At 58.8% G+C, this 43619-nt stretch carries 26 protein-coding genes; 10 read left to right on the plus strand and 16 right to left on the minus strand.

Annotated elements, in window-relative coordinates:
* Positions 1-172: 172 nt before the first annotated feature.
* Positions 173-1276: a UDP-galactopyranose/dTDP-fucopyranose mutase family protein gene (locus ACRBB0_RS08875; RefSeq protein WP_431374070.1), complete on the minus strand. Its 1104-nt coding sequence runs from the start codon at positions 1274-1276 to the stop codon at positions 173-175.
* Between the two features lie 233 nt (positions 1277-1509).
* Between ACRBB0_RS08875 and ACRBB0_RS08880 the strand changes: the two genes are divergently transcribed.
* On the plus strand, positions 1510-4488 hold the full coding sequence (locus ACRBB0_RS08880; protein ID WP_431374071.1) for a calcium-binding protein: 2979 nt from the start codon (positions 1510-1512) through the stop codon (positions 4486-4488).
* A 362-nt stretch (positions 4489-4850) separates the two neighbouring features.
* Here ACRBB0_RS08880 and ACRBB0_RS08885 read toward each other — a convergent pair whose 3' ends face one another.
* The 5 genes from ACRBB0_RS08885 to ACRBB0_RS08905 form a co-directional block, all read right to left on the minus strand.
* On the minus strand, positions 4851-6236 hold the full coding sequence (locus ACRBB0_RS08885; RefSeq protein WP_431374072.1) for a PepSY-associated TM helix domain-containing protein: 1386 nt from the start codon (positions 6234-6236) through the stop codon (positions 4851-4853).
* 64 nt (positions 6237-6300) lie between these two features.
* Positions 6301-6666: a hypothetical protein gene (locus tag ACRBB0_RS08890; RefSeq protein WP_431374073.1), complete on the minus strand. Its 366-nt coding sequence runs from the start codon at positions 6664-6666 to the stop codon at positions 6301-6303.
* 283 nt (positions 6667-6949) lie between these two features.
* A complete protein-coding gene (locus tag ACRBB0_RS08895) occupies positions 6950-10018 on the minus strand; it encodes a beta strand repeat-containing protein (protein ID WP_431374074.1) in 3069 nt (1022 codons plus the stop codon).
* Between the two features lie 206 nt (positions 10019-10224).
* A complete protein-coding gene (locus tag ACRBB0_RS08900) occupies positions 10225-11799 on the minus strand; it encodes a calcium-binding protein (RefSeq protein ID WP_431374075.1) in 1575 nt (524 codons plus the stop codon).
* 280 nt (positions 11800-12079) lie between these two features.
* Entirely contained in the window at positions 12080-14953 is a 2874-nt protein-coding gene (locus tag ACRBB0_RS08905) for a hypothetical protein (protein ID WP_431374076.1), read from the minus strand.
* A 458-nt stretch (positions 14954-15411) separates the two neighbouring features.
* Between ACRBB0_RS08905 and ACRBB0_RS08910 the strand changes: the two genes are divergently transcribed.
* Both ACRBB0_RS08910 and ACRBB0_RS08915 read left to right on the plus strand, forming a co-directional pair.
* Positions 15412-17817 (plus strand): calcium-binding protein, encoded by a 2406-nt coding sequence (locus ACRBB0_RS08910; RefSeq protein ID WP_431374077.1) that lies wholly within the window; start codon positions 15412-15414, stop codon positions 17815-17817.
* Between the two features lie 179 nt (positions 17818-17996).
* Positions 17997-19397: a phosphomannomutase gene (locus ACRBB0_RS08915; RefSeq protein ID WP_431374078.1), complete on the plus strand. Its 1401-nt coding sequence runs from the start codon at positions 17997-17999 to the stop codon at positions 19395-19397.
* 248 nt (positions 19398-19645) lie between these two features.
* On the opposite strand, the gene ACRBB0_RS08920 is transcribed toward ACRBB0_RS08915, so the two are convergent.
* Entirely contained in the window at positions 19646-19999 is a 354-nt protein-coding gene (locus ACRBB0_RS08920) for a hypothetical protein (protein ID WP_431374079.1), read from the minus strand.
* 87 nt (positions 20000-20086) lie between these two features.
* Positions 20087-20851: a hypothetical protein gene (locus ACRBB0_RS08925; RefSeq protein ID WP_431374080.1), complete on the minus strand. Its 765-nt coding sequence runs from the start codon at positions 20849-20851 to the stop codon at positions 20087-20089.
* A 129-nt stretch (positions 20852-20980) separates the two neighbouring features.
* On the opposite strand from ACRBB0_RS08925, the gene ACRBB0_RS08930 reads away from it, so the two are divergent.
* On the plus strand, positions 20981-26989 hold the full coding sequence (locus tag ACRBB0_RS08930; RefSeq protein ID WP_431374081.1) for a glycosyltransferase: 6009 nt from the start codon (positions 20981-20983) through the stop codon (positions 26987-26989).
* Between the two features lie 88 nt (positions 26990-27077).
* Here ACRBB0_RS08930 and ACRBB0_RS08935 read toward each other — a convergent pair whose 3' ends face one another.
* From ACRBB0_RS08935 to ACRBB0_RS08950, 4 genes are read right to left on the minus strand one after another with little or no spacing between them, the layout of a single operon-like run.
* Positions 27078-28589 (minus strand): glycosyltransferase, encoded by a 1512-nt coding sequence (locus ACRBB0_RS08935; RefSeq protein WP_431374082.1) that lies wholly within the window; start codon positions 28587-28589, stop codon positions 27078-27080.
* Positions 28586-29359, minus strand: a complete 774-nt coding sequence (locus ACRBB0_RS08940) for a Stf0 family sulfotransferase (protein WP_431374083.1) — start codon at positions 29357-29359, stop codon at positions 28586-28588. Before ACRBB0_RS08940 ends, ACRBB0_RS08935 begins: the two co-directional genes overlap by 4 nt.
* Before the next feature lie 53 nt (positions 29360-29412).
* Positions 29413-30081 (minus strand): ABC transporter ATP-binding protein, encoded by a 669-nt coding sequence (locus ACRBB0_RS08945; RefSeq protein ID WP_431374084.1) that lies wholly within the window; start codon positions 30079-30081, stop codon positions 29413-29415.
* Between the two features lie 8 nt (positions 30082-30089).
* Complete coding sequence (locus ACRBB0_RS08950) at positions 30090-31709, minus strand: sugar transporter (protein WP_431374085.1); 1620 nt, start codon at positions 31707-31709, stop codon at positions 30090-30092.
* A 128-nt stretch (positions 31710-31837) separates the two neighbouring features.
* Between ACRBB0_RS08950 and ACRBB0_RS08955 the strand changes: the two genes are divergently transcribed.
* Positions 31838-32677, plus strand: a complete 840-nt coding sequence (locus tag ACRBB0_RS08955; RefSeq protein ID WP_431374086.1) for an ABC transporter permease — start codon at positions 31838-31840, stop codon at positions 32675-32677.
* Positions 32678-32706: 29 nt separating this feature from the next.
* On the opposite strand, the gene ACRBB0_RS08960 is transcribed toward ACRBB0_RS08955, so the two are convergent.
* The 3 genes from ACRBB0_RS08960 to ACRBB0_RS08970 form a co-directional block, all read right to left on the minus strand.
* Entirely contained in the window at positions 32707-33702 is a 996-nt protein-coding gene (locus ACRBB0_RS08960) for a glycosyltransferase (RefSeq protein WP_431374087.1), read from the minus strand.
* A gap of 84 nt (positions 33703-33786) precedes the next feature.
* Positions 33787-34821 (minus strand): ParB/RepB/Spo0J family partition protein, encoded by a 1035-nt coding sequence (locus tag ACRBB0_RS08965; RefSeq protein WP_431374088.1) that lies wholly within the window; start codon positions 34819-34821, stop codon positions 33787-33789.
* A gap of 139 nt (positions 34822-34960) precedes the next feature.
* A complete protein-coding gene (locus ACRBB0_RS08970; protein ID WP_431374089.1) occupies positions 34961-36355 on the minus strand; it encodes an AAA family ATPase in 1395 nt (464 codons plus the stop codon).
* A 486-nt stretch (positions 36356-36841) separates the two neighbouring features.
* Between ACRBB0_RS08970 and ACRBB0_RS08975 the strand changes: the two genes are divergently transcribed.
* Together ACRBB0_RS08975 and ACRBB0_RS08980 are read left to right on the plus strand one after the other, a co-directional pair.
* A complete protein-coding gene (locus ACRBB0_RS08975; protein WP_431374090.1) occupies positions 36842-37882 on the plus strand; it encodes a replication initiator protein A in 1041 nt (346 codons plus the stop codon).
* A 518-nt stretch (positions 37883-38400) separates the two neighbouring features.
* The gene (locus ACRBB0_RS08980; RefSeq protein WP_431374091.1) at positions 38401-40224 is read left to right on the plus strand and encodes a M10 family metallopeptidase C-terminal domain-containing protein; all 1824 of its coding nucleotides are present in this window, start codon (positions 38401-38403) and stop codon (positions 40222-40224) included.
* Positions 40225-40284: 60 nt separating this feature from the next.
* Here the strand turns inward: ACRBB0_RS08980 and ACRBB0_RS08985 are convergent, their stop codons facing one another.
* On the minus strand, positions 40285-40845 hold the full coding sequence (locus ACRBB0_RS08985; protein ID WP_431374092.1) for a hypothetical protein: 561 nt from the start codon (positions 40843-40845) through the stop codon (positions 40285-40287).
* Positions 40846-41093: 248 nt separating this feature from the next.
* Between ACRBB0_RS08985 and ACRBB0_RS08990 the strand changes: the two genes are divergently transcribed.
* From ACRBB0_RS08990 to ACRBB0_RS09000, 3 genes are all read left to right on the plus strand, one after another.
* Positions 41094-41663 carry a hypothetical protein gene (locus tag ACRBB0_RS08990; RefSeq protein ID WP_431374093.1) on the plus strand — a complete coding sequence of 190 codons (570 nt, stop codon included), beginning with the start codon at positions 41094-41096 and terminating at the stop codon, positions 41661-41663.
* On the plus strand, positions 41660-42562 hold the full coding sequence (locus tag ACRBB0_RS08995) for a hypothetical protein (protein WP_431374094.1): 903 nt from the start codon (positions 41660-41662) through the stop codon (positions 42560-42562). The genes ACRBB0_RS08990 and ACRBB0_RS08995 overlap by 4 nt, the downstream gene beginning before the upstream one ends.
* 140 nt (positions 42563-42702) lie before the next feature.
* A partial coding sequence (locus ACRBB0_RS09000) for an FkbM family methyltransferase (RefSeq protein ID WP_431374095.1) occupies positions 42703-43619 on the plus strand: 917 nt, incomplete at its 3' end.

A 43619-nucleotide genomic window follows, 5' to 3' on the forward strand; every position in this document is an offset into this window, starting at 1 on the left:
AGAACAATCGGCAGCTCCGTCCGCTAAGCCGACAGTCGTCGCACAGTTGAGCGAGGGTCTTTCCGGATCAAAATGGCCTCAGGCCGATAGGCCCGCCCATTCACCGGATAGAGGACAGCGCCCTTTTACGGCCCGTTTTGACTAGGTATGTTCTGACTAGGCCGCTTCCTAACTAAGCCTTCGCAAATCCTGCCGCCGCATCCAGCGCTTCGCGGATGGTCACATCCATATCCAGATAGCGATAGGTGCCCAACCTGCCCAAGAACGTCACCCCGGTCTCCGCCGCGGCCAGCGCCTCATAGTCAGACAAAAGCGCTTTGTCGCGCAGCAGGCGAACCGGATAATAGGGGATGTCATCGCCCGTACAGGCGCGCGGTGTTTCACGATACAGCACCGATGCCTCATGGCTTTCCCATGGGGCGAAATGCTTGTGCTCGGTGATCCGGGTATAGGGCACATCGCGATCCGGGTGATTCATCACCGCGCAGCCCTGATAATCGCCTTGCGCGGTAAAACGCTCAAAGTCCAAGGTCCGGTAACCAAGATGGCCCAGCTTGGCATTAAAATACCCATCCAAAGGCCCGGTCCAGATCAGATGATCGGCCCGCCCAGCCGCCTGCGCCGTGTAGGGGGTGTTCAGATGCACATCGATCTTTGGGTGGTCCAGAATGGCCGCGACCAGAGGGGTATATCCGGCTTCGGGCAGGCCCTGAAACGGGTGGGCAAAATAGTTGTCGTTATAGTCAAACCGCATCGGCAGACGTTTGAGAATGGCCGCCGGCAAATCGGCGGGCGAACAGCCCCATTGCTTCTGGGTATAGCCCTGGAAAAACGCCTCATACAGCGCCGGGCCAACCATGCGCAGCGCCTGGTCTTCAAAACTTTGCGGATCGGTGATGTCATGGCGCGCCTGGGTTTCTTCGATAAAGGCGCGGGCCTGTGATGGGCTAAAAGCCTTGCCAAAGAATTGGTTGATCGTATGCAGATTGATCGGCAGCGAATAAACCTGCCCCCCCGAGGTGGCGCGCACCTGATGGCGATAGGGCACAAAGCGGGCAAATCTGTTGACATAATCCCACACGCCAGCATCGGCGGTATGAAAGATATGCGGGCCATAGATATGCACCAAAACACCGGTATCGGGGCAGCGTTCCGTATGGCAATTGCCCGCAACATGGGCCCGGCTTTCCACCACGGTCATATGGTGCCCAGCCTCTGCCAGCTGACGGGCCATCACCGCACCAGATAACCCGGCACCGACAACAAGTATCTTCATTCTAATTGATCCGCCTGCATGATCCGCAGGCCATTCTAGGCGGTGGGGCAGGTGGGGACAACCGTTCAAGGTTGTGCCGGACCGATCTTGCCGATCACCTACAGATTTGGGGGCATTATAGTAAATGCATTGAGATAAATCCTCTGGAAAGGGCCACGTTTTGCCCAAATCCCGCGCCATCTCTTGCCCTGCGCACCAGCGAATTTCAGCTTCGATCCTTCCGGAGATGAAACATGTTATTGCGCCTAGAAGGCCGGCTAAGCACTGGCGATACCACGCTGGATACCGATCTGAGTGACCTGGACATTGTGACGCTTGAGTCCGGGACCTACCTCTATGCCACCACGGGGGGGCAAGGGGGGCTTGTCGGCTATCGCTTGCAAGATGGTCAAATGGCCAGCGAAGTGGACCGGCAGTATTTTTCAAACGGGGTGTCTGGTGCCGTCAGCGGGGCCGTTCGGGTGACCCAGATTGATGGCCAAATGCAGGCGGTGTTTGGCGGGCAGGGCGGTGGCGCGCTGCTGGGCTATAGCCTGAACACCAATGGCACACTGGGCGGCTTGTTGCGCAGCGCCGATCTGGCCAACGGCACCAACCGCATTTCCGATATTGTCCAAACCAGTTCCGTGGCCACCGAAGCGGTCTATGTGGCTGACGAAGCCAATGGCCAGTTGACGGCTTATATGCCGGGGTCAAATGGCACCTATGCGCCGCTTCCCGGTGGGCAGGTTTCAATTGGGGCCGGAGCCCAGCTTGAAACCGTTGTGGTTGGCAGTGTTGAATATCTTCTGGCCTCAGATGCGGAGAACAATGGCGTTGATGTCTATCGCGTGATGAGCACCGGCGGCTTGCAACAGGCCAGCAGCATGGGGGCCGAACAGGGGTTGGGCATCTCAACCCCCACCGCCCTAGAAGTGGTGCAGGCCTTTGGCGAAACCTGGGTGCTCTTGGGCGCGGCAGGAAGCCATGGCATTAGCCTCATGCGTATGAATGAGACGGGCGGGCTGGAACCGATGGACCTGGTGCTTGATACGCTTTCGACTCGCTTTGGCGGGGTGGCCGCGCTGGCAACGGCGCAGGTCGGAGACAGGGTGCTGGTGCTGGCGGGGGGGGCCGATGACGGTCTGAGCCTGTTCTCTTTGCTGCCCGACGGGCGGTTGGTGCATATACAAACCATCGAACATCAGACCGGCAGCGGTTTGATGAATGTCGAAGCCATCGACATGGTTGTGATCGGCACTGAAATTCAGGTCTTTGTCACCAGCGGTCTTGATGGGGGCATCACGCAATTCTCGATCCCCCTGGCTGCACTTGGCCTGACAATCCACAACTCCAATGCTGGCAACAACACACTCAACGGCAGCGGCGGTGATGATCTATTGATCTCGACCGCAGGCAACGACACGTTGTTTGGCGGCGCGGGCAATGACATTCTCGCGACAGGGATTGATGGGGGATATATGCATGGCGGGGCCGGGGCTGACCGTTTTGTAGTCACCGGAGGCTCTGAGCGCGTTATCATCGCCGATTTCACCTCAGGTGAAGATATTCTCGACCTCTCCGACCTGCCGATGTTGCGCAGCACCGGACAACTGACCATCGTCCCATTTTCGGGCGGGGCCCGGGTGTATCACCGCGATCAGGAAATCCTGTTGCTCTCCTCCGATGGGGCCACGCTGAGCGCCGAAGACATCTTTGGGCCGCGCTTTGACTGGCCGGACCGGATTTTGATCCTGCCCCCCGAACCGGGGCTGACCATCGTCGACACCAGCAGCGGCAACCTGCTGGAAGGGTCCGAACGGCCCGACACCATTCAGGGCAATTCAGGGGACGACACCATCAATGGGGGCGCGGGCAATGATGTGATTGCCGGCGGCGGCCACAATGACCTGCTGCAGGGCGAAGGTGGCCACGACAAGCTATATGGCGGCGGCAGCCACGACACCTTGTGGGGCGGGACCGGGCGAGACACGCTTTGGGGCGGGGCCCATGATGATCTGATGGGCGGCGGGGGCGGGGCCGACCAGATGCGCGGCGAAGACGGCAATGACGAACTTTGGGGCTCGGACGGCCAAGACACCATGTGGGGCGGCGAGGGCAACGATTCACTCGGCGGCGGCAATGATCGCGATACCCTATACGGAGACGCAGGCCAGGATTTGCTCTGGGGTGGCGGCGGCGATGACTGGATCATTGGCGGCGCGGACGGCGACTCGCTCGGGGGGTATTGGGGCAATGACACGCTGTGGGGCGGCCTTGGCGATGACGGCATCTGGGGCGGCGGCGGCGATGATTTGGGCTATGGCGAAGAGGGGAATGACACCTATGGCGGCCTAGAAGGGCACGACAGGTTTTATGGCGGCACTGGCAATGATCTGGGCAACGGCAATGAAGGCAATGACAGCCTGTCGGGCGAAGACGGCCATGACACGCTCAAGGGCGAAGACGGGTTCGATGTGCTCTGGGGGGGGGCTGGCAACGATTCAATGCATGGCGGCGGCCAAAACGATACCCTGTATGGCGGAGCCGGAAACGACACGCTGCTTGGCGCCTATGGTGCGGATGAGCTCTGGGCTGCAGATGGCGATGATGAACTGCGGGGCGGCGAGGGCAATGATACCCTAGGCGGCAGCGACGGCGATGACACGCTTTGGGGCGGCGAGGGCAATGATATCGTTTGGGGTGGCTCAAACCATGATCTGCAATATGGCGACGCGGGCAATGACAATGTCGGCGGTTTCTATGGCAATGACACGCTGTTTGGCGGAAACGGCAATGACGGTGTTTGGGGCAATGTCGGCAATGACAGTGCCGAAGGTGGTGCCGGCCATGACACCGTTGGCGGTGGTCGGGGCAATGATACCTTGCGGGGCGGCACCGGGGCCGATCAGGTCTGGGGCTCCGAAGGCAATGATTTCCTGTCAGGCGATGACGGCCATGACACTGTTGCCGGTGGCACCGGGAATGACACGCTTTTGGGTGGGGCAGGTAATGATACATTCACCTTCTACGCCCAGCCCGGCAATGATGTGATCAGGGATTTCACCGTCGGAGAGGATCAGATCCAAATTCTTGAACACAACCTGACCTACCAAGGCTTGAATCTTGAAGCCACCAGCGCTGGCACAGTGATTCATTTGGAGGGTGGCGATATCTTGTTGGAAGGGGTGACACGCGCGTCATTGGACGCCGATGATTTCCTCTTCTCGTGATTGGCGTCTGGTGATTGGCGTCTGGTGATCTGCGGTGTGACGCATATATGCGACCACCGAGGCCGCGCAGACAAAAACTGCGCACAAGACGCCCTGCGTTGATCGGTATCCTCTCCATGTCAAACGCAACATGCGCCGCCTGTAAACGAACGGCGCCTGCATATTTCCATGGGGCCTCATGTCTTTGCAACTGGGCCCCTTGATAAGGCCCTTTGATAAGGCACAGCGCTCAGGTAGGGGGCGGCTCTTGCACCGGCCAATAACTCGAGCCAATAACTCGGGCAAGGGCACAATCCATCAAAGGCGTCACGCAAAAGGCGGGTCTTTTCCGTTCTGCGCAACGCACATGAATGGGTTTGCCCCTAGGTTAAACGTGCCCGCACCTTCGGCAGTCGGGACAAAACCAACGTGTCCACCGCAAGCACGCTCAGCAACGCCAAACCAGCCATCGGAAAGGCCATAGACACACCAAGCCCCACCAGAACAGCCCCCTGCCACAGGGGCATTTCATGGGGCATCGGAGGCGCTGCAAGCCGGCCAGCCTGCGCCGGTCGGCGTTTCCACCACAGCACGACAGAGCTGATGCACAAGCCAAGAACCGCCAGGCACACAAGCGTGTTTGCCAAAACGCTCCACAAACCCAACGTCCCCATATGCAGCGCAATCCCAACGGCCATCGCCTTGCCAGCAAGCGCATAATCTGCGTATCGCACATCCGCCAAAATCTTGCCGGTGTATTGATCAATATGCACCGTGCGATCTGACATCGGATCTGTACTATCGGTGTTCATTGAATCACGGCTCAGCGTCCACACCCCGGTGGCTGATTGCGGCACATTAAGCTGATAGCGGGCCTCAAACCCGATCTCGCGCGCAAAAGCATCCACCGTATCAAGCGTCACCTGCCCCTCGACACCTGTCAGACCGGCTTGGCTGCCTGATGCGGGCATCGGCGTCTGTTCAAGCGCCCAAGGCACCTCGCGCCGGTTGTGGTTCATGCTGGCATGCAGCTCGTCTGACAGCGGAACATTGTCCCACTTTTCGGCGGGAAACTGGCTCCAGGCCTGCACAAATTTTCCGCCCCAGATACCGGCCCATGCCAGGCCCGAGATCAAGAAAAACACCAAAAAGAGCGACAGCCACATGCCAATGGCACCATGCCATGATTTCCACAGCGCGCGCCCGCGACCCAGGCTTGGGATCAACGCTTTGCGCCAACCACCCTCCCGCGGCCACCACATATAGAGCCCCGTTGCGATAAGCACGAGCGAGAGCGACGCGGCGGCCTCCAGCATCCGATCACCGGTCACCCCCAGCATCAGGTCGCTATGGATCTGATCGACAAAATCATACCATCCGCTGCGACGGGGAAAGGTCTCGATCACCTGCGCCGTATAGGGATCAACCGCCACCATAATAGCATCCTCCCCCGCATCCACGCGGAACAGGGCTGCAACATCGGCTGTCCGGGGGGCGACGTATTGTTTGAGCACCCCGTCTGGGATGGCACCCATCGCCGCCTCTGCCTGGACCGAAACAGGCTGAACAATCTGCTGAGGGATCACACCCGTGCGTTCTCCGTCACGCCCGTCGATCCAGGCGATCCAAAGCATCGACATGCCGGTGATCGCAAGAACTGTTAGAAAAGGGATGACGAATAATCCGACATAAAAATGCCAGCGCCACGCGGCGAAATAAAGTTTGTTTACGCGGCCCTCGGGCTGCGCATTGCTGTCTGTTGATATCATGTCTGGGCTCCACGCCTATTGGCCCGCATCCATGGCGGGCAAGTTGAACTCTTTGGGGATGAGGTCAGGCTTGTGGGGGGGCGCGTGTCAGCCGGGCAAGATCAAGCGACCGGGCTTGGTGCAGCCGCTTGGCTACAAAGTTAAACCGGCGTGTCTCATCTGTGACGATGGGCGTGCAATGGATATCATGCGGTGGGACCAAAGCCGCCCCGATCAGGCGGCAGGCTTCACATTTTTGGCCCTGCGTTCCCTTCGGATCGTCGACATCTCCACAAATGTCGCCAAGCCAACCGCCCGCCGCAACATATGCCGCAAGATCGTCGGAGACACCCGTGCGCGCACCGCTATGGGCAAACCCTGAGGCCACCATCGCAAAGATCAATGCGATAGATGTGATGAGCCTCTGCAGTTTTGGCGGCACTTTGATCATACGACAGCGCTTAACCGATTTCGGACCGCATCGCGAGGGGGCTTTTGGCGCATGCGTGTGACCGATGCGCACAACATTCAAACGGCGCGCGCATCACAGCGAGAACGCCCTTTTTGCATCCCCCTTCGCATACCGCCCTTCGCATAACCACCAAGCCAACATCGGTGCAGATGCAGCCACAGCCGTGTCATCTGCCAAGCATGAGGGCATGTCGCCACATCACCAAAACGGCCCGCAGGTTTCCCCACGGGCCGTCTTCTCAGCTTGATCGCCACTGAGCGCTTTAGAAGATGAAATCGCTGGCATCGAGCGCACCCGGGGCTGTGCCTTGCACCCAAATCGCACCGGTGCCACCGATCAATGATAAATCAATCGCCGTCCCGCCGTTATGAGCGGTGATAGCCCCCGACAGATCGCCAAAGCCCGACAGCTCATAGGCCTGTAAATCAATCAAGTCCGATCCATCGGTGAAATCGGTGATCATATTTTGCCCAGCCAACAACCCGAACACAAACGTATCCGCCGCCGCGCCGCCGGTCAGAATATCGTTCCCAAACCCGCCGACCAGCACATCAAGACCGCTGCCGCCATCCAGCACGTCATCGCCTTGGTTGCCATACAGCGTGTCGCTGGAGTTGCCGCCCATCAAGACATCATCGCCCCAGCCGCCGGTCAGCATGTCACTGTTGCCGCCGCCATCCAGCGTGTCATCACCCGCGCCACCCGTCAGCAGCTCACTGCCCAAACCGCCGATCACCAGATCGTCGCCCTCACCGCCCCGCGCCGTATCCGCGCCAGAACCGGTGCTCAGCGTGTCATTGCCCGCGCCACCAACCAACAGGTCGTCATGCAGGTTTCCTTGCAAAGAATCGTCACCATTCCCGCCCAAAACCGTGTCATTGTTGTCGCCGCCGCTCAGCACGTCATCGCCGCCGTACCCGGCCAGCAGGTCATTGCCTGTGTTGCCAAAGGCGGTGTCATCACCGTCGCCCAACCGGATCGTATCACCGCCATTTTGGCCCGAAATCGTGCCGCGCAGCTCACCTCCGCGGCCATCAAACACATCCGAACCACTGCCCAAAAGCACGTTGCCCGTGATGATGCCATCGACGTTCACAACATGATCGGCGCCCGCACCCAGCGTCAGTTGGCCATCAATCAAACCGGTGGTGTTATCGACCGCATTGGCCCCATTGCCCAGATCAACATCGCCCCAAATCTTGCCCCCAACATTGCTCAGCACATCCGCCTGCGCGCCGCCCGTGATTGCGCCACCAATCTTGCCATCGACGTTGTTCACCGCCCCAAGCCCATCGCCCAGATCGATATCTCCCCAAATCCGACCATCGGCGTTGATCACACCATCAGCACCGGACCCAAAACTCAAATCCCCAACAATTCCGCCGCCATTATTGGTAAAGCTGTTTGTGCCAGCGCCAAACTGAATGCCGCCGCCGATATAGCCGCTATTGACCACATGGTCATTGCCCGCCCCGGCAACGATCGCGCCAAATTGGCCACCAATCATCACCCCAGAGTTGGTGACTGTTCCGGTATAACCTGCCGACACCGTGTCCATACGCAGCGCCGCATATTGCCCTTCGATCCGGCCGGTATTGGTGAAGCTGTACATGTCTTGCGTATTATTGAGGGCAAACCCATATTGCTCGGCTTTGACCGTCCCCGAGTTAAACACCTGTGTACGGTTCGTGCTGGCTGTGGTTCCACCTACGCTGACATAAATGCCGCTGGTCGCAGTGATCTCACCACTATTGGTCACCATATCGCCGCCAATCGCCTGAATGCCGGTACTGGCGACAATCGAACCGTGGTTTTCAATGAAAAATCGGGCGTCTATTGCGGCCCCATGCTGGATACCAACGCCTGTCGCGACCAGTTCCCCCGTGTTGAGGATAAAGCCGGAATCTGCAGAGACGCTGATGGCTGTGCGGGCTTGCACCGTGCCGGAATTGGCCACAGAGCTTAGGCCCGCGCCAGAAATCACAATGCCGTCTCCGCTGGCTCCGCCTGTCACGCTGCCCGTGTTGAGAACACGACCGCCATCACTCAGTTGGATAGCATTGTTAGCGCCTAGAATTGTTCCGTCATTGATCACCCGCGCATCGGCACCATCCATCACAACACCGCTGCTGGTTTCAGACTGAATCATCCCGGTTGCATCATTGCCCAACACCGACCCGCTGCCGCGCAAATTCACCGCAACGCCTCCGCTCCGGATGGTTCCCGTGTTGGTCACGACATGGTCGCCGACACCCGAGGCCGCTCCGGTACTAGAATTTGCAAAAACCCCGCCAGCGCCCCCTCGAATAGTTCCCGAATTGCTCAGGGCCAGTTCTTCATCACTATCAACCCCAAAACTTGCCCGGCCGATAAGCTGCCCAGAATTGGTAATGTCGACCTCTCCGCCAACAGTGATCGCATTGTTGGCGGTGGCTGTAATGCTGCCGCTATTGTTGATCACATGCCCATCAGTGGTAGAGTAGATACCCTCCAGGTATCCAGTAATCGTCCCAGAATTACGAAGCCCCGCCGCCTCACCAAGGAGCTGAATACCATGGCTGCCTGCGGCGGTGATGGCTCCGCTATTCACAATCTGATGGTAATCTCCGTTTGAATAAATCCCTCCGCCTCCAGAGGAGATATCGCCACTGTTGGATATGTAAACATTATCGGCATGTGCGTAAATCGCAGTATCATTGCCGCTGATTGTCCCTGAATTGGTCAGCGTTGAGCGAGACGCCGCATCGGCATGCGATCCAATCCAAATACCGGATCCCCCCCCCGAAATCGAGCCTGTATTGACGATATGGCCACCGTTCGCCAAAGAGATGCTACGATCATCACCAGTGATGGAGCCATTATTGGTGATGATCGTCTCGGTGCTGCTTGACCCGCCGTTTATATTGATAGCGATACTTGTTCCACTGCTGATGGACCCATTATTGGTGATCTGGTAATCTTTCCCCCCAAGATAGATCGCGAATTGATCGGCAAAAATCTCACCATTGTTGACAATCAAATACCCATCGCCAGAGCCGCGGATCCCGTTGCTGCCCCCCAGGACATTGCCCGTGTCACCGATTGAAACATCCAGCCCCTCCGCCGCCCCCAAATACAGGCCAGTTGCGTCATCCGACAAGAGGGTCCCCTCGATCATGATCCTCCCTCCCACCACGGCACTATCAACCTGGATGGCATCAGAATTAGCACCATCGGCACTCAGCAACACACCTTCGGCCACATAGACGGTGCTGTCAGAGACGGTTACATCTAGGACATCCGCACCCGCTGCGTCGGTGCCAATGGTGGTGCTGGGAATATAGGTCGTCATGCTCAAAATCCTTTTGGGTCAAACGGCTTGGTCCCAGAGTGCTGGCCCAACTCTCGTTCAAAATTTCCGAAACGTTAACGAAGATAGGCCACAGGGCAAGCTGTGAAATCCGCCTAGTGACCCAACGTCACCCCACCCCGAACACAGCAAAACGGCCCGCAGGTTTCGCCACGGGCCGTTTGGAAATCGCATTGATCAGGAGGAGGTTAGAAGATAAAGTCGCTGCCGCCCAACAGGCCCGTCGCGGTGCCTTGTATCCAGATCGTGCCTTCTCCGCCGATCATTTCAAGGTCGATCAGCGACCCGCCATTGAGCGCCGAAATCGCCCCCGACAGATCGCCAAAGCCCGACAGGTCATAGGCCTGTAAATCAATCAGGTCCGATCCATTGGCAAAGTCGGTGATCACGTCATTCCCGGCATTCAGGCCAAACACAAAGGTATCGCTCGCCGCGCCGCCGGTCAGCGTGTCATCGTCATAGCCCCCCGCCAGCACATCAAGACCGCTGCCGCCCTCAAGCACATCATTGCCCTGGTTGCCATACAGCGTGTCGCTGGAATTGCCGCCCATCAGGACATCATCGCCCCAGCCGCCGCTCAGCATGTCGCTGTTGCCAGCCCCATCCAGCGTGTCATCACCCGCGCCACCAGACAGGGTTTCATTGCCAAGATCCCCCGTGACAACGTCGTGGCCATCGCCGCCACTGAGCAGATCATTCCCCAACGAGCCCAGAACCGTGTCATTGCCAGCCCCGCCCCGCACGGTGTCATTGTCATGCCCGCCATTCAGATAATCATGGCCGTCACCGCCGTTCAGAATGTCATTGTGCAGGTTGCCAAGCATACTGTCATCGCCTGCGCCCCCCACCAGCGTGTCATTGTTGTCGCCGCCCACCATGGTGTCATCGCCGCCATCGCCTCTTAGCAAATCACGGCCATTGCCACCGGTCAGGCTGTCTTCTCCCGAACCGCCAGACAGCGTGTCATTCCCCGACCCACCCGTCAGCGTGTCATGGCCCGCATGGCCCCAAATCTGATCCGAGCCATCGCCCCCAAGCGCAAGGTTATCTGCGCCGCCGACGCGAATGGTGTCATTCCCTGTGCCGCCCTCGACCGTGCCCTGGAGACTGCCGGTCTCGCCCAGATAGCGGTCATTGCCAGCGCCCAGATCGACATTGCCGATCATCACACCGCTGTTTGACACATAGTCACCGCCTGCGCCGCCCTCATAGGCGTCGCTTTGGCCAATCAATGTGCCTGAATTGCGCAAGAGGGTCAGACCATCCAGGGTCGCAGAGTTGTCGATCCCATCATTGGAGCCGGAAATCATACCGGTATTGATGAGCTCGCTCAGCGCTGTGTTGGCAGATTCCAAGATCACCGCCGAGCCGGTGCTGGAAATATTACCATGGTTGATCAAATCATGGCTGACCGGGTTCACCGCGGCATTATCTGCCGTCAGAGTGATGCCATTTCCGGTCGCCGAAATCACCCCCTCATTGATGATAAAACTGTTCTCGGTGAGATCTGCCTCAATGGCCAAACCGCCAGACAGAATATTGCCGTTTTGCCCAATCACCAGTTCCAGCTGGCTGGCGTTCAGCCCAGCAATGCCACGGTTAAAGCTTTGGACCGTTCCGTCGAGGATCAGATCGTTGTTGCCATTGAGCGTGATCGCTGTGCCAAAGGTCAGGATCGCGCCGCTGCTGCCCAGTAATCCCGATTCAGATGCGTTCAGAGTCTGTCCCGTAGTGATTGTCGTATTATATGAGAAGGATGCCATAAAATTGCCTTTCCTGTTGTCAAAGCAAGACATGCCACCGGTTTCGGTTGCCGTATAAAACCGCGCCCGAAACCGGCCGCACAATTAAATCGTTCCCCAAGCCCCCCGGCCCGCCATATAGCCCACTGTCCACCAACCCGCTGCGCTTTGTCAAAGCAAGTTCGGCCAAAGAGACCATGGACATGTCCTGCCGGTCCGAAAAAACGGCCCACAAGGATGTCTTGCGGGCCGTCACACCTGCCCCAATCGGGACAGGGTCGTTCTTTTAATCCATCCGGCCTTAGAAGATGAAATCGCTGGCATCCAGCGACATGGGTGCCACGCCTTGCAACCAGATCGTGCCTTCGCCACCCAGAGCTTCAAGATCAATGAGGATACCGCCATTGTGCACGCTGTAGGATCCGGCCATGTCGGCAAATCCGGACAGCTGATAGGCAGACAGATTAATTTGATCGGTGCCATCAACAAAGTCGGTGACAACATCGTTGCCCGCATTCAGACCAAAGACAAAGGTATCGCTGGCCGCGCCGCCGGTCAGCGTGTCATCGCCCCAACCACCGGCCAGAACGTCAAGACCGCCATCCCCAAAGAGCATGTCGGCACCTTGGTTGCCATAGATCGTATCGCTGCCATTGCCGCCAATAAGGGTATCTTCGCCCCAGCCGCCCGTGATGTAGTCAGCGTTGCCATCACCATCAATGATGTCATCGCCCAGACCACCGGCCAGAGTTTCGTTACCCAGACCACCCTCGATCGTGTCATTGCCATGACCGCCGCGCGCGTCGTCATTCCCGGCACCGGTATCCAGTAGGTCATCACCCGCACCGCCATACAGCGTGTCGTCAAAACCACCACCATCAAGGTTGTCGTCACCCGCACCGCCCATCAACAGGTCATCGTTCAGATTACCCTGCAAGAGATCGTTGCCGTCACCACCAAAGAGAATGTCATTGTCATCGCCACCCGACAGGCTGTCGTCACCGCCAAAGCCTATCAGAACGTCATTGCCAGCATTCCCTGACACGCTGTCATCTCCATTGCCGACACGAATGGTATCAGCACCATCCTGACCGCGCACCACACCCAAGGTGATGCCATCAACACCTTGGAAGACATCAGAGCCAGAGCCCAACAGAACATCCCCGGAGATGGCCCCACCGACGTTGTTCACAGAATCTACGCCTGCGCCCAAAGTCAGGCTGCCTTCGATCGTGCCGCCCATGTTGCTGACCACGTTGGGGCCATTGCCAAGGTCGACATTTCCAAAAATCTGGCCATCGGTGTTCTTCAGGAAATCGCCCTGCGCCCCGGTGGTGATCGACCCGGTAATTTGACCGTTGCTGTTTTCAATGGCGTTGGCACCGTCACCCAGATCAATGTCGCCGATGATATGGCCTGTGTTGGCGATCTCTTCGTTCGCGGATCCGCCCCCGATGGCCCCCATTTCACCACCAACGATTGTACCGCCATCGTTTACGACCAAACCGGTATAGCCTGAGCCAAGGCTGTCAATGCCAAGCGCCTGATACCCCCCCTGAATAAGGCCGGTATTGGTGATGACATAGTTCGCATCATTGCCATCGAGATGATTGATACCGTAATCGTTCCCGACGATCGAGCCAGAGTTGGTGATAATGGTGTTATCATTCGGCGTGGCCCCCTGGTTGTAGATATAAACCCCGTCAGCCCCGGCCAGGATATCACCAGAGTTGTTCAACAGGTCACCCCCCTCCATCCTCACGCCGTCTTCATCGACGGTGATGGTGCCTGTATTGGTGATTGTGAAATCCCCATCGTTCACCGAGTTATGATCAATCCCCGTGCTATCCGATAAGATCTCACCGCTGTTAAGGATATGCCCTTCGTCGCCATCCACCTCGATCCCATCGAAATCCGCACTGATCAGGCCGCTATTGGTGACATAGCCTTGGCCATTGCCGCTGACAAATACACCGGCACCCTCTGAGGTGATCGAGCCAGAGTTGGTCACAACCCCATTTTCAAGAATATAAATGCTTGTACCAAAGCTGGTGATCGCCCCAGCATTGTTCACAACGCCTTCGCTCCCAAAGATATTGATAGCACCCGATTCAAGCGATTCAATCACCCCGGTTTCGGTGTTCGTCACAGTTGACTGAACCCCAAGCAGATAAATCGCTTCGCTGTTATTACCCTGGATCAGGCCGCTATTGGACACATGCTGTTCACCGATACCCGTTGTCGTACCGTCAGAGGAGGTCGCATAAATACCATAGGACTGCCCGGCAATTGTGCCCGTGTTGGTGATCGATAAATCATTTTCACCACGGATACCTTCGTCCGAGTTCCCTGAGATCAGGCCCGAGTTCACAATCTGATTGCTGGCATCACCTAGGAACAGCCCGGTGTCTCCCCCGGTGATCGACCCAGAGTTCGAGAATAATCCACCAGTACCAAAAGAGATGATGCCGTTATCGTGACCGGCAATCTCGCCGCTATTTGTCAGGCTGACATCATCCCCAACCGATAAAATCTCAACCCCTTCGTCATCCCCGATCATGACGCCCGAGTTGATCGCACTGACATCAGAACCATCCACTTGAAGCGCGTCCCCATCGACATTGATCGTGCCCGTGTTGACAAAGGTCGATCCGCTGACGATGCCATCATAATTGCCGAGGTAGACACCGGTGGAATGACCATTGACGCTACCGTTGTTGGTGACATAGCCACCCTCGCCAAAATAGATCGCCGTGCTGGTCGCTGTGACAGAGCCGTTATTGGTAAAACTGTTATGTGACGTCGAACCACCATTGTTGGAATAAAACGCATTGGACCCGGCCACAATCGACCCGTCATTGGTGACGATGCTGCTGGTCCCGGTGCCAAGATCAATCCCGTCAACCCCGGTGGTAATGGAGCCCGACACACCAATGGTGATCTCATGGTTTGAGGTATTGTTGGCTTCAATACCGTGCCCTTCGTCCGCGATCAGATAGCCATCCACAAAGATCGTGTTGGCATTGGAGCCGACATTGATATCGATGGCATCATGTCCATTGCCATCGGTGCCCAAGTAGACGCCGTCGCGGACCACAACCGTGGAATTGGAAGACGTGACATCCAGCGCGTCATTAACTGTTGTGTATATCGAGGAGGGAATAAGTGTGGGCATTAGAGCGATCCTTTTTTAAAGCTATCTGTTCAATCAATCCAAGCGACTGTGATGCCGTCTCGTGAAAATGAATGCGAGAACACGGCAGGGCAGCGAAGAGGACTCCCGCGGGAGGTTAACAAACCTTGACCTTCAATCAAGACACAGATTAACCCACTTGACCCAACGGTCAAAATCCGCTTTTGCCGCGCCGCTTCCCCCCCCAAATCGAATCACTTTTTGGCCCAAAATCCGGCAATTCCCCCTGGGGTTGTTTCCAATTTCAGAACAATGATCTGGTCTTCCAGAAATTGACGGCGATTTCGCCGTCGTGCAGCGCAATTTACCCCAACTTTGTCAAAATTGGGGCAGGCCGCGATCTTTCATGTTAAGACTTTCTTCATATTCAAACAGCGCCCGGACAGGACGTATATTTCTGCTTTGCCCAATGTCCGCCCGCCCCAATGATGGTTTTCAACATGCCTCTGCCAACCCCTCTGAACGACGACATCATCGGAACCCCTCTGGATGATCTGATTGCACTGCAAGCGGGCGATGACCGCTTTGTTGGCGGGGCTGGGGATGACACCGCCAAGGGCGAGTCTGGCAATGACACGCTCAAGGGCGGTTTGGGGAATGATCTGCTGCTGGGCGGCACGCAATATGACAATCTGGTTGGCGACGAGGGCGATGATACGCTTGATGGCGGCGATGACGACGACATTCTGATTGGCCTGCAGGGGCGTGATCTGCTCTTGGGGGGCGACGGCAATGACTTGCTCGATGGGGGCGATGGCAAAGATGTGCTTGTGGCTCAAGAAGGCAATGACACGCTCGAAGGCAAGCTCGGCAATGACCTGATGTTTGGCGGCAGCGGCAATGACCTGATGCTCGGCGGCGAGGGCCATGATGACATGCGGGGCGGCGCTGGGGCCGATACAATGGACGGTGCCAGTGGCCATGACACCATGAGGGGCCATGGCGGCAATGACCTGATCAAAGGCGAGACTGGCAACGACGAGATCTTTGGCGGCGATGGTCAGGACACCGTGCTGGGCGGCGGCAATGCCGATACGTTGATGGGCAATCTCGGGGATGACCTGATTTATGGCGATGATGGCCGTGATCTGGTGCTGGGCGGCGAAGACAATGACACGCTGTTTGGCGGCACGGGCCATGACACCATCGGTGGCGAGGCGGGCAATGATCTGCTGTCTGGTGACAATGGTCAGGATTGGCTCAAGGGCGGATTGGGCGACGATGAAATCCATGGCGGCAACGGTCATGACACCATCGAAGGCGACGACGGCAATGACCGTGCAACAGGTGGCACCGGTCAGGATCTGATGCTTGGCGGCACCGGCGATGATACATTGTCGGGCAATGGCGGCCGCGACACGATCAAGGGCGGCGCCGACAATGACCAGATCGCTGGCGGCAGTGGTGATGATGAATTGGACGGCGGCTTTGGCCATGACCTGATCTCTGGCGGCACAGGCCATGATCTGCTGCGCGGCGGCAGTGGTGATGATACCGCCCACGGTAACAGCGGCAATGACTCCTTGTTTGGGGGCAGCGGCAATGATGAGCTGGGCGGCGGTTTTGGCGCGGACAAGCTCATGGGGCAGGGCGGCGATGACAAGCTGTTTGGCGGCGCGGGCGAAGACACCCTGTGCGGCGGCAACGGCGATGACACGATCTGCGGCAATGAAGACGACGACGAGATCACCGGCGGCAATGGCCGCGATCTGTTGGACGGCGGCATGAACAATGACTGGATCCACGGCAATACCGGTGCGGATACTCTGGTTGGGGGCAGCGGCGATGACACGCTTTTGGGCGGGGCGGACGATGATGATCTCACCGGTGGCACCGGCGATGATTTCTTGTTTGGAGGCAGCGGAGCCGACACAATGACCGGCGGCGCAGATCGCGATACCTTTGTCATTGATGCCGCCGATGGTCTGGGCAATGTCATCACCGATTTCGACACCAACGTCGAAGGGACGGGGGCGGATGTTCTGGATCTGACCGCTTTGAGCGGGCCGCTGAGCTTTACCAATGTCGGGGCTGATCTTCTGGTGGCCGACTCCTTTGGCAATGAGGTTCTGCTGCTCAACGTTCAGACCACAGATCTGACCTTTGGCACCAATGTTCTGACCGACAACACCCCAACGCCGGGGGATGATCTGCTGCTTGGCACCAATCTTGATGACACAATCAACGGTCTCGAAGGCAATGACACCATCCTTGGCTTTGAGGGCGAAGATCGGCTGGATGGCTGGGTCGGTGATGACAGCATTGATGGCGGCGCGCATAACGACACGATCTTGGGCGATACTGGCGATGACACGCTCAACGGCGGCACCGGCAATGATAATCTGCACGGCGAAGTGGGCAACGATGTCTTGAATGGCGGCGAAGGCGAAGACAGCCTGCGCGGCGGCTCCGGCAACGACACGCTGAATGGCAATGTTGGCGCAGACACCCTGCGCGGCGATGCAGGCGACGATCTGCTCGATGGCGGCGATATCGAGGATGCGCTGTTTGGCGGCACCGGCAATGACACGCTTTTGGGGGGCAACCAGCAAGACGTTTTGGTTGGGGGGGCCGATGATGACCTGCTCTTTGGTGGCGATGATCAAGACACCTTTGTTTTTGGCATTGGTGACGGCAATGACACCATTGCCGATTTCGAAGATGGTGTGGATTTGATCGACATCTCAGGCTGGACCCCTGCTGCCATCGCCGCATTCGAAAGCGCGTTCTATAGCCAGACCATCGGGACAGGTGGGTCCGTCACATATGTTATTGGGGCAGACAGCCTGGCAATCCTGAACACCTCTGGGGCGGATATCACCCTCACTGCGGATGATTTCATCTAACCCGACCCTGATCGCCCTGATCAGAGGTACCAACACACACCGGCCCGCCTTTCAGGTGGGCCGTTTTGCGTCGGCCCACCCGCCTCCTAAAATCACCCCCTTGAGCCGCCCGCCGCCCTGCGGCACAAGACCCATAATATCCAGCGCCCCTTGCGAGATTGATTTTCAGGAGAAAGCCCATGGCCCCCAAATTTGGCACCAGCGGTCTACGCGGCCTTGTCACCGAGCTGACCGACGACCTGGTGGCGGATTACACCCGCGCCTTTCTGGCCGCCTGCCCACATGGCGGCGCGCTGCATCTGGGCCGCGATCTGCGCCCATCCTCGCCTGATATCGCCGCAGTGGTGGCGCGCACGGCGCTGTCCGAAGGCGTCGACGTGATTGATTGCGGCGCTCTGCCCACACCGGCCCTGGCACTCTCATCGCTGCATGCCGGGCAGGCCGCCCTCATGGTCACCGGGAGCCACATTCCCGCCGATCGCAACGGGTTGAAATTCTACGTCCCAACCGGCGAGATTTCCAAAGCGGATGAACAGGCGATCACCGCCCATTTGGGCCGGGATAGTGCCTATTTAGACGCTGCATCCTGCGACGGATCCGCCGCTGCACATGCCTATGTGGCGCGCTATGTGGATGGCTTTGGGCCCGAGGCGCTGGCCGGTCTGCGCATTGGCATCTATCAACACAGCTCCGTGGCGCGCGATCTCATGACCGAGGTCATCGAGGCCCTTGGCGCCCAAACCGTGGCGCTGGCCCGCTCTGATGTGTTTATCCCCGTCGATACCGAAGCCCTTGATCCTGAAACACGCGGCATGCTGGCGGGCTGGTGCTCTGAGCATAACCTTGATGCGGTGATCTCAACCGATGGCGACGCCGATCGCCCCATGGTCGCTGACAGCGCGGGCGCAGTGGTGCTTGGCGATGTTCTGGGGGCCCTGAGCGCGCAGGCCCTTGGCGCACAGGTGATCTGCACGCCGGTCTCGTCGAACTCAATGGTGTTGGGCATGCCCGAATTCTCGGACGTGCATTTGACCCGCATCGGATCGCCCTATGTGATTGCCGCCATGGAAGAGGCGCTGGCCACCGACCCCACCGCCAAAGTTGTCGGCTATGAGGCCAATGGCGGCTTCCTTCTTGGCTTTGAGGCCCAAGGACCAGCAGGGGGGCCTGCCGGGTTGCTTGATCCGCTGATGACCCGCGATTGCCTCTTGCCCATCATCGCGCCGCTGGCCGCCGCCAAAGCCGCCGGGCAAACGCTGTCGACCTTGGTTGCAACACTTCCGCCCTGTTTCACCGCCGCAGATCGCGTTGCAGGGATCGACACCGACATCTCCAAAGCCTTCATTGCAAAACTGACCGCTGATGCAGAGGCGCGCACCGCGTTTTTCGATGCCGGAGCCGAGCAGAGCCTCGATACCACCGACGGGCTGCGCGTCACTTTCGAAGGCGGGGCCGTGGTGCATTTGCGCCCCTCGGGTAACGCCCCGGAATGCCGCTGCTATGCCGAAGCCGCCAGCGCCGAGCAGGCCCAAGACCTTGTGCGCCGTCACTTGGACAAATTGGCCTCTGCGCTGGGTTAGAGCCTGTTTGAGGTGCAAAAACAGACAAGGGGTGCCGCACTTGGTGCCCCTTTAACCCTGGACACATGCGCCGGAAATCGCCAACACATAACATAACACACATTATCCGCACCCGCTTTGTAGCCGCAAAGCGAGAATGTCACCCACGAGCAAAGCAGAAGTGTCACTCTCCTCGCAAAACGATGTGAGGATGAGCGAACGCGAATTGAACCGCCTGGGGGTTCCGACGCAGGTCGAGGATGAAGGTCTCACAACAAATGAGGCGCAATACTTGCCAGTTTCGTCAACTGGCCTTCTCCGTCAAAACCTTCTGAAAGTAGCTGTCGCTGTCCTTGCCATTGTTTGGTGACAGACCATCGGGCACGATAGGCAATGATCGATTCAAGGATCGTATCTTCGGCCTTCGCTGATGCCAAAGGGGTGTCGTCGAACCCCGGCTCCCACAGGCAGCAGGGACAAATCGTTGTTCCAATTTCGCCACCCCGCTCTGAATAAGCGGGCTGATCTGAATATTCCGGGAACCCGCAGACAGGGCAAAGTAGACGCCCGTCTGGCACGTTAACGTTGAAAGACAAACTCATCATGCCCAGCATGCCAACCATTCACTTCACTGCGCGCGCAAGGCCTGTGGTGACATATCTACTTGGGTGCGGCAATTTTCGCACCACAACAGGCCTGTCACTCAGCCCTCAAAACCGAACCGGCTCGGGCCCAAGCGCGGTGGTCAATTGGGTGCGTGTCTCTTCGAGATTGGGGACAAAATCCAAGATACGACCGGATTTCTGGCCCTTCTTCAACAAGGCTTCGGTGAGCAGATCGTGATAGCCCGCATGCTCCGCCGGATTGATGCCCAGAAACGCCAGCAGCTCTGCCACCTTTTTGCGGCCTTCCCTTGGAACGGCGTACACCTGCTCGAACAGGACCACAAAAGGCGCAACACCCAGGCTCTCGCAGAGCAGTTTCAGGTTGCGGCGCCTGTCTTGACAGAACCGCAGGTGTTTTTCTGCGCGGGCCACATCAAAGGGGGGGATTTCAAGCGCGCCCTTCTTTAGATCCGCAAAGACCTGCCCCGCTTCTTGCTTGCCCCACGCCCCGGTCAGCCGCGCCAGTTCAAGCGACAAGATACGATCGACCTCGGCATCACGATCCAGAATGATCTGGGCATAGCCAAGCTCAATCGAGACCTCCATCAACACACGGTTAAACGCATCGGGCAGCAATTCATGGCAATGTTTAATCACCGGCAATCTGGTCGCCAGAACCCCGCGCAAATCAGCGCGCAGCTGGGCCTCATCCCCATGCTCAAGCCAGCCTTTGGTCACCTCACCAAACAAACGCTCAGGATTGAAAGGCTCATGTTCAACGCCGGGATGCTCGGACAGAGTTGCCAAAAGGCCCGCCAAGGTTGTGCCACCGGTGCGGCGCAACGTCCAGATGATATAAGGAGAACTCACGCAGCCTATCCCTGTATACACAATTGGAAAATCTGGTAGCATCTCCCCCCAAAACCCACAAGCGGGGCTTTACCCGGACGCCAAGCTACGAAACAACCAAGCCGAGTGGTATTTTTGGTAAAGGACCCCATGACAGATTCGACGACCCAACATTCGGTCCCTGCCGACCGGGCCCCGCGCGCGCCATCGATATCGGTCATTATTCCTGTTTTTAATGTCGCCGACTATGTGCGACCCTGTCTTACCAGCCTGCGCCGCCAGACCTTTTTGGATTTCGAAGCCATCGTCATTGATGACGGTTCCACCGATGACAGCGCAGCGCAGGCCCGCGCCGCCATTGACGGTGATCCGCGCTTTACCCTGATCGAACAAGAAAACCGTGGGTTGTCCGGTGCCCGCAACACCGGGCTCGATCTGGCGCGCGGGGCTAGCATCGCCTTTGTGGATGGTGATGACCGGGTGGCCTCTGATTATCTGGCCCAGCTCTGGCAGACCCTCAACAGCAGCGGGGCCGATTGGGTCGCTTGTGCTCTGCGCGCCTGTTACGCCGATGGCACCGGGACCGAACATTCCGCCATCCACGGCAGCCCGGACCTGTTTGAGCACCCTGCCCCACAACGGTTTTCCCTGGATGACTGGAGCGACGTGATCCGCCACTTCCCCTCGGCGTGGAACAAGCTGTATCGGCGTGCGTTAATCGATGGGCTGCGCTTTGACGAAGGCACCTGGTTTGAGGATCACAGCTTTTTCCTCCGGGTCGCGGCACGCACCGATCATATCTATCACCTGCCACAACCGCTCTATCTTCAGACCCAAGGCCGCCCCGGCCAGATCACCACCCAAGATGACGACCGGGTGTTTGAGCAATTTGATGTCCTGCGCGGCATGCGGGCATTGATGGAAAACAGCCCCCGCCCCGGTGCTAATCAAGGGTTTGCCCGCATCACATCGCGGCTGTTGTTTGAGCGCAGCACCGCGCTCAAAGATCCCAAACGCCGGGCCCAGTTTGCCACCCAATCACAGCAGTTTCTGCAAGAACAGAGACTGGTTTATACCCCCGACTGGGATCGCGACATCGCCCGGTCTTGGGGGCTTGAAATCGCCGGGCAAACACCGCTGAGCGTGGTTCTGCCCTGGAACGGCAAAGATCACGCCGCCCTGCAACGCACCCTCGCCAGCGTGACCGATCAATTTGGCCCCGGCCGAGAGGTCTTGGTGATCTGCGACAGCGCAGCCAGTGCCAAGGCCGCCCGAAAAACCGCAGAACTTTGGCCCTTGGCGCAGGTTCATCAGCACTCCGGCCGTGGCCCCGCCATGGCCTGGCAATTTGGTTTAAACCACGCGCAGGGGCTTTATGTGATGTTCCTGTCGGCGGGGGATGTGCTGCATCCCGCCACCCTGCAGTATTGGACAGAAACCGCCCTGCGCCATGATGCTGATTTCACCCTGTCGGATTTTCGCCGCGGCAGCTGGCCCGAGGCCCCGATCCAAACCAGCCTATATGACACCGACTTACAGCATGCAGGCCCCATGCCCTCAGGTCTGGCAGAGATCACCGGATCACAGGCATTGCGCTGCGGCCCCCACCTGCAAACCCGGCTCTTCAAAAAAGCCTTTTTGCAAGACCAGTCCCTGTCCTTTTCCCCGCGGGCCAGCAGCGACTGGGCCTTTGCTCTGGCCGCGGCGCTTGTGGCCAAACGGGCGGTTCACATTCCCTGGCCGGGCATTGGCCTGAGCCGATTTGATCACAAAAACGGCTCTGACAAAGGGGTTGGAGGCACCTTTGATGACCTGATCCGCGCCCTGCCCCAATCCGCAACCCACACCTTGCCCAAGGGCTGGCAACGTCGGATTTTCGCCCGCATCATGCGTGAGAGGATCGACACCGACCTGCCCCAAGGGCCCCGCAAACTGCCGGCTTTGGCGCTTATGGCGACCGGTGCCATGAGACGCGGGTTTGGCGGCTCCCATCGCGATCCCGCCGGGTTTGACACCAATATCGGGCCCAAGATGACACAGATCTTGAACCCGCTGAGCCTTCTGGGGCGCCCCGCCTTGGTTCCCCATCCCTCTGACGAACAGGCTTCGCCGGTTCCCATGCATATTTTCCCGCTCAAAGGGCATGGATTTGCACGGTTTAGGGTCGATTTTCAGAATGATGCCTATGCCAATCTGTCTTTCCGGGTCGGCAAGGGGCCGCATATTGCGCTGCACCTGTCTTTGCGGGTGAAAGAACAGCAAGTGGTGTTCAACGACACCCATCCCAGCGGGCAATGGCGGGCGGAACGCAGCCGCCCCTATGCGCTCAAACCGCGGGGGCATACGCTTGAGATTGATATCACCCCGCCAAATGTACGGGTGATGATCGACGGAGAAGAGGTGTTCGATATTTCCCGCCGTCTCCCGTGGCGGCGCAGCGGTGTGCTCGCGCTTGATCAGATCACCCATGTTGAGCAGGCTGGCGGCCTGTTCCCGACCGATCTGGTCCCCCAGGAACCGGGCGAGACACTGCATTTGGATTCCCGGCTCATGTTGCGCGCGGCGCGATATAGCGATGACACGACGATCACCTGCAACGGCATCCCCCTCCTTGTGACAGCCGCCCCAATGAGCGGAGGCCGAGCCGGATTGGCGGCGCAACCGACCGGACAAATCTGGGTTTCCGGCAAGGATAGTGTCGAATTTGAGCTGTCCGACGGCGGTTCTCTGAGCCTGACCAAAGAGGAAATGGTCGCGCGTATTCTTCGGCTGTTTGATCAAGGGCTCGACAAACAAGACACAACATTGGCCACTCAGGTGTTGGAACATATCAAGCTGGGCGAGCTGATGCCGCTCATGCCCAAGACCGCACAGCAGGCTGCAATCAATCTATCCTACAGTCTGAGCCTCTCAAAATATCTCATGGCGGTGCCCTCCGAGCCTCAGGCCAAGATGTCTAAAGCCACATCAGAGACGGGCTCAGAGGAACACAGCGACCAAACACGCACCGACAGCCACGCGGAAACGCAGGCTGACCCCCCATCTAAAACCGACGCCACTCAGCAATTGACCCAAATTGACCCGACAACCTCTCAGGTCAATACCGCCATGGCGCGTTTTACCAACAGTCAGACCATGACACCGCCCGCTGATCCGGCCCGCATTCTGGCCGAGCTGCAACTGCCCAAGGAGGCGCGCAGGCAGTTGTTCTTGAACCTGACTGAGCTGTTTTGCAGCGATGGGTATGAGTTTGAAACGCTCTATCAGGCCGCCAAAGCGGATGATCTGCACGGGTTCTTCGCCCGGCCCGGCGATGATGCCTGGGCCGCCTCGGCGATGGTTCCCTATATGTTGCTCAATGGCGAGGCCGACAGCCTGAAATCGGTGCTGTGGGATCTGGCCAAACGCACGGATGGCTGGGTTTTGACCTCAACCCTGTCTTGGACCATGCGCAAGGCCCAAACCTTGCCAGGATTTCCCGCTGATCTGCGCGCAAACATCATTTACGCATGGATGGATTTTGTCTCAACTCAGGCCCAGGACTATTGGAAGCGCGCCCAATGTCTTGAGCTGATCCGCACCGCGACTTGGCTGGTCAAACATCTCAAACGCGATGATTACCTCAAGGATGACCTGCGCGCCTTTTGTTTGAAAAACTATGGCATGTCGCGGGTGTTCTGGCAGGAATTGCAGAACATATCAGAGACTATTCCCGCCCATTTCACCCAAGCACATGGTCATTTTCAGACCCTGCTTGACCAAGCCGATCTCACGGCGATGGACCGGGCGCTGTGTTTCTTTGATGCGGCCGGCAACCCAGATGCCGCCCGGATGCGCACCGAGGTCTTGGGCCCCACCAGCAACGACACCGCCACAGCCCCCTATCTGGCCGATACCCATAACCCAAGCCGCGCCGCCGTCCGCCATATGGCCTTTCCCGGCAGTGCGCCAATCACCCCCGAACTGACCCAGATGGCGCGCAGCGCGGTTGTGGATCTCTACCCGCAAATTCCCCGCGCCAAGAACCTTGATGGCCAGATCAGTGCCGCGAAACAAATCGAAGCGGCCCTGAACAGCCCCACAGCAGATGCGACAACCGGACCCGATGCCGATCGTCTTCAGGCGCTCACCCCCTTTATTGGGTCTGGGGATGGGTTCTTGGGGATCGGCCTGGCGCTCAGCCTTTTGGCCGCCCGCCTTGAACACCCTGATTACGATCACACCGCTTTGCTGGATTGGATCAACGATCAGATCGCCACTCTGCCCGATTGGGAACAGGACGAGCTGCCAGATTGCGCCGCGCTGGTCTCGCCTTTGGCGCGGCTTGCCCGTCACGACGACGAGGCCATAAAGCGGCTCTGTTCCCGCCTAAAAGCCCCAAAACCACCTGAAAATTTCGACCAAACCCCCAGTGCGTCGCCCCTATATGACACCATCGTTACGGTCTTTTCCTGCCGTGGGTATCTCGAGGATCGCATCCCCGCGTTGCGGGACACTTGGCTGACGTTATTGGAGGCCTTGGGCGTCCCCTATGTGATCATCGTCGGAGATGGCGAGGGTCAGCAAGTCGGAGATGTCCTGTATCTGGATGCGCCCGATGATTACGAAGGCCTGCCGCAAAAGACGCTGGCCACCATCAAATGGGTGCATGAACAGACGCCCTATGCGCATATGCTCAAGATTGACGATGATTGTTTTCTCAATGCGCCGCTGTTTTTTCAGTCTCTAACCTACCGCAAACATCACTATTACGGCCGCAAACTGATCCGCACCCCCGGTCAAACAGATCGGGCCTGGCATCAGGAGAAATCCGCCTCACCGCGTGGCAAGCTTGAGCTGGATAAATCCCCCGAACCCTCCTCCTATGCCGATGGAGGCTCCTCTTATGTCCTCAGCCGCACCGCGATGTCTGCCGCGCTTGATGCGGCGGACAGTCCGACGGGGAAGCGGCTGATTGCCTCGTCGTTTATGGAAGACAAGATGCTGGGCGATTTGCTGGCGCTGCGGGGCATTCACATCGCCGAACAGGATTACCGCATTGCCATTCGGCGCCGCAATCACAAGACGGCCCTGCCGGTGTCCACCTGGCTCAACAGCTTCTTGCCCTCTCGCAATGCGCCGGTCTGTCAGGTGCATCTGGACAGCCATCACGACCTGCCCCGCGCCATGCAACAGCTGCAAAGCGATGAACTGCGCCCGCGCAAAATCTGGCCGAGCTTTCAAGACATCAAGCTTGGCTACCAGAGCAATGCGCTTGAACTGGTGAGCTCAGAGACCTCGGTCCAGGCGGCGCGCGACGCCGATGTCGCCGTCGTGGCCTGTATGCGCAACGAAATGTTCATGCTGCCGCATTTTCTGGCCCATTACCGCCGCCTTGGGGTCGGGTCTTTTCTGATTGCCGACAACTGCTCCGACGATGGCACCTTGGAATACCTCGCCGAGCAGCCGGACGTGGCGCTGTTTTCCGTCGATACCGACTACAAGCTGTCGGCCTATGGCGTGGCATGGCAACAGGCGCTGATCGCAGCCTTTCGCATGCATAAATGGACGCTTGTCGCCGATGCGGATGAATTGCTGGTCTGGCAGGAAAATCAGACCCAAACCTTACCTGAATTGGTCCAATCCCCGGAGTTCGACGGGGCCGAAGCGGCCCGCGTGTTCATGTTGGACATGTATCCCAAGGGGCCGCTTGAGCAGGCCAATTTTGCAAGCGGTGATCCCTTTGCCGAAGCGGGCTTTTCAGACAGTGAACCCTTTTTGACCGGCAGCCCGATGCGGGGGCCCTATTGCAATGCCCCGGCCTGGACGTCGTCCCTGCGCCACCGGCTCATCCCCGGCTCGGCCCCCAACTTCTTTGCCGCCCAAAAACTGGCGCTGCTGCGGTATCATCCGTTCATGCGCTTTTCGGCTGGCATGCATTTCGTCTCGGATGCCCGTCTCGCCAAGCAAGAATTGATTTTCGGGCATTTCAAATACAACGCCGCCTTTCGGGCCAAGGCCGCCACCGAAGTCGCCCGTGGCCAACACTGGGGCAATGCTGCGGAATATCGCAGGTATCTGGCCCTGGCCTCCGAAGGGCGCAGCGTGATCTATGATCCGCAACGCTCGGTGCCCTGGACCCAAAGCCCCTTTGTCAAAGCCCGGCTCAAGGCCAGCTAAAGGCCCCGTTAAAGCACTGAGACCCTGAGCTAGACCCTGAGTTGGGCACGGTTTTGGGCCGGAACAGAGACTGTTTCGCGCCGCACCATCAGGCTTTGTAATACTGCAACAGCGCTTCGCGATGCTCGGCCATATTCACCGGGGGGCGGGCCCCTTGCCAATAGCTGTCAAAATCCACAGCCCCCTCGAGCAGGGCTTCGATACGCGCGTGAAAGGCTGCAATATCCCCGGCCGGAAACACCATCTCGGGACAGTTGCCCAACTCCTGCGCGCCCCCCATATCAGCACACAGCAGCGGGATATGGCGGGCATGCATTTCAAGCGCCACCTGCGGCAGGTTATCGTGCCACAACACCGGGATCAGCCCGACATCAACCTGATCCAACAACTGGTCGAGATCGTCATGGCCATAGCCGTTGGCGTAATCCACCTCGGCCAGATGTTTGCCAAGGGCGGCCACCCGACCCATGGTCGTTTTGTCACCGCGCCGCGCGGCAATCACCACCCGAACCCGGCGCGCCAGTGGCGCGGGCAAGGTCTCAAGCGCCTGTAGCAGAAAGTAAAACCCCTTGTCGCGGCGCATATACCCCAAATAGCCCAGCGTCAGTTCGGGTTCGCTCCCCTGCGGGGGGGCTTTGGGAATGGCGCGGGGGCTGGTTTTCTCAAACCGTTCGGCTTCGCGGGTGCCAATATAGCTGGTTTGGGCAAGGGTCGGGTCGATGCCATGCCCCACAGCCAAGCGCCGGACCGCGTCCGAAACACATAAAACCACATCGCAAAAGGTGTTGATCGTCGCCACCATCTGGGCACGCCGCGCCAAAAACGGGCTGCCATCGGGCGGCAAAAGCGCCTGCAATTCCCCCGGATTGCTGCCAATCGCACTGAGGCGGACACGCCGTGGCACCCCGCGCAGGCGCCGCAACATCCGCGCACCATGGGCCCCAAACCGCAAAGACCAGAACAGCAAAACATCAAACACCCAACTGCCCGGACGCAACCCCGCCGCCTTGAGCCGGTAGCTCAGCCCCGCCGCCAGTTGCAAATTGCGCGTCTCGTGGCGCTCAGGCAGGCAATGCACACAGTTGCGCCCATCGTCAAAATCGACACAGCTCATCCGTTCCTGGTGCCAAAAATTCACCTGACTGCAAAACGGATAGTAATTGTGCAAAGACAGCACGATCCGCATCTCCGGCCAGCGCGCCTTCACCCCCTCAAGCACCGACACCGGCAGCCCTTCGAGATTGTTGAGATGCAACACATCATAGGGGCCGGTGGCATCAATCAGATCATACACCACCTCTTCGGTGGCCGGATGGCTGAGCTGTGCCGGGTCGCCATAGCTGTGATGCGCCGGGGCCAAGACCCCGGAATTGACGATCTCATACCGCCGATCCCGATCCTGATCGGGGCCATGACGCACCCGTTCCCAGCGCGGCGCGCGGCTGACCAGATCATAAGACACCCCAGAGGAGAAAAACGTCAGCTCGGTCTCTGGGCATTGCCCAAGCGCCTGCATCAGATTGCGCTGATAAACCGAGACACCGCCGCCCCGGCCTTCGTCATCCAGATAATCAACCCAGTTATAATACAGGGCCCTCACAATTCATCCTCAAGCCAGCGCTCATGACCAATGGTTGTGAAATAGTGCTTGATGGCGCGCGGCTCTTCGAAGCGATCCAAAATCGTATTGATCCCCTGTTTGACCAGCGGGCTTTGCATGGCCGGGTCACTTTCAACGCCCAAAAAGTCGCAAATCCGGTCGTTAAATTCCGGGGCAAACAACTCTCGGTATTCAAGGCTGATATGGCGGTGGGGCTGGTGGGCCAACCAAGACGTGAACAGGTAATCGGTCATGGCATTTTCATGCCAGCGCTGGCTGATCTGACGCGGCGTGGCATCGATCTTGCGCGCCACATGTTCGTGGTCTTCTTTGCTTTGAACCCACTTCTGGCTTTGCACCGCCTTGATCAAAGAGGTGACCTGCGCCAGACGGTTTTCGCGCCAAACATGTATCAAGGTGATATCAGGATCGGCTTCAAGCGCCCGAAAGGCGGCGATGTTATGGCCCAGCATAAACTTGAACCCGGTCCAATCCACTCTGGCGGGTTGCGGTCTCTGGAAGATCTCTTCAAGGAATGTCACAGGGTTTGCATCGCGGTCTGCCACAACCCGTTCAAAGCTTTCGTCCCGGTCTCCCGACAGGCCAACAACCGCCTTTGGGTTAAACTGCTCCCCCGTACAGAAAATCTGGGGATGCGCATTGAGCAAGGTCATCAGGTACGTCGTGCCGCTGCGCGGTAACCCCAAAATGACAAAGCGGTGCGGGGCCGGACGCCGAGAGGATCCAAGTTTGGATAGGATTGAACGCACAGATGTCAGCCTCTACTGTTTGGACCGGCTTATTCCGCAAAGCCTGCGTGGTTTCAACCCTCCTGCGCGCGGCGGATAATCTCCAAGTGGTACTCAATCGCGTCTTCGATATCCTCGAAATATTGCAGCTGGCCATCAACCAGCACCACCCCGGCATCGCAAAACTCGCGCATTTGCCCCATTTCATGGCTGACCATGATCGCGCTCGAAACTTTCATCCGTTCCTCAAACACTTTGCGGCTCTTGGCGCGAAAGGCTGCGTCGCCCACGGCGATCACCTCATCCACCAGATAGGTGTCAAAATGGATCCCCATGGATGCCCCAAAGGTCAGACGCGATTTCATCCCCGATGAATAGCTGCGCACCGGCATGTGGAAATGCTTGCCGATATCAGCAAACTCCTCAACAAATTCAACGAGTTCATCCGTATCCACACCATAGATACGTGCCACAAACCGCACGTTCTGTGCCCCGGTCAATTCACGGTGAAACGATCCGCCAAACCCCACCGGCCAGGAAATCGACCCATCGCTGACAACCCGCCCCGTATCGGCGCGCATGGTCCCCGAGATGATCTGTAACAGCGTCGATTTCCCCGCCCCATTGCGCCCCAGCAAGGCCAATGACTTGCCCGATGGCAAGGTCATATCCAGATTGTCGATGACAATCTTGCGCTCGCCGCGGACACGGTAGCTTTTGGTGAGGGTTTCGAACCGGATCATCCCAGCACCTAGGCCCGATCCCGGATGGAATAAAAGACCAACACCAACACGGCCCAGCTGAGCAACAAGAACAACCCGACCAAAGACACGATGGTCATCCGCCGGGGGTATTCGCTGCTCTCGGCCAGGGTTGGCGCAACATAGGTCGCCAAATAGCGGCTTTGGCGCTGCGCCTTGGCGCGGGCCAGATCAAGCGCCGCAAGCGAGGCACGATAGGTCTCTTCGGCAAATTCCCGATCCACCACCAGCCCTTCATATTCGGCAATCAGGCTGGGGTAATCTTCGCCCACACCCCCGCCAAATTCATCACCCTGCCCCGCATTGGGCCCCGAGGTGGCAAAGCTTTGACGCTCATTGGCAATACGTTCCCGGATCACCTGAATGCGCCGACGTTCCTGCGTCAGGCGCGGGTCATCGGCATTGGTGGTCCCACTGAGCAGATCATATTCGATCAGCGCTTCGGCAAGCTGTTGCTGCAGGTTGTTCATCACCCCCATGCGGCCCTGAATATCGGCCTCAGGGTCCACAATCTGAGTGCGGGTGCGAAACGCCGTCAGCGCCTCACGGGCGGTTTTCAGACGGTTGACCGCCTCATCCAGATCGGCACGGGCATAGCGCATGGAATCTTCGCGCGCCTGTTCGTTCAGCGCGTTGATCATCTCTTGGCTCTTGCGCACGATCACTTCGGACACCTGCTGGGCTTTGTCCGGGTCAAAGGCCAGAACCTGCACTTCGGTCAACCCCGAACCGGAATCAAAGGCCACCCGCACAATGCGCTGCCAAAACCATTCCAGATCCTCGATTGATGGTTCCGGCCATAGGGAAAAGACCGGGTCCTGATCCCAATGCGCGCTGTAATGGGCCACCAATCCGGTTTCCTCTTCGACCGCCCGCACCAGACTTTGGCTCAGGATAAACTCATAGAGGATTTCCCCATCCGATCCGCCACTCGACCCGGTGAATTGCGACAGGCCGCCCAAAAGCTCCGAGGCATTGCCGCCTTCTTCCTTGCGCACCGTGAACCCGGTCACCGAGCTATATTGATCGGTGGCAATCATCCAAAGGTAATAGGTCACCACCAACATCGGCGCAAAGACCAGCCAGATAAAGGACATCGCCAGCCCCCAATGGCGCTTGCGCATACGGGTGCGATTCGCCGTGGGTTTGACAGGCCGCCCATTGGCCTTTGCCTTGCCCGAATTAGGTTGAGGCGGCTTTGGCTTGGCCGCCGGGCCTTTTTGCGGCGGCTGCTTTTGCGGGGCCTCGACCTTGGGGGCTGTGGCCCCGCCGGTGGGCGCGGCCGCAACGGCCATCAAAGGCTTGGGTTTGATCGCCTGAACCTTGCCATCGGATGTGCTTGCACCGGGGGCCTTGGTGCCCTGTCCTTTTGGCGCAGCTTTGGGCGTGGGCTTGCCAGGCTTGGCTGCACCGCCCTGCCCTGCTGCTCCCTGCCCAGTTCCCTGCCCGGCTTCGGCCTTGACCCCAGGCTGAGCCCCTGGTGCTGCCTGGGGTGCTGCCTGTGGTGCTGCCTGTGGTGGTTTTTTCTTTTGCTGTTGGGCAGGCTTGGTCTCCTGCGCTCCGCCCGCTGCTTTGCGCGCCTGCCCCTGTGCCCCTGTGCCTTCGGTCATCTTGTGCCTTCGGTCTTGTTTGCGCTTGAAGAAAGCCTGTTTGATCTTCTGTCGGGGTTTACCATAATGGCGCAGCCTTTGACCAGTATCGTGACCATCCCCCCCAATGACCCAGGCATAATCAAAATATGACGCATCGCCCCAGTCTCACGCCCGCCCAAACGCCGCCTGTTTCGCGCCGCCCCGGCCATGGCACCAACCGCAGCTTTGCAACCAGCAAATCGGTTATGGCGCTGATGATCCGCGAAATGGCAACGCGCTATGGCCGCTCGCCGGGGGGCTATGTCTGGGCCTTGCTTGAGCCAATGGGCGCGATCATGATCATGTCGATAGGCTTTTCGGTGATGTTGCGATCCCCGCCGATCGGCAACAGTTTCACCCTGTTCTATGCCACCGGCTTTTTGCCCTTTGCGCTGTATCAGAGCATCTCGAATGCCGTGGCGCGCAGCATTCAGTTTTCCCGCGCCTTGCTGATGTACCCGGCGGTGACTTGGGTTGATGCGGTGCTGGCGCGGTTTTTGCTCAATGCGCTGACCGGGGTTTTGGTGACCCTGTGTATCTGCGGCGCCCTGTTGGCGGTGACCGACACCCGAGTCGCGCTGGAGGGGGGGCCGATCCTGAGGAGCTTTGGGCTTGCCATGCTGCTGGGAATTGGCGTGGGTGTTTTCAACTGCGCGCTCAACGGGCTGTTTCCGATCTGGATGCAGGTCTGGTCGATCTTTACCCGTCCTCTGGTTTTGCTCTCGGGGGTGATTTTTATGGTCGAGGACCTGCCCGAAACCGTTCGGGATATGTTGTGGTACAATCCGCTGGTGCATATCACCGCGTCCATGCGGGACGGGTTTTATCCGACCTATAACCCCGATTACATCTCGGCCACCTATTGCGCGTTGTTCAGTCTGGTGTGCCTGTTCTTTGGGGTGGTGTTGATGGCGCGCTATCATCGCCACATCCTCAACAACAACTAAGCCCAGCACCACCTCAGATCTGCACCACCTCAGATCTGGCCTTCCCCCGTCCAGCGCTTGACCGTTGCCAGATCCGCGGTGGTGCGCCGCAAGAGCCCATCGCGCAGGGCGCGCGCCACCAGACGCAGGAACGTGCCCCGCTCGTCACCATAGTGGCGAAACTTCGCGATCCATTTCAACGCCACCAAAGGCAGCACCAGCCAAAACCACAGCCCCGCCGCCTCGCGGTAGATCATCAGCAGATTGCGATGATGAAAGTAGCATTTCCACATCGGCCGAAAGCGCTGAACCCCATCGGTGAGGGTCGAAAAGTCATGTTCAAAGCGCAGTTGCGGATCAAAGCGGATATGCCCGCCCGCCCGGGTCAGGCGCAGCGTATAGAGCACATCATCGCCATAGATGAACAGGCTGGGATCAGGATAGCCGCCGATCTCACGGCCACGGCGTGACAGGAACAGCCCGACAAACGAGCCCCCATCAATGCGCTGCCCTGTCTCAGTGTCATAATCGTCGCGGCCCAAATGGAATCCCTCACGCCCGCCACGCAGGGTGCGCAAAAACACATCGCGATGCCAAAACGGATTGGTCCAGGGCCGGTTCATATCACAGATCCGATCGTCGGGATGATAGACCGCCGCCGCCACCGCATCGACACCGCTCAGATCACCGGACTGGCACTTGGCATGAAACCTCGCCAAGGCATCGGGGGCAGGGCGGGCATCGTCATCCATGACCACCAGCCAATCGGGGTCAAACCGCTCAGCCGCCAAACGCATCCCTTGATCAAACCCACCAGCACCGCCGCCATTATGCGCGCTGCGAAACACCACAAGGCGGGGATCGGTTTGCTCAGCCAGCCACGCTTCTGTGCCATCGGTGCTGGCATTGTCGACCACCACAACCGCCTGCAAATGATCAGGCGCGCTGTCGAGCAAGCGGGCAAGGCTGACCTTGAGCTGATCAAGCCGATTATAGGTGACCATAACGGCGACCAACCGGCCCGCACTCAATTGCCCTGCACTCATACTCAGCTCCTTAGATTGCGCTGCTTAGGGTCACAAATGCGCAGGCCTGTCAAACCCAGAACCTGTCAAAATCGCTGGACAGGCTTAGTATTGCTGCCGCAGCCAGTCGATCAGCCGCGCCCGCAGCGCAGCGTCAACCCGGTTGCCTTCGAGTTTGATCCCACTTGGCCCGTCCTGCAGCGAAATCCCGGTGACCACATTAATTTTGCGCTCGGGGCGCGTGTCGGCCTGTGGCTCGGCTGCGGTCTCTTGGGGGGATTGTGGGGCAGGGGTGGTTTGAACGGCCAGGGCCTGTTCCAGCACCTTCAGCTCCGCTTCGGGGGTTTGGGGCGCGGCCCGGTGCAAATCGGCGCTCAGGGTCTTGGCCAAATCCGGGGTGTCAGACAGGACGCGCGACAGTTGCAACCCCAACCGTTCGCCCACCGCCTCGGGAAAACGCAGCTGGCCATCAAGGGCGCGCACCACCGCAAGAAAGCTGCCAATCTTGGAGCGTTTGGCCCGGCTGGCGGATTGAAACAGCGCCTGAAGCGCGGCGCGATCACTGTCGAACACATCGCTGGCCACAGATTTCGCCACGATACGGGCCCGTTCGAAATAGCTCAGACCAACGCGAATTTCATTTTCTTCGACCATAGCCAGATAGGCATCGGCAGAATCTTCGGGCTGGCGCAACAGGCCCAAAACCTCGGTAAAACGCGCTTCGCCGGTTTCCTCAGCAAGAGCCTTGAGCGCCGCACAACGCCGCCAGCCCGAGATCAGACCGTACTGCCTGCCGGTGTGCCCGTCACCCAGATCGACCAATTCCACCGGGGTCTGTTGGCCGCGGCTGCGCAGGCTATCCTTGAGCGCCTGCATCTCAGTCTCATCAACCACAACCCGGTCGCGGACCAGATAATCCAGCTGAATCTGCGCCAGTGGCACGGTGATCACCATGCGCCCGGCCTCGCGGGCCTCGGTCAGGGTGCGCGCCAGTTCTTCGGCGGCAGCAGAGGCCGAGGCCTCGCGCGCCACATCCGCGATGGGCGCGGCCCGCATCGGGGCACCAAGGGCCGATTTGGTCTCTGGCGCGGGGTCAAGAAAGGCCGGATTGGCGGGGGTCAGACGTTTGCGTTTGGCCATGGGGTTTCTCCGTTTTCGGGCGACATTGGAGGACAGGCCTCAACAACATCTGAAAGGGGCGTGCGCAGAGGCAAAGGGCGCGACACAGTCTGCGAAACGTTTCGCGCGCGAAACATTAGGTCCGGCATGAGACCTATCATCATTCGGCCGCCGCCTGTTGCGCCTCAAGCTCATCGCGCCGCCAACTGCCAACCAGCAGCGATTTGAACGCCGCATAGGTGGCGTCAAAGGTCTCACGACCGCGCACATAGGTCTCGCGGTTGAAATCACGATAATCGGCCTCGTAGATGCCTTGCACTTGCTCACCGGCCTGACCGATCAGCGCGGTAAAGCCCTGGCGATGCGGCGAGAGGGTGGGGCCAAGATAGCTTTGCATCAAGGCCGCCAGTTCCGCCTGCTGAGTGCCGTCATAGCGCGTGACCACGGCGCGCACCGCATCCCATTGAAAGGCCAGCCCCTCGCGCCCTAGGGCCCGCGCGGCCATGTTCTCGGCCTCTTCGATGCTGCCAAAGGTCGAATGCAGCATGTCAAAGAACCGGCCGGTGCTGTCAAATTCCAGAAACGAGGCCCCAAGCGGCACCAAAAGGATATCCGACGCGGCGAGGCCATTGATGGTCAGATAGCCAAGGGCAGGGGGGGTATCGAGGAAAATGACGTCATACTCGTCCAAAATCCCGTCTTCCTCGAGGCTATCGGTGAGCGCATCCCAAAGCTTCCAGCCGCGCCCGGCCATGCGCCAGACCGGGATTTGGAACTCGGCCCAATAGAGATTCAGCTGGGCACCGATCAGGTCAATATTGGGCCAATGGGTCTTTTGCACCAGCTCACCAGCTTTGACATCCAGCGCATCCGACAGGCTATCATCCATCGGTTGCGGGGCCTCGCCACGATCCATCCGACGCTGGTTTTCACCCTGAAGGTGGCGGGCGTAATGACGGGCCAAAAGCGGAAACACAGTCTGCCATTCATCCTGCACCTTGCCGCCAAAGATCGAGGTCATCGACCCCTGGCTATCAAGGTCGATCACCAACACCTTGTAGCCATCCAACGCCGCCGACATGGCCAGATGCGCCGCGGTGCTGGTCTTGCCAACGCCGCCTTTGAAATTGGCGACGGCCACCATTTTGGCGGGCTGACCTTTGGGGCGGTAGGGCAGGTAGTTTTTGGCCTTGGAGCCTTCGGCGGCAAAATGGGCGCGCAGGCGCAAGACCTCGTCCAGCGTAAACCACTTGGCCCCGCCAGCGGTGTCCGAGGTGCCCTGCGGCAGATCGGGGTTTTGCTTGAGAACGCGGCGGAAATGACCGGTGGCGACAGGGATTAGATAACGGGTGATTTCCCAGGTGGAAAACAGCCGCAGTTGCCGACCGCCAGCCTCTTCAAGCCCGCGGCTTTCGAGATCGGTGCGCCCCGAGCTACAGGCCTGAGCGATGGCGGCAAACTCAGCGGTGCCCGATGGCGCGCCAAGCTGGGACAAAGCCGCATCCGGGTCTATGTTGAAGTAAGGCGGCAAGGCCGCTTGGGGTTCGGATTTCATCTGCTCTGCTCCGCCTGATCTTTGGCCTGGGTCTGACTGACCCAGGTATAACGGGCGTTATGTTCGCCCTTTTTGATAGAATACCGAAAAAACGCACACATGGAAGATGGATGCGAACATTTCTTTCTTTTCTAAGCAAATTCAGAGGGTTATTTTGAAGCCCAGGCAAGGAGGGCTGGGTGCTGATTTCAGCCTGTGTTGTTATTTATAGGTTAGTATATTAGTTACAGCCTGTCTTTTGTTTTTGTAAGCATTTGAAAATAAGAAAAAAATGGGCTCTTCAATTTTGCAAAGCGACTCTGAAACACCGTCTGGGTGACTCTGATCCCACGGGGCGGTGACTCTGATCCGACGATGCAGGGATAGACGCAGGCTGTGGATAACTTTAGGGTGAGTGTCACTGAAACCCCGAACGCAGATTCGGGGGCGGTGAGCAGAGGTCCAGATCAGCCCTGAGCAACAGGGCGGCTGGGTAAGGGCAGGATTATGAGCACTACAAGTCTGGGCGGGGGGCTTCTCCCGGACCGTCATCCAACCGGCGATTTTTTCGTATGTGATCTCTTGGGCGCCAGTCCCAAGGATGATCTTGGCACGATGGAACATCCGATTTTTTCACTCTCGACCCGGCCGGATCGGCGGGTGCTGAGCTATGAACACAATGACACGCAGGTTGAGGTGACCCCGAGCGTCAAAGGCCGCGCCACCATCCATGACAAAGACATTCTGATCTATTGTATCAGTCAGCTGATGGCGGCGCTCAACGCTGGGCGTGAGATTTCGCGCAGGCTCACCCTGACCGCGCATGACCTGTTGGTGGCCACCAATCGCGACACCTCTGGGGATGCCTATGCGCGTCTGCGCGAGGCGTTTGAGCGGCTGGCCGGCACCCGGATCACCACCAATCTGACCACCGGCGGCCTGCAAACCACCCGCGGCTTTGGCCTGATCGAAAGCTGGGAGATTTTGCGCCGCGCCCCCAAAACCAAGCAGGACACAAAACGCGGCGGCGGCGGGCGCATGGTCTCTGTGCAGGTGGTGCTGTCGGAATGGCTGTTTCGGGCGGTACAGGCCAAATCGGTTCTGACGCTGAGCCGCGACTATTTTCGCCTGCGCAAACCGCTGGAGCGGCGGCTCTATGAATTGGCGCGCAAACATTGCGGCCGCCAGCCCGAGTGGAAAATCAGTGTTGCGACGCTCCATAAGAAAGCGGGAAGCGCCGCGCCTGTGCGGGTGTTTCGCGCTGCCGTGCGCAAGATGATCGCAGCCGATCACCTGCCCGATTACAGCCTGTCCGAAGAAGAGGGCGATATCATCCGCTTTGCCCGGCGCGGCCAGGTGATCGAGCCGGGCGCGGGTCCGGTTTTGAGCAGCGAGGCGTTGGAGCATGTGCGCGCGCTAGCACCGGGGGCGGATATCTATGCGCTTGAGGCCGAGTGGCGCCATTTCTGGGCCAATAGCGGGCGTCCGCGTTTGGGCAATGCCGACAAGGCGTTTTTGGGCTGGGTTAAGCAAAGGATCGCGACCTAAATCGCCATCGGGTTGAATTGTGCTGTGAATTTTACAAAAGTCGGGCTGTCTTTGTGAGGATGCCGTGACGTGAAGTGTTGTGCTTTTTATCCTTTTGGAGGGATTTTGGGTGTGGCCTTTGATCGGGCGCGGGCCCTTGGCTTGGATGCTCATGAGATGTCGTGTCGGTTTGCGGCGGCATCTGTCCGATGCCAGTTCGGTCTTCTGTATATTTTACAACATTTTAGAGAGCATCTGTGCGATCGAAGAACCGCCGGTTCACACAGCATGATCCGGCCCCAGACGCCCGGGTTTGGCGGTGACATTTCGCCCAGGGTCAGGGGCGGGATGCGGCTCATTTTGGGGGGCATGTACCGGGAGCGCCATGTTTGGGGCCAAGGCGTGTTCAGCTGGTCACGGAATCGCCGCTTTCAGATTTTAGGACATCCCAAAGCGCCCGGCCATTGGTGGCTTCTGGCCCCGGGTTGCAGACTGACTTGAACGAAAACTAACGCGAGAGACGAAGAGGGTTTCCACGCATGTGTACGCTTTGTGATGCCAGCCAGAATTTTGACCCCAACCGCCATATGGACGGAGGGGCCACATTTGATGCCACCAGCGCAGGGATCACATCATTGATCGCTTCGGCCAATCCCGCGGATGGTACGATTGATGAAATGGCCGAGTATCTGTTGTCGGGCTATTGGGACACGGCGCATAGTTTTGACACCTCATCGAGCAATGTCTTGACCGTTGATTTGAGCGGTCTGACCTCAGAGGGTAAGCAATTGGCCCGCTGGGCGCTGGAATCCTGGGAAACCGTGGCCAATCTGGAGTTTGTCGAAGTCAGGGGCAATGCTGATATCACGTTTAGCGATGATCAGAGCGGGGCCTTTTCAGGCGCGCGTTACACCATGGACGGGACAACCTTGGATGCGACGGTCAATGTCTCACGTTCGTGGATCGCGAGCTATGGCTCTGGCGTTACCTCTTATACCTTGTCGACCTATATCCATGAGATCGGTCATGCGCTTGGGCTTGGCCATCAGGGCGGTTACAACGGCAATGCCAGCTTCTCCCGCGATGCGCTCTTTGGCAATGACAGCTATCAGATGTCCGTGATGTCCTATTTCCAGCAGGACGATAATCCCAATACCGATGCCAGCTATGCTGAACCGATGAGCGCGATGATGGTCGATATTGTCGCGATCCAGACCTACTACGGAGCGCCGGGTGAAAACAGCCCCACGGGCGGCAACACCACCTGGGGCGAAGGGTCGACCGTTGGGACCTATGTGGATGAACTGGCGGGGAATGGGCTTCCTAGCGATCCGGTTGCCTTTACCATTTATGATGTCAGCGGCACTGATCTGATCAATTTTGTCTCTGCAAGCAGTGATATCAATTTCAACCTGCGCGACGAAAGCTTTTCGGATGTTGGCGGGTTGATCGGGAATGTTGCGATTGCACGCGATACCTTGATCGAGAACCTGACCACAGGCAGTGGCGATGATACGGTTGCGGGCAATTATGCGGGCAACCTGATTATCACCAATGATGGCGATGATCATGTGTCGGGCCAATTGGGCTGGGATCGGATCTGGCTTGGCAATGGCAATGACACGGCGTTTGGCGGCGATGGCAGTGACAAAATCGGCGGCGGTGCGGCGCGCGATTCACTTGATGGTGGCAATGGCAATGACACGCTTTGGGGCGATGATGGCCGCGATACTCTGTTGGGTGGCGCGGATGACGATCTGCTGTTTGGCGGCAAGCAAGATGATTCCATGGTCGGCGGCTCTGGCGAAGACACGCTTTATGGCGGTGAGCAGAATGACCGGCTTGAGGCCGGGTATGGCGATGACCTGCTTTATGGCGAAAGCGGCGAGGACAAGCTGTTTGGTGAGGTCGGGTCTGACACGCTGAATGGCGGTGATGACAAGGATTGGCTCGATGGCGGGCAGGCGGCTGACACGCTGAATGGCGGCGATGGCAATGACGGGCTGCATGGCAATGCCGGCGATGACGAGATGAATGGCGATGGCGGTTCGGATCGGTTCTGGTTTGGCACCGGCAATGACACGGCGACCGGGGGGGCGGATGCGGATTCCTTCCACTTCTTCCGCTATGGTGGGCATGACACGATCACCGATCTGAACGTGGCAGAGGGCGACATGCTGTGGCTCAAATCCAACCTGTGGGAAGAGAGCCATGGCACCCTGACCGAGGCCGAAATGATTGCCGAATTTGCCAGCATCAACAGCGATGGCAATGTGGTGCTGAGCTTTGACACCGGCGACAGCATGACCCTAGAGGGCATCACCACGACCGATGGTTTGGAAGAGATGATCACCATCGCCTAAACGGTGCCGGGATGCGCGCGCAGGGGCCCTGGCAGGATCGGGGCAGGATCGGGGGCAGGATCAGGTTGCAGCCAGAACCGGGTTACCCAGGCTCAGGTCGCGCTCGGCTGGCAGCACAAAGAGCCGCAGATCGCGCAGTTCAAAGGTAAAGCTTCGGGTGGGCAGCGCGATCCACAGGGTGTGAAAGCTATAGGTATTGCACAGCGCCTCATAGCGCCCAACCCGGTGCAACAGGGTCTGCACCTGACGGGTTGCCGTGCCTTGCAGGGGCTGTTGCAGATAGGTGTCGCGCATGCCGTCGCAATGCATGTTGCGGATCACCACAGGCAGGGTGTCACCGGCACAGCCTTCGGATTCGATCACCAGCCCGACAATATCCCCGGCTGACAAAAGCCCTTGGCCCAAAGCAATGTTGAGCGACAGCCATTTGGGGCTGCGCTTGACCGTGGTTTTGAGCTGAAACAAAACCCCAAGCTCGGGCCAGACATCCAGATCGACATCGCCATTGGCGCTATCCCAGCTCAAAAAGATCCCATCGGAGAGAACCAGACCTTCGTCCCTGAGCTGGGCGTTGTGCCCGTGGCGCAGGCCATTTACGGCTTTGGCAGAATGGAGTTCCATTGGATGGGTCACAGAGGCAGATCCCGTCGTCAAACACACAGTTGAAATCTGCGCGGTCGGGCGCAGTGCTCTCTCTATGCCGTAAACCCGGTCTGGTTGTCGAGGCCCGCCCCCAACCGGGGGTCCTCGGGCGGTTGATTTGGCTTTTTTGTGCCGCTTTTTGTATTCGCGAGGCCAGCGGCTGGACGCGCCTTGCCCCTTATGTTTTCTAAGGGCAAACCGTTGGAAACGCCCTAGGAGAGATGCCCGTGACCGCAGAGTCCGCCGATAAATCGGGATCAACCCCGCCGTGCTCACAAGAGGCGCTGGCCGCGTTGCTACAGGCTGGTCTCCCGCCCGAACAGGCGCTGCGCGACTGGTGCCAGACCATCAGCGCGGCGGACTCTGATGCACAGCCGGGGTCTGAACCAGATACCGACGCGAACCCCACCCCAGATATGTGCCCTGATACGCATGCTGACAGCCGTCCGGCCCGTCTTCGGGCTTTGGGGGCGCAAAGCGGTTTGGCCCAGCTCTTTGCGGCGGCGCTGTTACAGGCAAATCCCAAAGCGGCGGCGCTGTTGGACGGTGCCCAAGACGTCTGCGCGCAAGGTGATATGATCGCCAAGGCCTATGCGGAGCTTGCGGCTTTGACGAAAACCGCCGCGCAAGCGCAAAAGGAGCTGGCCGTCGCGCAGGCGACCCTTGCGGGGGAACGCCGCCGCATTGCCATGGCCGAGGCCCTGGCGCGGGATCGCGAAACGATCATGGGGGCCGCCGTGTTGAGCCTGTCAGCCGCGCAGGCCGAGAGCGATGCCCCAACAGGGCCTACCGAATGAGTTCTCCTTTTGCGTTGATTGATCCGCCTGAGGCCCCGGTCCGGCCCCGGTTGTTTCTGGATGCCCAGCACGGGCTGTGTAACCGGCTGCGGGCGATGGCATCGGGGGCGGCCATCGCCAAGGCCACCGGGCGTGATCTTGTGGTGGTGTGGCGGCGGGATCATCATTGTGATGCCCGGATCGGCGATTTGCTGGCCTATCCCGGCGCGGTGATCGAAGAGGATGATGTGGCCGACCTGTGTCGCGACCTGTCGGAGCGCGTCTATAACTATATGGAAATCGAACCGGGCTCGGCCTATTTAGAGCCTATTCTGGCCCAAAACGATGCCACCAGCGGCGATATCTATGTGCGCAGCGCCTATACGCTGGTCAGCCCCCATGCCGATCCGGCCGCCGAGCAGGTCTTTTTGCGCGGGCTGATCCCCTCTGAACCGGTCTGTGATCTGATCAAAAAGGTACGCCACCCCAATGACGTGGCGGTTCATATCCGTATCTCGACCGGACCGGGTTTTGATCATCTGAGTTATGAATCCCCCGATAACTGGCCCGAAGAGCGCCATGCCGAAATGCTGTATTGGCGGGCCAAAAGCCAACCTGAGGTCTTTGAGGCGCGGCTGGATGAGCTGATCGCGCAAGGCAAGGCCGAGACCGTGTTTTTGGCCGCCGATCTGCCTGAAACCTATGCCCGGTTTCAGGACCGCTATGGCGACCGGCTGAGCTATCTGCCGCGCAAACTTTACGACCGATCTGCAGAACAGTTGCAATATGCGCTGGCGGATCTGTTGTTGCTCACCCGGGCCGAGCGGCTGTTGGCCAGCAATTGGAGTTCCTTTTCGGATGTGGCACAGCGGCTGGCGCCTTTGGGGCGGCCCGTCGAGCAAAGCGGCACGGATTTTTAAGTCGCCTGCTTTTCAGCCCCGAGGGGGCCGGGCCGTGTCGCCGGGGCCGAGACCTGTTTATTTTATATTGTTTTGGGACCTGAGATCGCATTGAAAGTCGCGGGAGAATGTGCCCTAACGGACCAACCTAGAAGTTGAATATGAGCGCCATGCTGTCCCAATTGGATACCGATCTTTCGCCGTGCCCGACCCTGTTGCTGATTGGGGCCCCTGCGCCTGATGTTTTGGCTGATTTGCTGACGCAGCCACGCGCCCGTGTGGTTCTGGCTGAACCTGACCCCGATCTTGCCGCCAAAATTGAGGCCGACTATGACGGACACCCGTCTCTCAAGGTGATTGCTGCGGCGGTGTGCGCCCGCAGTGGTCGGGGGGAGTTGGTGAGTTACAACCAACCGGGATTGCGAAGTTTGCATCCTGCCACCGCGCATCTGAAACGGCTGTTTCCGGGGTTGAAGCCGCGCGCGCGCAGCGATGTGCGCACCATCACGATCAAGCAGTTCCTGCAACAGGCCGGCAAGCTGGAGGGCACGGTTGAGCTGCGTCTGGAAACCGGCGGCGAAGAGGCCGACATTTTGCGCGGCTTGATTCAGGCAGGCGGTTTGGAAAACGTGGCACAGATTGTGTTGCATTGCGGGGTTGAACCGCTGTTTGAGGGCGCCGAACCTTTGGCGGTGTCGGCGGGGGTGTTGCGGGCCGAAGGGTTTGCGCTTGAGGCACAAGAGGGGGACGATCCTGATTGGCCTGAGTTGCGGTTTGGCCGCGATCCTTTGGTGGCTGAGTTGCGCCGTGAGCTAGAGACCCTTGGCAATGCGCATAGAAGCGCAAAAACCGCCCATGCGGCCAAGACCAAGGCTTTGGAAAAGGCGCACAAAGAGGCACAGACCAAGGCTGCGGCTGATATTGCGTCGCTGAAGGAAGAGCTTGAGGCGCTGGCCGCCCAACACAAGCAACGCGAGGCGGAGCGGGACAAGGCCCAAGGCGCCTTGGCCACCCGGACAGCGCGGGTCACTGAGCTGGAAGGCCAACTGGCGCAAGCGCGCGAAACTGCGGCCAACCG

Source organism: Pelagimonas sp. (assembly GCF_050633425.1).
Classification (GTDB): Bacteria; Pseudomonadota; Alphaproteobacteria; order Rhodobacterales; family Rhodobacteraceae; genus Pelagimonas.

Coding starts and splice junctions, on each gene's coding strand:
- ACRBB0_RS08875 (WP_431374070.1), bottom strand. CDS start 1,276: ATGAAGATACTTGTTGTCGGTGCCGGGTTATCTGGTGCGGTGATGGCC.
- ACRBB0_RS08880 (WP_431374071.1), top strand. CDS start 1,510: ATGTTATTGCGCCTAGAAGGCCGGCTAAGCACTGGCGATACCACGCTG.
- ACRBB0_RS08885 (WP_431374072.1), bottom strand. CDS start 6,236: ATGATATCAACAGACAGCAATGCGCAGCCCGAGGGCCGCGTAAACAAA.
- ACRBB0_RS08890 (WP_431374073.1), bottom strand. CDS start 6,666: ATGATCAAAGTGCCGCCAAAACTGCAGAGGCTCATCACATCTATCGCA.
- ACRBB0_RS08895 (WP_431374074.1), bottom strand. CDS start 10,018: ATGACGACCTATATTCCCAGCACCACCATTGGCACCGACGCAGCGGGT.
- ACRBB0_RS08900 (WP_431374075.1), bottom strand. CDS start 11,799: ATGGCATCCTTCTCATATAATACGACAATCACTACGGGACAGACTCTG.
- ACRBB0_RS08905 (WP_431374076.1), bottom strand. CDS start 14,953: ATGCCCACACTTATTCCCTCCTCGATATACACAACAGTTAATGACGCG.
- ACRBB0_RS08910 (WP_431374077.1), top strand. CDS start 15,412: ATGCCTCTGCCAACCCCTCTGAACGACGACATCATCGGAACCCCTCTG.
- ACRBB0_RS08915 (WP_431374078.1), top strand. CDS start 17,997: ATGGCCCCCAAATTTGGCACCAGCGGTCTACGCGGCCTTGTCACCGAG.
- ACRBB0_RS08920 (WP_431374079.1), bottom strand. CDS start 19,999: ATGGTTGGCATGCTGGGCATGATGAGTTTGTCTTTCAACGTTAACGTG.
- ACRBB0_RS08930 (WP_431374081.1), top strand. CDS start 20,981: ATGACAGATTCGACGACCCAACATTCGGTCCCTGCCGACCGGGCCCCG.
- ACRBB0_RS08945 (WP_431374084.1), bottom strand. CDS start 30,081: ATGATCCGGTTCGAAACCCTCACCAAAAGCTACCGTGTCCGCGGCGAG.
- ACRBB0_RS08950 (WP_431374085.1), bottom strand. CDS start 31,709: ATGACCGAAGGCACAGGGGCACAGGGGCAGGCGCGCAAAGCAGCGGGC.
- ACRBB0_RS08955 (WP_431374086.1), top strand. CDS start 31,838: ATGACGCATCGCCCCAGTCTCACGCCCGCCCAAACGCCGCCTGTTTCG.
- ACRBB0_RS08960 (WP_431374087.1), bottom strand. CDS start 33,702: ATGAGTGCAGGGCAATTGAGTGCGGGCCGGTTGGTCGCCGTTATGGTC.
- ACRBB0_RS08965 (WP_431374088.1), bottom strand. CDS start 34,821: ATGGCCAAACGCAAACGTCTGACCCCCGCCAATCCGGCCTTTCTTGAC.
- ACRBB0_RS08970 (WP_431374089.1), bottom strand. CDS start 36,355: ATGAAATCCGAACCCCAAGCGGCCTTGCCGCCTTACTTCAACATAGAC.
- ACRBB0_RS08975 (WP_431374090.1), top strand. CDS start 36,842: ATGAGCACTACAAGTCTGGGCGGGGGGCTTCTCCCGGACCGTCATCCA.
- ACRBB0_RS08980 (WP_431374091.1), top strand. CDS start 38,401: ATGTGTACGCTTTGTGATGCCAGCCAGAATTTTGACCCCAACCGCCAT.
- ACRBB0_RS08985 (WP_431374092.1), bottom strand. CDS start 40,845: ATGGAACTCCATTCTGCCAAAGCCGTAAATGGCCTGCGCCACGGGCAC.
- ACRBB0_RS08995 (WP_431374094.1), top strand. CDS start 41,660: ATGAGTTCTCCTTTTGCGTTGATTGATCCGCCTGAGGCCCCGGTCCGG.